Source organism: Blastochloris sulfoviridis, from assembly GCF_008630065.1.
Classification (GTDB): Bacteria; Pseudomonadota; Alphaproteobacteria; order Rhizobiales; family Xanthobacteraceae; genus Blastochloris; species Blastochloris sulfoviridis.
The window spans coordinates 1-56,687 of the sequence record NZ_VWPL01000008.1; the positions used below are offsets into that span (position 1 = coordinate 1).

Annotated in this window: 51 protein-coding genes; 28 read left to right on the forward strand and 23 right to left on the reverse strand. The window is 69.9% G+C overall.

Going from position 1 to position 56,687, the window contains the following annotated elements; genetic code table 11:
- Positions 1-409 precede the first annotated feature (409 nt).
- Complete coding sequence (locus tag F1193_RS06050) at positions 410-925, forward strand: GNAT family N-acetyltransferase (RefSeq protein ID WP_150096787.1); 516 nt, start codon at positions 410-412, stop codon at positions 923-925.
- A 92-nt stretch (positions 926-1,017) separates the two neighbouring features.
- On the opposite strand, the gene F1193_RS06055 is transcribed toward F1193_RS06050, so the two are convergent.
- The 5 genes from F1193_RS06055 to F1193_RS06075 all read right to left on the reverse strand — a co-directional run bounded on the left by F1193_RS06055 (position 1,018) and on the right by F1193_RS06075 (position 8,736).
- Entirely contained in the window at positions 1,018-1,587 is a 570-nt protein-coding gene (locus F1193_RS06055; protein ID WP_170263413.1) for a hypothetical protein, read from the reverse strand.
- Positions 1,588-1,642: 55 nt separating this feature from the next.
- Positions 1,643-3,715 (reverse strand): hypothetical protein, encoded by a 2,073-nt coding sequence (locus tag F1193_RS06060; RefSeq protein ID WP_150096789.1) that lies wholly within the window; start codon positions 3,713-3,715, stop codon positions 1,643-1,645.
- A gap of 232 nt (positions 3,716-3,947) precedes the next feature.
- Positions 3,948-6,797: a DUF4159 domain-containing protein gene (locus F1193_RS06065; protein WP_150096790.1), complete on the reverse strand. Its 2,850-nt coding sequence runs from the start codon at positions 6,795-6,797 to the stop codon at positions 3,948-3,950.
- Entirely contained in the window at positions 6,797-7,735 is a 939-nt protein-coding gene (locus tag F1193_RS06070; RefSeq protein ID WP_150096791.1) for a DUF58 domain-containing protein, read from the reverse strand. The genes F1193_RS06065 and F1193_RS06070 overlap by 1 nt, the downstream gene beginning before the upstream one ends.
- Entirely contained in the window at positions 7,732-8,736 is a 1,005-nt protein-coding gene (locus tag F1193_RS06075) for an AAA family ATPase (protein WP_150096792.1), read from the reverse strand. Before F1193_RS06075 ends, F1193_RS06070 begins: the two co-directional genes overlap by 4 nt.
- 166 nt (positions 8,737-8,902) lie before the next feature.
- Between F1193_RS06075 and F1193_RS06080 the strand changes: the two genes are divergently transcribed.
- From F1193_RS06080 to F1193_RS06095, 4 genes are all read left to right on the forward strand, one after another.
- The gene (locus F1193_RS06080; RefSeq protein ID WP_483995156.1) at positions 8,903-9,526 is read left to right on the forward strand and encodes a DUF1285 domain-containing protein; all 624 of its coding nucleotides are present in this window, start codon (positions 8,903-8,905) and stop codon (positions 9,524-9,526) included.
- Between the two features lie 136 nt (positions 9,527-9,662).
- Positions 9,663-10,319 (forward strand): CoA pyrophosphatase, encoded by a 657-nt coding sequence (locus F1193_RS06085; protein WP_246164166.1) that lies wholly within the window; start codon positions 9,663-9,665, stop codon positions 10,317-10,319.
- Positions 10,319-10,582, forward strand: a complete 264-nt coding sequence (locus F1193_RS06090) for a DUF6111 family protein (protein ID WP_150096794.1) — start codon at positions 10,319-10,321, stop codon at positions 10,580-10,582. The genes F1193_RS06085 and F1193_RS06090 overlap by 1 nt, the downstream gene beginning before the upstream one ends.
- Complete coding sequence (locus F1193_RS06095) at positions 10,579-11,838, forward strand: CCA tRNA nucleotidyltransferase (protein ID WP_150096795.1); 1,260 nt, start codon at positions 10,579-10,581, stop codon at positions 11,836-11,838. The genes F1193_RS06090 and F1193_RS06095 overlap by 4 nt, the downstream gene beginning before the upstream one ends.
- Before the next feature lie 249 nt (positions 11,839-12,087).
- On the opposite strand, the gene F1193_RS06100 is transcribed toward F1193_RS06095, so the two are convergent.
- The 3 genes from F1193_RS06100 to F1193_RS17425 form a co-directional block, all read right to left on the reverse strand.
- A complete protein-coding gene (locus tag F1193_RS06100) occupies positions 12,088-12,285 on the reverse strand; it encodes a YodC family protein (RefSeq protein ID WP_150096796.1) in 198 nt (65 codons plus the stop codon).
- Positions 12,286-12,711: 426 nt separating this feature from the next.
- The gene (gene hemF, locus F1193_RS06105) at positions 12,712-13,611 is read right to left on the reverse strand and encodes an oxygen-dependent coproporphyrinogen oxidase (protein ID WP_425457212.1); all 900 of its coding nucleotides are present in this window, start codon (positions 13,609-13,611) and stop codon (positions 12,712-12,714) included.
- 16 nt (positions 13,612-13,627) lie between these two features.
- A complete protein-coding gene (locus F1193_RS17425; protein WP_150096797.1) occupies positions 13,628-14,122 on the reverse strand; it encodes a tRNA (cytidine(34)-2'-O)-methyltransferase in 495 nt (164 codons plus the stop codon).
- Between the two features lie 285 nt (positions 14,123-14,407).
- Here F1193_RS17425 and petA point away from each other — a divergent pair, with 285 nt between their 5' ends.
- The 7 genes from petA (at position 14,408) to F1193_RS06145 (ending at position 22,367) form a co-directional block, all read left to right on the forward strand.
- Positions 14,408-14,950: a ubiquinol-cytochrome c reductase iron-sulfur subunit gene (petA, locus tag F1193_RS06115; RefSeq protein ID WP_150096798.1), complete on the forward strand. Its 543-nt coding sequence runs from the start codon at positions 14,408-14,410 to the stop codon at positions 14,948-14,950.
- Between the two features lie 32 nt (positions 14,951-14,982).
- Entirely contained in the window at positions 14,983-16,242 is a 1,260-nt protein-coding gene (locus tag F1193_RS06120; RefSeq protein WP_150096799.1) for a cytochrome b, read from the forward strand.
- 20 nt (positions 16,243-16,262) lie between these two features.
- Positions 16,263-17,123: a cytochrome c1 gene (locus F1193_RS06125; RefSeq protein WP_150096800.1), complete on the forward strand. Its 861-nt coding sequence runs from the start codon at positions 16,263-16,265 to the stop codon at positions 17,121-17,123.
- A 92-nt stretch (positions 17,124-17,215) separates the two neighbouring features.
- On the forward strand, positions 17,216-18,094 hold the full coding sequence (locus tag F1193_RS06130) for an S-methyl-5'-thioadenosine phosphorylase (RefSeq protein ID WP_150096801.1): 879 nt from the start codon (positions 17,216-17,218) through the stop codon (positions 18,092-18,094).
- Between the two features lie 64 nt (positions 18,095-18,158).
- The gene (locus F1193_RS06135; RefSeq protein ID WP_150096802.1) at positions 18,159-18,686 is read left to right on the forward strand and encodes an adenine phosphoribosyltransferase; all 528 of its coding nucleotides are present in this window, start codon (positions 18,159-18,161) and stop codon (positions 18,684-18,686) included.
- Between the two features lie 582 nt (positions 18,687-19,268).
- Complete coding sequence (locus F1193_RS06140; RefSeq protein WP_150096803.1) at positions 19,269-20,384, forward strand: glycosyltransferase family 4 protein; 1,116 nt, start codon at positions 19,269-19,271, stop codon at positions 20,382-20,384.
- A gap of 99 nt (positions 20,385-20,483) precedes the next feature.
- Positions 20,484-22,367, forward strand: a complete 1,884-nt coding sequence (locus F1193_RS06145) for an ABC-F family ATP-binding cassette domain-containing protein (RefSeq protein ID WP_150096804.1) — start codon at positions 20,484-20,486, stop codon at positions 22,365-22,367.
- A gap of 147 nt (positions 22,368-22,514) precedes the next feature.
- On the opposite strand, the gene F1193_RS06150 is transcribed toward F1193_RS06145, so the two are convergent.
- The 3 genes from F1193_RS06150 to F1193_RS06160 all read right to left on the reverse strand — a co-directional run bounded on the left by F1193_RS06150 (position 22,515) and on the right by F1193_RS06160 (position 25,519).
- Positions 22,515-22,889 carry a hypothetical protein gene (locus tag F1193_RS06150; protein ID WP_150096805.1) on the reverse strand — a complete coding sequence of 125 codons (375 nt, stop codon included), beginning with the start codon at positions 22,887-22,889 and terminating at the stop codon, positions 22,515-22,517.
- Between the two features lie 365 nt (positions 22,890-23,254).
- Positions 23,255-23,704 (reverse strand): DNA polymerase III subunit chi, encoded by a 450-nt coding sequence (locus tag F1193_RS06155; protein ID WP_150096806.1) that lies wholly within the window; start codon positions 23,702-23,704, stop codon positions 23,255-23,257.
- A gap of 294 nt (positions 23,705-23,998) precedes the next feature.
- Positions 23,999-25,519, reverse strand: a complete 1,521-nt coding sequence (locus F1193_RS06160; protein WP_150096807.1) for a leucyl aminopeptidase — start codon at positions 25,517-25,519, stop codon at positions 23,999-24,001.
- 154 nt (positions 25,520-25,673) lie between these two features.
- Here F1193_RS06160 and lptF point away from each other — a divergent pair, with 154 nt between their 5' ends.
- From lptF to F1193_RS06195, 7 genes are all read left to right on the forward strand, one after another.
- Positions 25,674-26,852, forward strand: coding sequence for an LPS export ABC transporter permease LptF (lptF, locus tag F1193_RS06165; protein WP_150096808.1), 1,179 nt, complete (start codon positions 25,674-25,676; stop codon positions 26,850-26,852).
- A 10-nt stretch (positions 26,853-26,862) separates the two neighbouring features.
- Positions 26,863-27,957 (forward strand): LPS export ABC transporter permease LptG, encoded by a 1,095-nt coding sequence (lptG, locus tag F1193_RS06170; RefSeq protein ID WP_150096809.1) that lies wholly within the window; start codon positions 26,863-26,865, stop codon positions 27,955-27,957.
- Positions 27,957-30,404, forward strand: a complete 2,448-nt coding sequence (locus tag F1193_RS06175; RefSeq protein ID WP_150096810.1) for an LPS-assembly protein LptD — start codon at positions 27,957-27,959, stop codon at positions 30,402-30,404. The genes lptG and F1193_RS06175 overlap by 1 nt, the downstream gene beginning before the upstream one ends.
- 53 nt (positions 30,405-30,457) lie before the next feature.
- A complete protein-coding gene (locus F1193_RS06180; RefSeq protein ID WP_170263416.1) occupies positions 30,458-31,369 on the forward strand; it encodes a SurA N-terminal domain-containing protein in 912 nt (303 codons plus the stop codon).
- Between the two features lie 6 nt (positions 31,370-31,375).
- The gene (locus tag F1193_RS06185; protein WP_150096812.1) at positions 31,376-32,503 is read left to right on the forward strand and encodes a 4-hydroxythreonine-4-phosphate dehydrogenase PdxA; all 1,128 of its coding nucleotides are present in this window, start codon (positions 31,376-31,378) and stop codon (positions 32,501-32,503) included.
- The gene (gene rsmA / locus F1193_RS06190; protein ID WP_150096813.1) at positions 32,500-33,354 is read left to right on the forward strand and encodes a 16S rRNA (adenine(1518)-N(6)/adenine(1519)-N(6))-dimethyltransferase RsmA; all 855 of its coding nucleotides are present in this window, start codon (positions 32,500-32,502) and stop codon (positions 33,352-33,354) included. Before F1193_RS06185 ends, rsmA begins: the two co-directional genes overlap by 4 nt.
- 298 nt (positions 33,355-33,652) lie before the next feature.
- On the forward strand, positions 33,653-34,069 hold the full coding sequence (locus F1193_RS06195) for a hypothetical protein (RefSeq protein ID WP_150096814.1): 417 nt from the start codon (positions 33,653-33,655) through the stop codon (positions 34,067-34,069).
- A gap of 277 nt (positions 34,070-34,346) precedes the next feature.
- On the opposite strand, the gene F1193_RS06200 is transcribed toward F1193_RS06195, so the two are convergent.
- Positions 34,347-35,564: an alanine racemase gene (locus F1193_RS06200; RefSeq protein WP_150096910.1), complete on the reverse strand. Its 1,218-nt coding sequence runs from the start codon at positions 35,562-35,564 to the stop codon at positions 34,347-34,349.
- A 260-nt stretch (positions 35,565-35,824) separates the two neighbouring features.
- Between F1193_RS06200 and F1193_RS06205 the strand changes: the two genes are divergently transcribed.
- The 3 genes from F1193_RS06205 (at position 35,825) to F1193_RS06215 (ending at position 38,109) form a co-directional block, all read left to right on the forward strand.
- Positions 35,825-36,334: a hypothetical protein gene (locus F1193_RS06205; protein ID WP_150096815.1), complete on the forward strand. Its 510-nt coding sequence runs from the start codon at positions 35,825-35,827 to the stop codon at positions 36,332-36,334.
- Complete coding sequence (locus F1193_RS06210; protein WP_150096816.1) at positions 36,331-36,987, forward strand: ribonuclease T2 family protein; 657 nt, start codon at positions 36,331-36,333, stop codon at positions 36,985-36,987. Before F1193_RS06205 ends, F1193_RS06210 begins: the two co-directional genes overlap by 4 nt.
- A gap of 195 nt (positions 36,988-37,182) precedes the next feature.
- Positions 37,183-38,109 (forward strand): 23S rRNA (adenine(2030)-N(6))-methyltransferase RlmJ, encoded by a 927-nt coding sequence (locus F1193_RS06215; RefSeq protein ID WP_150096817.1) that lies wholly within the window; start codon positions 37,183-37,185, stop codon positions 38,107-38,109.
- Between the two features lie 386 nt (positions 38,110-38,495).
- Here the strand turns inward: F1193_RS06215 and F1193_RS06220 are convergent, their stop codons facing one another.
- Positions 38,496-39,110 carry an outer membrane protein gene (locus F1193_RS06220; RefSeq protein WP_210247308.1) on the reverse strand — a complete coding sequence of 205 codons (615 nt, stop codon included), beginning with the start codon at positions 39,108-39,110 and terminating at the stop codon, positions 38,496-38,498.
- Positions 39,111-39,450: 340 nt separating this feature from the next.
- Between F1193_RS06220 and F1193_RS06225 the strand changes: the two genes are divergently transcribed.
- Positions 39,451-40,257, forward strand: coding sequence for a glycosyltransferase family 2 protein (locus F1193_RS06225; protein ID WP_150096912.1), 807 nt, complete (start codon positions 39,451-39,453; stop codon positions 40,255-40,257).
- Entirely contained in the window at positions 40,254-41,015 is a 762-nt protein-coding gene (locus F1193_RS06230; RefSeq protein ID WP_150096818.1) for an SDR family oxidoreductase, read from the forward strand. Before F1193_RS06225 ends, F1193_RS06230 begins: the two co-directional genes overlap by 4 nt.
- A 251-nt stretch (positions 41,016-41,266) precedes the next feature.
- Here F1193_RS06230 and F1193_RS06235 read toward each other — a convergent pair whose 3' ends face one another.
- Genes F1193_RS06235 through F1193_RS06245 form a run of 3 tightly spaced genes read right to left on the reverse strand, consistent with a single transcriptional unit; the run spans position 41,267 to position 43,947 of the window.
- The gene (locus F1193_RS06235) at positions 41,267-42,658 is read right to left on the reverse strand and encodes an ATP-binding protein (RefSeq protein WP_150096819.1); all 1,392 of its coding nucleotides are present in this window, start codon (positions 42,656-42,658) and stop codon (positions 41,267-41,269) included.
- A 10-nt stretch (positions 42,659-42,668) separates the two neighbouring features.
- Entirely contained in the window at positions 42,669-43,379 is a 711-nt protein-coding gene (locus tag F1193_RS06240) for a response regulator (RefSeq protein ID WP_150096820.1), read from the reverse strand.
- A gap of 22 nt (positions 43,380-43,401) precedes the next feature.
- Positions 43,402-43,947, reverse strand: coding sequence for a MarR family winged helix-turn-helix transcriptional regulator (locus F1193_RS06245; RefSeq protein ID WP_150096821.1), 546 nt, complete (start codon positions 43,945-43,947; stop codon positions 43,402-43,404).
- A gap of 199 nt (positions 43,948-44,146) precedes the next feature.
- Here F1193_RS06245 and F1193_RS06250 point away from each other — a divergent pair, with 199 nt between their 5' ends.
- Complete coding sequence (locus F1193_RS06250; RefSeq protein ID WP_150096822.1) at positions 44,147-45,034, forward strand: branched-chain amino acid aminotransferase; 888 nt, start codon at positions 44,147-44,149, stop codon at positions 45,032-45,034.
- Between the two features lie 286 nt (positions 45,035-45,320).
- Here the strand turns inward: F1193_RS06250 and F1193_RS06255 are convergent, their stop codons facing one another.
- On the reverse strand, positions 45,321-45,899 hold the full coding sequence (locus tag F1193_RS06255) for a hypothetical protein (protein WP_150096823.1): 579 nt from the start codon (positions 45,897-45,899) through the stop codon (positions 45,321-45,323).
- Positions 45,900-48,012: 2,113 nt separating this feature from the next.
- Here F1193_RS06255 and F1193_RS06260 point away from each other — a divergent pair.
- Together F1193_RS06260 and F1193_RS06265 are read left to right on the forward strand one after the other, a co-directional pair.
- Positions 48,013-48,378 (forward strand): DMT family protein, encoded by a 366-nt coding sequence (locus tag F1193_RS06260; protein ID WP_150096824.1) that lies wholly within the window; start codon positions 48,013-48,015, stop codon positions 48,376-48,378.
- A gap of 103 nt (positions 48,379-48,481) precedes the next feature.
- The gene (locus F1193_RS06265) at positions 48,482-49,027 is read left to right on the forward strand and encodes a hypothetical protein (RefSeq protein ID WP_150096825.1); all 546 of its coding nucleotides are present in this window, start codon (positions 48,482-48,484) and stop codon (positions 49,025-49,027) included.
- 64 nt (positions 49,028-49,091) lie between these two features.
- Here the strand turns inward: F1193_RS06265 and F1193_RS06270 are convergent, their stop codons facing one another.
- Positions 49,092-51,116, reverse strand: a complete 2,025-nt coding sequence (locus tag F1193_RS06270; RefSeq protein ID WP_150096826.1) for a putative bifunctional diguanylate cyclase/phosphodiesterase — start codon at positions 51,114-51,116, stop codon at positions 49,092-49,094.
- 267 nt (positions 51,117-51,383) lie between these two features.
- Between F1193_RS06270 and F1193_RS06275 the strand changes: the two genes are divergently transcribed.
- Entirely contained in the window at positions 51,384-52,730 is a 1,347-nt protein-coding gene (locus tag F1193_RS06275) for a globin-coupled sensor protein (RefSeq protein WP_150096827.1), read from the forward strand.
- A gap of 398 nt (positions 52,731-53,128) precedes the next feature.
- On the opposite strand, the gene F1193_RS06280 is transcribed toward F1193_RS06275, so the two are convergent.
- The 5 genes from F1193_RS06280 to F1193_RS06300 form a co-directional block, all read right to left on the reverse strand.
- Complete coding sequence (locus F1193_RS06280) at positions 53,129-53,605, reverse strand: MaoC family dehydratase (protein ID WP_150096828.1); 477 nt, start codon at positions 53,603-53,605, stop codon at positions 53,129-53,131.
- Positions 53,602-54,060 (reverse strand): MaoC family dehydratase, encoded by a 459-nt coding sequence (locus tag F1193_RS06285; RefSeq protein ID WP_150096829.1) that lies wholly within the window; start codon positions 54,058-54,060, stop codon positions 53,602-53,604. Before F1193_RS06285 ends, F1193_RS06280 begins: the two co-directional genes overlap by 4 nt.
- Positions 54,061-54,123: 63 nt before the next feature.
- The gene (gene ychF, locus F1193_RS06290; protein WP_150096830.1) at positions 54,124-55,221 is read right to left on the reverse strand and encodes a redox-regulated ATPase YchF; all 1,098 of its coding nucleotides are present in this window, start codon (positions 55,219-55,221) and stop codon (positions 54,124-54,126) included.
- 61 nt (positions 55,222-55,282) lie between these two features.
- Entirely contained in the window at positions 55,283-55,894 is a 612-nt protein-coding gene (pth, locus tag F1193_RS06295) for an aminoacyl-tRNA hydrolase (RefSeq protein WP_150096831.1), read from the reverse strand.
- A 17-nt stretch (positions 55,895-55,911) separates the two neighbouring features.
- Positions 55,912-56,607, reverse strand: coding sequence for a 50S ribosomal protein L25/general stress protein Ctc (locus F1193_RS06300; RefSeq protein WP_150096832.1), 696 nt, complete (start codon positions 56,605-56,607; stop codon positions 55,912-55,914).
- Positions 56,608-56,687: the final 80 nt, after the last annotated feature.

Sequence of the window (56,687 nt, forward strand, 5' to 3'; positions counted from 1 at the left end):
GCAAAGTCCGGTTCCGCTGGCTCCATCGCCCATCCTCCGCATCCGAATCGAAGGAACCGACAGATTCAGCACTTCAGGACCTTGTCACGCCTTTCTTCACCCGATCGCCCTGTATGCCGGCGCCCCCGGGCTTAAGCGCCCCCGCCGGCTGTGATAGGAGTTCCGGCTGATCGGCTCGGCTTCTTTCTTCCCTCTCCCCTTGTGGGAGAGGGTGCCGAGCGATCGAAGATCGCGAGGCGGGTGAGGGGTGAACCTTCCAGCATGCGCCGAGTGTACCCCTCACCCGGCTCGACCTCGCTCTGCTCGGTCTCGCCACCCTCTCCCGCAAGGGGAGAGGGAAAGTAAGAGGCTCGCCACCCGCCATGCGTCCGAGTCGAGCGCCCCCGCCCCCTGTGATATGCGGCATGCCATGACCCAGCTCTCCATCGCCATCCTGTCCGAATCGCCCGAGGACGCCCCGGCCGTCGAACGGCTGAACGACCACGCCTTCGGCCCCGGCCGCTATGTGCGCGCCGCCTTCCGTCTGCGCGAGGGCGTGCCCCACGTCGCCGCGGCGTCGTTCATCGCCCGCGTCGGCACGCTGCTGGTGGGCTCGGTGCGGCTGTCGCCGATCACCATCGGCGCGACGCCAGCGCTGGTGCTGGGGCCGCTCACCGTCGATCCCGACTTCCGCTCGCGCGGCATCGGCGGCGCGCTGGTGGCCCGCGCGCTCGACGCCTCGCGCACCCTCGGCCACCGGCTGGTGCTGCTGGTCGGCGACGAGCCCTATTATGCCAAGCTCGGCTTCAAGCGCGTGCCGCGCGGCCGGGTGATCATGCCCGGCCCGGTCGACAAGGACCGCATCCTGATCGCCGAGCTTGAGGACGGCGCCTTCGAGGGCGTGTCGGGCCCGGCGCGGCCGGCGTACGGGGCCGCGGCAGCGTAATTCGCGCCGTCCCGGACGGCGTGAAGCCGAACACGGTAGGATGGAATAGCAAAGCGTATTCCGCCATGCTCCCTGCCCGCTGATCGCCGAGCTCACGGAGGGTGCGTTCGAGGGGGTGTCCAGGGCGGCAAGGCGGCCGGTCGGGACATAGAACCGTAGGTCCCGGTCGCGGCGTCGATGGTCACAAAGGTCTCCGGCCGCGTCACGCACGCCTGGAAGTGCTGCCCGTGCGAGTTCAGGCCATGGTCAAAATGGATGAAGCGGGCATTCCCCGCTTCGTCCACGATCGAGACAAGCACTTCGTGTTCCTCGACCGGCGTGAGGCGGAGGCCGCCCGGCTCGGCCAGGCTCTGCCGGTCGGCGTCGCGGATCGAGGCGCCGCGCCGCTCCATCTCCTCGATCGGCCAAGTATAGCCACCGAACAGGCAGGCGGTCCGCCATGCGCCGCCGGTCGCCGGCGCGAGGTTGACGCTCGCGGCCCGTCCGTCGTCGAGCGCTCGCGCCGCCTGCGCGAAGCGCTCGGCAAACGCGCCGTAGTCGGGATCGGCGCGGTCGAAGGTCGGCCGAGACGTGTGGATCTCCCACACGACGGCCATGCCTGCTCCCAGTATCAGGAGGAAGGCGCCGAAGAAGATGTACAAAGCCATGCGCCGGATTTGCATGCCCAGCCTGTAGTCTCGAGCCGTGGCGCAATCGTGAACGGCCAGCGCGAGGTCATCACCGCCCCTCCCGCACCCACGCCGCGGTGAAGGCGGCGAGCAGCAGCAGCAGGCCGGCGAGGCCCGCCAGCACCGGGAACAGCGTGAGCCCCGTCACCGTATGGGCGTCGCGGGTTCTGAGGCCGATCCAGTCATTGCCGGCGAAGCGGTCCGTGCCGCGGATCGCCAGCACGCGCGGCAGCTCGACGCGATCCTTGGCGGCGATGCGGATCACCCCGCCGCCGGTGGCCTTGGCGATCGGCGCCAGCACCTCGGTGGTGCTGGTGACCTCGGACACCTCGCGCGGATTGATCGGCCCGACATTGACCAGCGCCGACAGCGTGCCGTCGTTCGCCCGCCACAGGCCAAGCTCGCGCGCCTCCACCTCGGCGCGCCAGATGCCGGGCTCGGCGCTCGCCAGCGTCACCGTGCGGGCCTGGCCGGACGGCGAGGTCAGCGTCACCGGCGGCACGGCGTCGGTCATGCTCTGGCGCTCGACCAGGAGGCCGCGGCCGCGCACCAGGAGGCGCAGCCGCTCCTCCTCCAGCTCGGGCTCCTTCATCAGCCAGTGCGACAGCCGGCGCAGCAGATCGAGGTGCGGCCCGCCGCCCTCATAGCCGCGCGCCCACAGCCAGATGTGGTCGGACAGGATCAGCGCCACCCGGCCCTCGCCCTCGCGCGCCAGCACCAGCACCGGCCGCTCCTCCGGCGCGCCGAGCAGGGTCGCCGACCCCGGCGTGGCGTGGGTGTCGACCACCCGGAAGAACCGGCTCCAGCGCGGCGGGTCGAACGACGCGCCGTCGAGCGAGCGCGTCACCGGGTGGCGGCGGCCGGCCTCGGTCAGGCGGGCGTGGAACGGCTTCTCGGTGACGTTGCCGGTGGGCTCGGCCGGCAGCACGCCCTCCAGCGGCGTGCGGAAGATCGAGTCGGAGCTGGCGTAGTCCGGTCCCGCCGCCACCAGCACCGCGCCGCCGCCCCGCACATAGCGGGCGATGTTTTCGAAATACAGCAGCGGCAGCACGCCCTGCTGGGTGTAGCGGTCGAAGATGATGAGATCGAAATCGCCGATCTTCTGCTGGAACAGCTCGCGGGTGGGAAAGGCGATCAGCGACAGCTCGTTGATCGGCGTGCCGTCCTGCTTCTCGGGCGGGCGCAGGATGGTGAAGTGGATGAGATCGACCGCGGCGTCGGACTTCAGCAGGTTGCGCCAGGTGCGCTCGCCGGCATGCGGCTCGCCGGAGACCAGCAGCACCCGCAGCTTTTCGCGCACGCCGTCGATGGCGATGGCGGCGCGGTTGTTGAGCGGCGTCAGTTCGCCCTCGATCGGCGTCGCCTCGATCTCGACGATGTTGGGCCCGGCATGGGTGATCTCGACCGGGATGCGCACCACCTCGCCGGTGGTCGCCACCAGCATGCCGATCAGGTCGCCGTCGCGGCGGATGGTGACGGTGGCCCGCCCGCCCGGCGGCGTGCCCTCGTCCTCGACGCGGAAGGCGACGGTCTGCGACTGGCCGACGATGCCGAAGCGCGGCGTCTGCACCAGGGCGATGCGGCGGTCGCGCTCGCCGGCCCGGCCGGTGACCAGCGCGTGCAGCGGCGCCTTGAAGCCCAGCGCCGAGGCCTGCGCCGGCACGTCGTGCACGCGGCCGTCGGTGATCAGGATGGCGCCGGCGATGCGCTCGGGCGGCACGTCGGCGAGCCCGCTTTCGAGCGCCTCGAACAGCCGCGTGCCGTCGCTCTCGCCGTCGCCCTCGCCGCCGTCGATCCAGCGCACCTCGGTGTTGGGCAGCCGCGCGAGGCGCTCGGCGAGCTCGGCGCGCGCGGCCTCGGTCTCGGCGCGGCGTTCGCCGAAATTCTGGCTCGGGCTTTTGTCGACCACCACCGCCACCACCGCCGGCAGCGGCTCGCGCTCCTCGTGGGTCAGCGCCGGATTGGCGAGCGCCAGCACCGCGAGGCCGAGCGCCAGCGCCCGGAACGCCGCGCCGCGCGTGCGGCTGACGACAAGCAGCAGCGCGACGATGCCGGCCGCCGCGATGGCGACATAGAGCCAGGGCAGCGGCACCAGCGGCGAGAAGGCGATGCCCAGATTCATTCAGCGCGCCTCATTGCGGTTTCCCGGCGATTGGCCGTCTTCCCTCTCCCCTTGCGGGAGAGGGTGCCCGAGCGAAGCGAGGGCGGATGAGGGGTGAATTCAAGGCGCAACCCCTCACCCGGCTCGGACTTCGCGTCGCTCAGTCCTCGCCACCCTCTCCCGCAAGGGGAGAGGGCAAGAGCGCGCGGCGCCCGGCCGGCGCGGCTTCCGAGCCGATCGCCGCGAAACATCGTCATTGCCCCAGCCGCTCCAGCAGCGCCGGGATGTGCACCTGATCGGCCTTGTAGCTGCCGGTCAGCACGTACATCACGATGTTGACGCCGACGCGGTAGGCGAACTCGCGCTGGCGCAGGTCGCCCGGCACCAGCGGCAGCATCGGCTCGCCGCTGCGCTCGATCGCCCAGGCACCGGCGAGATCGTTCGAGGTGATGAGGATCGGCGACACGCCGTCGCCCGAGCGCGCCGGCCGCGCATCCTCGTCGCCGCTCGCCGCCGGCAGCGCCTCCACCCACAGCTGGCCGGAGGCGTAGCGGCCGGGAAAGTCGCGCAGGATGTAGAACGACTTGGTCAGCACGTGATCGCGCGGCACCGGCTCCAGCGCCGGAATGTCGAGCGCCGACAGGATGGTGCGCAGCCCGGCCATGCCCGGCGTCGCCGCGCCGCGCTCCAGCGGCGCCGCCTCCAGCGCATCGCGGGTGTCGAACAGGATGGTGCCGCCATTCTTCATGAAGGCATCGATGCGCGCCAAAGTCTCCGGCGACGGCGTCTTCGCCCCCGGCGCCACCGGCCAGTAGAGCAGCGGAAAGAACGCCAATTCGTCGCGCGCCGGATCGACGCCGATCGGCTCGGCCGATTCCAGCGCCGTGCGCTGGGCGAGGAAGCGCGACAGCCCCTCCAGCCCGGCGCGCGAGATGCGGTCGACCTCGGCATCGCCGGTGACGACATAGGCGAGCCGCGTCTTGGCCGCGGCGTGCAGCGCGAACTCATCGACCGATGGCGGCGGCGGCGCGGCCTTCGCCCCTTGCGCCTTCACGTCGCCGGCACCGAGCGCGAGCGCCGCCGCGATCAGCACCGCGATGCCCGAGGCCCGCCGCGCCGCACCCAGCCGCGCCAGTCCGCCGGCCATCGCCAGCACGATCAGCGCATCGAGCAGGAACAGGCCGAAGGCCAGAGCCAGCACGTGCCGGCGCAGGTCGATCGGATCGCCGGCCCGATAGGCCTCGACCGTTGCATCGAGCGGCGCGAGATCGAGCGGCGCGAGGCGGTCCTGCGGCGCCAGCGTGTTGACCGCCACCAGCGCCTCGGCGACGCCGTAGAAGCCCGGCGGATTGTCCGGCGTGCCGCGGCCGCGGAAGCCGGCCGGCAAGGGCTTGGCCGCAGCGCCCGGCGGCTGGAAGGCGCCGAAGCCGTCGAGCAGGCGGGCCGGCGGCACGGTCCCGGCCGCCGTCGCGCCCGCGCCGGCCTCGCCGGTGGCGGCCGCCGTGCCCGCGCCCTTGGCTGGGCCGGCGCCGGAGCCGGCGAGCGCCACGATCCGCCGCAGCATCTCGACGAAGGTGCCCGACAGCGGCAGGTCCGACCATGAGGTGTCGGCCGCGACGTGGAACAGCACGACGACGCCCTTGCCGTGCCTGCTGCCGGTAACCAGCGGCGTGCCGTCGGTCAGCGCCGCCCAGGTGCGCTCGAACAGCAGGCCATCGGGCTCGGCCAGCACCTGCCGGGTGATGGTGACGTCGGTGGGCACCGGAAGGCCGGCGAACGGCCCCTCCGCGGCAAAGCCGCCGATCTTCTGCGGCTGCTCCCAGGAGAGCTTGCCGCCCAGCACCCGCCCGCCGGGCCGCAGCCGCACCGGCAGCAGCTCGTCGGCGCCGGCCGCGAGCCGCGGGCCGGCGAAGCGCACCAGGATGCCGCCGGTCTCGACCCAGCGGAGCAGCGCATCGCGCGCATCGCCGGAGAGCGTGCCGACGTCGGCCAGCACGATCAGCGGCAGGCCCATGTCGACGAAGCGGTCCACCGCCTCGCTCGGCGAGGTGCGCTCGGCGAGCCGCACGTCGGCGAACGGCTCGATGGCGCGGCCGAGATAGAAGCCGCCGGCCAAGAGCGGCTGGGCGGTGTCGGCGGTCGAGCCGGTGACGATGCCGACCGTGCGCCGCCGCCAGCGCTCGTCGAGAAGCTGCACTGCGCCGGAGGAGCGCTCGCCCGCGATCTCCAGCCGGGCGATGTCGTTTCGGATCTCGATCGGCAGGTCGAAGGTCGCGGCGGTCTCCAGCGCCCCGCCCGGAAACACGAACACCGCCTGGCCGAGCGGCAGGCCCTTGAGATCCACGGCCCGCACGATGCCCGACGTCTCGCCCGCCGCATTGGCGCGCAGCACGGTGACGCTGAGGCCGGCGCCGGAATTGGCGGCAGCCGCCAGCGCCCGGGCCGGCGGCAGCCCGCCGGCCAGCACGGTGACCGGCCGGCCCTCGGCGATGCGGCCGAGCGCGGTGACGAACGCCGCGCCGTCGCCCGTGTCGGCGGCATCCGACAGCCACACCAGCCCGGCCTCGCCGGCGGTGCCGAGCAGCTTCTCAAGCCCCGGCAGGACGGCGCGGCGGTCGGGCGTAAAGGGCTGCGGCCTGACGGCGCGCAGGCGCACCCGCGCCTCGCTCGGCGTGCGGATGGAGGCCTCGCGCAGCGGCTCGGCGGTGGGCACCACGGCGATGCCGCGCCCGCCCGCCTCGGCCTCGGCGATGGCGGCCTCGGCCGCGGCCATCCGCCGCTCCCAGCTTGCGGCCGCGGTCCAGCCATTGTCGATCAGCAGCACCAGCGGCCCGGCCGCCTGCCGGGTTGCCGGCGGCGGGTTCCACACCGGGCCGGCGGCGGCGAGGATCACCAGCGCGGCGAGCAGCAGGCGCAGCAGCAAGAGCCACCAGGGCGAGCGCGCCGGGGTCTCCTCCTTCGGCTCGACGTCGAGCAGCAGGCGGGCCGGCGGAAAGGCGACGCGGCGCGGCCGCGGCGGCACGAAGCGCAGCAGCCACCACAACAGCGGCAGCGCGGCGAGCGCAAGAAGCAGGGCAGGCGAGGCGAAGGCGAGCGGCAGCATCAGGCGGGCTCCGCCGTCTCAAGCGTCGCGACGCGGCGGCCAGCCACCGGGCGGCCCTCGCCCATGCGGGCGTGCAGCGCCAGCAGCAGCTCGCTCGCCGGCCGGTCGGTGCGGTGGACGGCGAAGGTCCAGCCGTGCGCCAGCGCCGTGGCCTTCAGCCCCTCGCGGTGGGCGGCGAGGCGGATTTGATAGTCGCCCCGCCAGCTCTCGGCGCGTCCGGCAGTGATCGTCAGGCCCGCCTCCTCCTCGTGGAACTCGACGCGGCCGGCATAGGGGAAGGTCTCCTCGGCCGGATCGACGATCTGCACCAGATGGCCATGCAGGCCCTGGGCGGCAAGGCGGTCGACGGCGGCGGCGATGGTGTCGCGCGGCTCCCACAGGTCGGACAGGATCACGGCCTCGGACAGCCGCTGCGCGGCAAACGGCGGCGGCAGGCTCTCGGCGCCGTCGCCGGCATGCAGCAGGGCGCCGGCCATGCGCTCGATGACGTTGCGGCTGGCGGTGGGGCGCATCACGCCGGGCATGCCGACCCGCTCGCCGCCGCGCACCAGGAGGTCGGCCAGCGCGAACGCCACCACCAGCGCCCGCTCGCCCTTGGTCTGGGCCACCCCCTTGGAGGCGAAGGCCATCGAGCGCGAGCGGTCGGGCCAGATCCACACGGTGTGGGCGGCCTCCCATTCCTGCTCGCGCACATAGAGATGGTCGTCGCGGGCCGAGCGCCGCCAGTCGATCCGCATCGCCGGCTCGCCATCGGCGAAGCGGCGGTACTGCCAGAAATTCTCGCCCGAGCCGGCCCGGCGGCGGCCGTGCAGGCCGTGCACCACGGTCTGGGCGATGCGGCGGGCCTCCAGCACGAGGCGCGGCAGGCTCGCAGCCAGCCCCACCGCCTCCTGGACGGCCGGGCGCAGCGCGGCCTCAAGGCGTGTCGCGCCGGTCATCCGATCCTTGCTTTCAGCTTGGCGATGACCCCGGCCAGCGTCTCGCCCTCGGCGCGGGCCTGGAAGGTCAGCGCCATGCGGTGCTTGAGGATCGGCTCAGCCAGCGCCAGCACGTCGTCGACCGAGGGCGCGAAGCGGCCGTCGAGCAGCGCCCGGGCGCGCACCGCCAGCATCAAGGCCTGCGAGGCGCGCGGCCCCGGCCCCCAGGCGATGGCGGAGGCGAGCGGCGAGCCGCCCTCGACGCCCGGCCGGGCCGAGCGCACGAGGTCGAGCACCGCGTTCACCACCGACTCGCCGGCCGGCAGGCGGCGGACGAGGCGCTGCGCCGCCATCAGGTCCTCGGCGGTCATCGCCGCGTGCGCCCGCGTCTCCTCGGCGCCGGTGGTCTCGAACAGGATGCGCCGCTCCGCCTCGCGGTCGGGATAGTCGACGTCGATCTGCATCAGGAAGCGGTCGAGCTGGGCCTCGGGCAGCGGGTAGGTGCCCTCCTGCTCCAGCGGGTTCTGGGTGGCCAGCACGTGGAAGGGCTTGGGCAAATCGTGGCGCTGGCCGGCGATGGTGACGTGATACTCCTGCATCGCCTGCAGCAGCGCCGACTGGGTGCGCGGGCTGGCGCGGTTGATCTCGTCGGCCATCAGCAACTGGGCGAACACCGGCCCCGAAATGAAGCGGAACGACCGCTTGCCGGTGGCGCTCTCCTCCAGCACCTCCGAGCCCAGAATGTCGGAGGGCATCAAATCGGGGGTGAACTGGACGCGCCGGGCGTCGAGCCCGAGCACGAGGCCCAGCGTGTCGACCAGCTTGGTCTTGGCGAGGCCCGGCACGCCGACCAGCAGCGCGTGGCCGCCCGACAGGATGGTGATCAGCGCCTGCTCGACCACCGTCTCCTGGCCGAAGATCACCTGGCCGATGGCGGCGCGGGCGGAGCGTACATGGTTGGCCGTGCTTTCGGCGGCACGCACCACCAGGGCATCCAGGCTTTCGGTCGTGTCGGCCGGCATCGGCATCATCTCCGCTTGTCGCAACCTGGGCGAAACGCGCCCCGCCTTCGGTCCGTCGGGTTCGAGACTACGTTATCCGTGAATGCGGTCGAAGCTGACATGCGGGGATCACGTTGTCGCGAGAAAGGTGAAGCAGGTACAGGCGAAGCAGGTACATAGGTTGACCATGACACGGATGATGGAACCAGGGAAACCGCCGCCGCCCCCCTCGGACGCCCCCGCCCCCGGCGGGCTGGAGGCGCTGATGCGTTCGGCCGGCGCCGCCAGGGGCCTGCCGCCGCTCGAGGCGTGGTCGCCGCCCGACTGCGGCGACATCGACATGCGCATCGGCCGCGACGGCACTTGGTACTACCAGGGCTCGCCGATCGGCCGGCCGGCGCTGGTGAAGCTGTTCGCCGCCATCCTCAAGCGCGAGGGCGAGCGCTATGTTCTGGTGACGCCCGCCGAGAAATGCGGGATCGCGGTCGAGGACTCTCCCTTCCTGGCGGTCGAGATGGCGGTGGACGACGCCAACGGCCCGCGCACTTTGGTGTTCCGCACCAATGTCGACGACGTGGTGCGCTGCGGGCCGGACCATCCCCTGCGCTTCGAGACCGGGGCGGGCGGCGGGCTGAAGCCCTATCTTCACGTGCGCCGCGGCCTGTGGGCGCGCCTGACCCGGCCGCTGTTCTACGACCTCGTGGCCCTGGGCGAGGAGCAGCCGGTCGAAGGCCAGGCGATGTTCGGCATCGCCTCGGGCGGCGGCTTCTTCGCCATGGCACGGGCCTCCGAGATCGCCGAGCCAACGTGATAGGGTCTCGCGCCGATCGGCCGGAGAACCCCATGCCGACCGCCGAAAAATCCTCTCCAGATCAGGGATTCTTCGGCGAGATCGTTTCCGGAATCCCGAAGGGATCATCCGGAAACCGTATGATCGCGGAGTTGATGTGAGCGATATTTACCTGAGAGAAGCCGACCTGCTGACCGATTTCCTGAGGCGGGTCGAGACCCGCCTTCATCCGCTGCCGGCGGGCGCCGGCCATGCCGGGCCGGCGGCGATCCGCGGCGACCACGACCTCGACCCGTCGATGGCCATGCCCCCCGGCAGCCCGCCGCCACGCCCGGCCGCCGTGCTGGTGCCGGTGATCGCCCGCCCCGAGCCGACCGTGCTGCTCACCCAGCGCTCCTTGGCGCTGCCCGAACACCCCGGCCAGATCGCCTTCCCCGGCGGCAAGATCGACCCGACCGACGAAACCGCGATCGCCACCGCGCTGCGCGAGGCCGAAGAGGAGATCGGGCTCGACCCCGCCCGCGTCGCCCCCCTGGGGCTGCTCGACACCTATCTGTCGCGCACCGGCTTTCGCATCCTGCCGGTGGTGGCGGTGGTGCGGCCGCCCTTCGAGCTCATGATCAACCCGCGCGAGGTGGACGAGGCGTTCGAGGTGCCGCTCGCCTTCCTGATGGAGCCGGCCCACCACCTGCAGCATTCGCGCCTGTGGAAAGGCCGGGAGCGTACCTACTACGCCATGCCGTTCGGCGACCGCTATATCTGGGGCGTCACCGCCGGAATTCTCCGAAACCTCTGGGAACGGGTCTACCGCTGATGCTCCGAACCTTTCTCATCCAGGCCGGCCTGTTCCTCGCCCCGTTCGCGGCGTACGCGATCTATCTCGCCATTCGCCGCCGGCCGCTGCGCTCCGCCGAGAGTTGGACCGTGCCGGTGCTGGTGTGGTGCGGCGGGCTGGCGGTGATCCTGACCGTGACCGGCCTGTTGCTGCTCACCCAGTTCGAGCGGGCGCCCGCCGGCTCGACCTACATTCCGCCCCACCTGGAAGACGGCCGGGTGGTGCCGGGCCGGTTCAAATGACCCCCTCCTCCGCCCTCGTGCCCTCGCTGGCCGGCGCCGCCTGGCTGTTCGACGGGCCGGCGGCGCGGGTGCTGGCAATGCTCGACCGCGACGGCGAGGAGGCGCGGGTGGTGGGCGGCGCGGTGCGCAACGCCCTGATGGGCCAGCCGCCCGGCGACATCGACATCGCCACCACCGCGACGCCGGACGAGGTGACGCGGCGCGCCCACGCCGCCGGGCTGAAGCCGGTGCCGACCGGCCTCGACCACGGCACGGTGACGGTGGTGGCCGATGGCGTCGGCATCGAGGTGACGACTCTGCGCCAGGATGTCGAGACCGACGGACGGCGCGCCATGGTCGCCTTCGGCCGCGACTGGGAGGCCGACGCCCGCCGGCGCGACTTCACCATCAACGCCTTCTCGGCCGACCGTACCGGCCACGTCTATGACCCGATCGGCGGCTTCGACGATCTGGCGCGGCGCCGGGTGCGGTTCATCGGCGATCCGGTCACCCGCATCCGCGAGGACTATCTGCGCATCCTGCGCTTCTTCCGCTTCCACGCCGGCTATGGAGTCGGCGCGCCGGACGCCGCGGGCCTCACCGCCTGCCTCGCCGAGCGGGCGGGGCTTGCCAAGCTGTCGCGCGAGCGCATCCGGCTGGAACTGTTGAAGCTGTTCAAGGCCGCGGGCGCCGGCGCCACGCTAGAAGTGATGGCCGACACCGGGCTGATCCACGCCGTGCTCGGCGGCATCGCCGACGCAGCAGCCTTTTCCCGCCTCGCCGCCATCGAGTCGGCGCGCGGCCTCGCGCCCGATCCGGTGCGGCGGCTGGCGGTGCTGGCGGTGCGCATCGAGGAGGACGCGGCGCGTCTGCACGACCGGCTGCGCCTCGCCAATGACGAGACGAGGCGGCTGACGCGGATTGCCGCGCACTGGCGCCATGCCGCGGCCATGACCGTGGTCGAGGCCCGCACGCTTCTCTACCGGCTGGGCGCGCCGGACTATCGCGACGTCGTGCTCGCCGCCCTCGCGCTGTCGGGCGAGGCCGCCGCCGCGCCCGGCTGGGCGGACCGGCTCGACCTGCCGCAGCGCTGGACGCCGCCGCCCTGCCCGATCAAGGCCGCCGACCTGATGGCCCGCGGCCTGAAGCCCGGCCCGGCGCTGGGGCGGGCGCTGGCGCAGGCCGAGGCGGCCTGGATCGCCGCGGGCTTTCCGCTGGCGCCGGACGCGATCGGCCGCATCGTCGGCGCGGCGGCGGGGCTGGGTTCCCCGGAGTGACGGGGCGGCGGAGCGGCTCGATCCTTCCTTCCCTCTCCCCTTGCGGGAGAGGGTGGCGAGACCGAGCGTCAGCGAGGTTGAGCCGGGTGAGGGGTACATACGGCATTTGCTGGAAGATTCACCCCTCACCCGCCTCGCGATCTGACGATCGCTCTGCACCCTCTCCCACAAGGGGAGAGGGAAGAAGAGGTCAGGTTGCTCACCCGAAAGCCGTATGAAACAACCGGGGCGCTCAGCTCTGCGGCGCGTTCAGTCTTCCTCTTCTACTTCCTCGGCGTCCTCGATCTCGACGTGGACGAGCAGCGCCGGCGAAAAATCATAGGTGCGGAACTCGCCGATCTCATCCGCGAAATACACGCACTGGATGGCGTTCTTCTCCACGCCACTGACGGTCAGCAGCGGGCCACCCGATTTGAGCTGGGCGATATCACCGATTTCGAACTTCATGACGATCTCTCCTGGTAGTCTAGAGCATCTGCCGGCCACAATGAACGGGCAGATACTCTAAGCTCTTGCTTTTTTTACATTCTCTTTCGCAAGACCGGTAAAAGCTCTTGCGGAGAATGCTCGATCCGAACAGTCTCTTCCGGCAGTCAACGGCGCCGCCACCTTGTCACCTCTCGATGGCCGGTTCGCGACCATCGGCTCGCGCAGACCGGCTCGCGAGGATCGTCTCCGACCTGCCGCGAACGGGCCTGCCGCGAACGGGCCTGCCGCGAATGGGCCTGCCGGCGGCGAATCGCCGTCGACAGCCTTCGGCCCTGATGCTGTTCGCCATCGCGCCGGCAGGCAAGGGTCAACCTTGAGCTTGCCGCCCTTGAGCGTGGCGTCCCCGTGCGCGCAGCCCTTGGCCGGCCCGGCCGCCTCGCGGGCTCACGGCCACGCCACCATCGGCGGCATCGACGACAGGATGGCGTCGACATTGCCGCCGGTCTTGAGCCCGAACAGCGTGCCGCGGTCGTAGAGCAGGTTGAACTCGACATAGCGGCCGCGCCGCTGAAGCTGTTCGGTCCGCTCGGCCGCGCTCCAGCGCGTCGCCCAGTTGGTGCGCACGATCGGCGGATAGGCGGCGAGAAACGCCTCGCCGACCCGGCGCACGAAGGCGAAATCGGCGTCCCAGCCGCCGCTGTCGAGCCAGTCGAAGAAGATGCCGCCGACGCCGCGCGGCTCGTTGCGGTGCTTGAGGAAGAAATAGTCGTCGCACCACATCTTGAACTTGTCGTAGTTTGCCACCCCCGCGTGGATGTCGCACGCCTGCCGCATGGCGGCGTGGAAGGCGCGGGTGTCGGGATCGTCCTGGCTGCGCCGGCGGGCCAGCATCGGCGTCAGATCCGAGCCGCCGCCGAACCACGCCTTCGAGGTGACAACGAAACGCGTGTTCATGTGCGCGGTCGGCACATGCGGATTCAGGGGATGGGCGATCAGCGACAGGCCCGAGGCCCAGAAGCGCGGATCGGCCTCCGCCCCGGGGATCTCGGAGCGGAACTCCGGCGCGAATTCGCCGAACACCGTCGAGACATGGACGCCGACCTTCTCGAACACGCGCCCGCGCAGCATCGACATCGCGCCGCCGCCGCCCGGCGCGCCCGAATGGTCGGTGCGCGCCCACGGCGTGCGCTCGAACCGGCCCGGCCGCGCGCCCTCGGGCGCGAACGGCCCCGGCGCCTCCTGTTCGAGGTCTTCGATCGCGAGGCAGATGCGCTCGCGCAATTCCTCGAACCACGCCTTGGCGCGGTCCTTTCGCGTCTCCAGTTCCGCGGCATCCACAGCCATCCGGGCCTCCTGGTTCTCAGCCATGCTCAAGCGTCGGCGGCCCGCCGTCAACGGCCGGCGGAAAGCCGCCGGTCTGGCGCAGCGCCAGGGCGAGCGCCATCGCCGCCGCCACCGCCACATTGAGCGAGCGCACGCCGCCCACCATCGGGATGATCAGCCGCGCATCGGCGGCGGCGTGCACGTGATCGGGCACGCCGGCGGACTCGCGCCCGAACAGCAGCACGTCCCCCGCCGCGAATGTGAAGTCGACGAACGAACGATCTGCCGTCGTGGTAAACAGCACAAGGCGATGACCCGCCGACCGGCGCCAGCTCTCGAATGCCGAAAACGAGGCGTGGCGGGCGATCGCGGCGAGATCGAGATAGTCCATGCCGGCGCGCAGGAAGGCGCGGTCGCCGGTGGGGAAGCCGGCCGGCTCGATGATGGCGAGCGGCACGCCGAGGCAGGCGCAAAGGCGCGCCAGCGTGCCGGCGTTCTGCGGAATGTCGGGCTGAAACAGGGCAATGTGCAAGAATTTTGAGCGCTGTTGGCGTTGTCCGGATGCGGATGGACCGCCGCGGAGGTAAGTGTCAAACAATGTTGACGATGGTCCGACCACGCCCTCTAGACAAGGCCGGCAGGCGATGCCATGAGAAATTTGCCGGAGCGGGCCATGTCGGACTTTGACGTCCGGCAGGGCTGAACGTGCTTTCGGCAACAGAGCTCGTGGGGGCGCGAGTCTCGGAGTGAGCGGATCGCGCAACGCGTCCGCGGAGCGATCAGACCGACCAGCTCGGACAGACCGAAAGGACATACCGTGGCCAGTTCCGATACGGCCGAATCCACTCGCCGGGATTTCCTCTACGTCGCGACCGCCGCCATGGGGGCGGTCGGCGTAGCGGCAGTGGCTTGGCCCTTCATTCACCAGATGAATCCGGACGCTGCGACGATCGCGGCCGGGGCGCCGATCGACCTTGATCTTTCGCCGGTGGCGGAAGGCCAGATCATTCGCGTGTTCTGGCGCGGCAAGCCGATCTTCGTGCGGCACCGCACGCCCAAGGAGATCGCGGACGAGCAGAACACCGACCTCGCCTCGCTGATCGATCCGGCGCCCGACAGCGCCCGCGTCAAGCCCGGCAAGGAGCAGTGGCTGGTGGTCTATGCCAGCTGCACCCATCTCGGCTGCATTCCGCTCGGCCACCAGGGCGATTGGGGCGGCTGGTTCTGCCCGTGTCACGGCTCGGCCTACGACACGGCCGGACGCGTCCGCCGGGGACCGGCGCCGCTGAACCTGCCGCTGCCGCCGTATGAATTCGTCGAGAACACCAAGATCCGCATCGGCGCGGGTGCCAGCGCCTGAGACAAGCGCGAGACGAGGTGAGAGTCCAAGCCATGAGCGGACATTCGAGTTATCAGCCCCGCACGGGGATCGAGCGCTGGCTCGATACGCGCCTGCCGATCGTACGCATGATTTACGATCAGTTCGTCGCGTTCCCGGTGCCGAAGAACATCAACTACGCCTACGCCTTCGGCGCCATTCTCGCGGTCTTCCTGATCGTGCAGATCGTGAGCGGCGTTGTGCTGGCGATGCACTACATTCCGCATGAGACGATGGCGTTCGCGTCGATCGAGCACATCATGCGCGACGTCAACTACGGTTGGCTGATCCGCTACATCCACATGAACGGCGCGTCGTTCTTCTTCTTCGCCGTCTATGTGCACACCTTCCGCGGCATGTATTACGGCTCCTACAAGGAGCCGCGCGAGATCCTGTGGATCCTCGGCGTCATCATCCTGATCCTGATGATGGCCACCGCCTTCATGGGCTACGTGCTGCCGTGGGGCCAGATGAGCTTCTGGGGCGCCACCGTCATCACCAACCTGTTCTCGGCCATTCCCTTTATCGGCGATCCGATCGTCACGTGGCTGTGGGGCGGCTACGCGGTCGGCAACCCGACGCTGACCCGCTTCTATTCGCTGCACTACCTCCTGCCGTTCGTCATCGTCGGCGTGGTCATCCTCCACGTCTGGGCGCTGCACGTCACCGGCCAGACCAATCCGGACAATGTCGATCCCAAGACGCCGGATGACACCGTCCACTTCACGCCGTTTGCGCTGACCAAGGACGCCTTCGCGATCGGCCTGTGCTTCATCGCCTTCGCGTGGTTCGTGTTCTACGTGCCGAACTATCTCGGCCACGCCGACAACTACGTCCCGGCCAATCCGGGCGTGACGCCGGCGCACATCGTGCCGGAATGGTACCTGCTGCCGTTCTACGCCATCCTGCGCGCCGTGCCCGACAAGCTCGGCGGCGTGATCGCGATGTTCGGCGCGCTGATCGTGCTGATCTTCCTGCCGTGGCTCGACGGCTCGAAGGTCAAGTCGGCGGCCTACCGTCCGTGGTACCGGGTGTTCTTCTGGATCTTCGTGGCGGACTGCATCTTCCTCGGCTGGCTCGGCGCCATGCCGGCCGAAGGCATCTATCCCACGCTCTCCCAGGTCGGCACGGCCTGGTACTTCGCCCACTTCTTCATCATCATTCCGGCGCTCGGCTATTTCGAAAAGCCGAAGCCCCTGCCGGAGTCGATCAGCGAAGCGGTGAGGCTCCGCCACGAGCGGCCGAGCCTCTACGCCCGACTGATGAACCGTTGAGCGGGGCGGGAGATCTCGACATGACCATCAAGTTCCGCTTCGCCGCCCCGCTGGCCCTGGCGCTCGGCCTGGCCGTCTCCTCCCTGGCGGTCTCGACCCCGCCCGCCAAGGCGTCGGGAGGCGACACGCCGCACCTGCAGGAGTGGTCGTTCGCCGGCTTCCTCGGCCAATACGACAAGGACCAGCTCCGGCGCGGCTTCAAGGTGTTCCAGACCGTCTGCGTCTCCTGCCACACCCTCGACAAGGTGGCCTTCCGCAACCTCGCCGAGCCGGGCGGGCCGGAACTGCCGCTGGACGAGGTGCAGCAGATCGCCGCGGGCTGGCCGATCCAGGTCAAGGACATCAACGACAAGGGCGACCCGATCGAGCGTGCCCCGCGCCTCGCCGACCGTTTCCCCTCGCAGTACCCCAACGAAGAAGCGGCCCGCGTCATGCACAATGGTGCGTTGCCGCCGGACCAGTCGGTGATCGCCAAGGCCCGCACCTTCCAGCGCGGCTTCCCGTGGTGGGTCACCGACATCTTCACCCAGTACAACGAGAACGGCGTCGACTATATCGTCGCCCTGCTCAACGGCTACGAGGACGCGCCGGAAGGCTTCAAGGTGCCGGACGGCTCGTTCTACAATAAGTACTTCCCCGGCCACATCATCGGCATGGCGCCGCCGCTCGCCGACGGCCTCATCACCTATGGCGACGGCACGCCGGAAACCCAGTTCCAGTATTCCAAGGACGTCGCGGCGTTCCTGATGTGGGCGGCCGAGCCGACGCTCGACGTGCGCAAGCGCATCGGCTGGTACGTGCTGGGCTTCCTGGTGATCTTCGCCGGCCTGCTCTATGCCACCAAATGGACGGTGTGGCGGCAGGTGAAGGGCCACGCCTGATGCGCGGCCCTTCGGCGCCGCGTTCGTGATCGAACCGAGACGAAGGGGCCCGGCGACGGGCCCCTTTTTCATGTTGTTGCGGAGTAGTTCTCATGACCAAAGCCGTGCTGGGGATCATCGGCGGTTCGGGCATCTACGACCTGCCTGGGCTTGAAGGCGTCGCGGAGATCGACGTCCACAGCCCGTGGGGCACGCCGTCCTCAAGGCTCAAGCGCGGGCGCATCGGCACGACCGAGATCGTGTTCCTGTCGCGCCACGACGTCGGCCACCGCCTGTCGCCGACCGACATCGACTACCGGGCCAATATCGACTGCCTGAAGCGCGCCGGCGTCACCGACCTCGTGTCGCTGTCGGCCTGCGGCTCCTTCAAGGAGGAACTGGCGCCGGGCACCTTCGTGCTGGTCGACCAGTTCGTCGACCGCACCACGCGCCGCGCCTCCTCCTTCTTCGGCCGCGGCTGCGTCGCCCACGTCTCGATGGCCCACCCGGTGGCGCCGAGGCTGGTGGACCGCGTCGCCGCCGCCGCCGCGGCCGAAGGCATCAAAGCGGTGAAGGGCGGCACCTATGTGTGCATGGAGGGGCCGCAATTCTCGACGCTGGCCGAAAGCCTCAGTTACAAGGCCGCCGGCTACGACGTGATCGGCATGACCAACATGCCCGAGGCCAAGCTCGCCCGCGAGGCCGAGATTTCCTACGCCAGCGTGTGCATGGTCACCGACTACGACTGCTGGCACCCCGACCATGACGCCGTCACCGTCACCGACATCATCCGCGTGCTGACCGAGAACGCCGAGAAGGCGAAGCGGCTGGCCGGGCGGCTGGCGCGCGACTTCCCGGCCGAGCACGAGCGCTGCCCGATCGGCTCCGACCGGGCGCTCGACCATGCCATCATCACCGCGCCCGACGCCCGCGATCCGCTGCTGCTCGGCAAGCTCGACGCGGTGGCCGGGCGCGTGCTGACGGCGGCGTGAGCCGGAAACGCATGTCGGGGGCGCGCCGCGCACGCCGGCGCCGACAAGACGAGGGGGAACCAGCATGAATCTCAAGGATGCGATCCGCACGATTCCCGATTATCCCAAGCCGGGCATCCTGTTTCGCGACATCACCACGCTGCTCGGCAGCGCCAAGGCGTTCCGCCGGGCGATCGACGAGCTGGTGCAGCCCTGGGCCGGCGACAAGATCGACAAGGTGGCGGGCATCGAGGCGCGCGGCTTCATCGTCGGCGGCGCGGTCGCCCACCAGCTTTCGGCCGGCTTCGTGCCGATCCGCAAGAAGGGCAAGCTGCCGCACCAGACCGTGCGCATGGCCTACGCCCTCGAATACGGCACCGACGAGATGGAGATGCACGTCGATGCGGTGATCGCCGGCGAGCGGCTGATCCTGGTCGACGACCTGATCGCCACCGGCGGCACGGCGATCGGCGCTGTCAACCTGTTGCGCAACATGGGCGCCAATGTCGTGGCGGCGTGCTTCATCGTCGACCTGCCCGACCTCGGCGGCCGCCAGAAGCTCGAGGCGCTCGACGTGCCGGTGCGCACGCTCACGGCCTTCGAGGGGCATTGACCGCGCGTCATCCCGGGCAAGCGGAAGCCTGTCGTCCCGGGCAAGGGCCGCAGGCCCGCGACCCGGGACCGCGCGCCGGAAAGGCACCCTCTCCGGAAAACGATCCCGGCTCTCGCTGCGCTCGGCCGGGATGACAAAGCCCCCGCTGTCGTCCCGGGCAAGGGCCGCAGGCCCGCGACCCGAGACCGTGTTCCGGAAGGGGTGCCTTTTTCGGATGACGATCCCGGCTCTCGCTGCGCTCGGCCGGGATGACAAAGCCCCCGCTGTCGTCCCGGGCAAGCGGCGCAGCCGCGCGAGCCCGGGACCGTGTTCCGGAAGTTGTCCCTCCTCCGGAAAACGATCCCGGCTCTCGGCTCACGCTCGGCCGGGATGACAAAGCCCAAGCGACAACGCGCCCCCGCCCGCGCGCCGGCGGTTCAAATTGCCGCAGCGACAGGCGGCGCGGCGCCGGGAACCCGCCCTTCCACGACACGTTGACCGACCAGATGACCCAGGCAGAGCCTGTGTTGCCCCCTGGTCGGCGCACCCGTGCGCAGGCCGCCAACTCGATGTCGCCATCGAGCTGACCAACACGAGGTGCCCATGCGAATTGCCCAGATCGCGCCTTTGATGGAAAGCGTTCCGCCGCGTCTCTATGGCGGCACCGAGCGCGTCGTCCACGACCTCACCGAAGCCCTCGTCGACCTCGGCCACGAGGTGACGCTGTTCGCCAGCGGCGACTCGATCACCCGCGCCGAGCTGGTGGCGTGCACGCGCGAGGGCTTGCGGCATGCCGCCAGGGTCAAGGATCCGCTGCCGCACTACATGCTGATGCTCGACCGCGTGCGCACCCGCGCGTCCGCCTTCGACATCCTGCATTTCCATACCGACGTGCTGCACTTCCCGCTGTTCAACGACCAGCCGCACCGCACGGTGACGACGCTGCACGGCCGCCAGGATCTGCCGGACCTCGCCGCGCTCTATCGCGGCTTCCCCGGCATGCCGCTGGTCGCCGTCTCCGAGCACCAGCGCGCGCCGATCCCGGACGCCAACGTCGTCGCCACCGTCCATCACGGCCTGCCGAAGGATCTGTTCGCGCCGACCTACGAGCCGCGCGGCGGCTATCTCGCCTTCGTCGGCCGCATGTCGCCGGAGAAGGGGCCGCTCGCCGCCATCCAGCTCGCGCGCGAGCTGGGCCTGCCGCTGCGCATGGCCGCCAGGATCGACAAGTCCGACGAGAGCTACTTCCGCGAGGTGGTGCGGCCCGAGATCACCTATGACGGCGGCATCGAGTTCGTCGGCGAGATCAGCGACCGCGACAAGGCCCGCTTCATCGGCGAGGCGCAGGCGCTGCTGTTCCCGGTCGACCGCTCCGAGCCGTTCGGCCTGGTGATGATCGAGGCCATGGCCTGCGCCACGCCGCTCCTGGCCTTCCACGTCGGCTCGGTGCCGGAGGTGATCGAGGACGGCATCACCGGCCGCCTGGTGGACGCGTTCGAGGAGGCGCTGCTGGCGCTGCCCGAGGTGATCGCGCTCGACCGCCGGCGCATCCGCGCCCGCTTCGAGGCCCGCTTCACCGCCGAGCGCATGGCCAGCGACTATCTCGAAATCTACCGCGCCCTCGGCCGCGCGGCGCGCCTGCCCGCCCCTGCCCACCTCGAAGCCTTGTGGCCGCCGCCCGCAGTGCCGGTGCGGCCGGGCGAGGTCCACGCGCGCTGACCTACCCTTTCTCCGCGGAGCCTCCCTCGGGCTCTGCGGAGAAGAGGCCATCGCGCCATCATCCTTGCTTTCTCCGCCCGCTTGGGCGAGGTGAGCGTCATGCTCACCATCGACTCCATCACCCTGCGCGTCGCGGGCCGGGTGCTCCTGGAAAACGCCTCGGCCCAGATCCCGACCGGCGGCCATGTCGGGCTGGTCGGCCGCAACGGCGCCGGCAAGACCACGCTGTTCCGCGCCATCTGCGGCGAGCACCCCACCGATTCGGGGCGCATCGCCCTGCCGCCGCGTGCCCGCATCGGCCGGGTGGCGCAGGAGGCGCCCTCTGGCCCCGAGGCGCTGATCGACGTGGTGCTGGCGGCTGATGTCGAGCGCGCCGCGCTGATCACCGAGAGCGCCACCGCCACCGACCCCCACCGCATCGCCGAGATCGAGACCAGGCTCGCCGACATCGGCGCCCATTCGGCGCCGGCCCGCGCCGCGCGCATCCTCGCCGGCCTGGGGTTCGACGAGGCGGCGCAGCAGCGCCCCTGCTCGGACTTCTCCGGCGGCTGGCGCATGCGCGTGGCCCTCGCCGCCGTGCTGTTCGCCGAGCCCGACCTGCTGCTGCTCGACGAGCCGACCAACTATCTCGACCTCGAAGGCACGCTGTGGCTGCAGGACTATCTCGCCCGCTATCCCCACACCGTCGTCATCATCAGCCATGACCGCGACCTGCTCGATCAGGCGGTCGACTGGACGCTGCATTTGGGCGAAGGGCGCCTGACGCTGTGGCGCGGCGGCTATTCGGCGTTCGAACGCCAGCGCGCCGAGAAGCAGATGCAGGATGCCAAGCTGAGAAAGCGCCAGGAGGACCAGAGGAAACACCTGCAGGCCTTCGTCGACCGCTTCCGCTACAAGGCGACCAAGGCGCGGCAGGCCCAGTCGCGCGTGAAGATGCTGGAAAAGCTGGTGCCGCTGGCGGCGATGGTGGACGAGCAATCGCTGCCGATCACCATCCCGGCGCCGGCGCGGCTGCCCTCCCCGCCGATCTTCGCGCTCGATGCGGTCTCGGTCGGCTACGCGCCTGAGAAGCCGGTGCTGCGCAGCCTCGACCTGCGCATCGACACCGACGACCGCATCGCGCTGCTCGGCTCCAACGGCAACGGCAAGTCGACGCTGGCCAAGCTGCTCACCGGCCGTCTCGCGCCGCTGTCGGGCCGCATGACGGTCGCCGACAAGCTGGAGATCGCCTACTTCGCCCAGCACCAGCTCGACGAGCTGCGGCCCAAAGAGAGCCCCTACCAGCACGTGCGCACCCTGATGCCGGCAGCGGCCGAATCCGACGTGCGCGCCCGCACCGCCCAGATCGGCTTCTCCGGGGAGCGCGCCGACACGCCGGTCGAGAAGCTGTCGGGCGGCGAGAAGGCGCGGCTCCTGCTCGGGCTCGCCACCTTCCGCAAGCCGCATCTGCTGGTGCTCGACGAGCCGACCAACCACCTCGACGTCGATGCCCGCGACGCGCTGGCCAACGCCATCAACGACTTTCCCGGCGCGGTGATCCTGATTTCGCACGACCGCCATTTGATCGCCGCCACCGTCGACCGGCTGTGGCTGGTCGCCGACGGCACGGTGACCAATTTCGACGGCGACCTCGACGACTATCGCAGGCTGGTGCTGTCGCGCGCCGCGGGCGACGCCGCGCCGAAGCAGGCCGCCGACAAGGGCCCGTCGCGGGCGGAGGAGCGGCGTTCGGCGGCCGAGCGCCGCTCGGCGGCGGCCCCCATCAAGAAGCGGGTGACGGCGGCCGAGAAGGAGATCGCCGCGCGCGAGACCGAGATCGCCGAGATCGACGCGACGCTCGCCAATGGCGACATCTACGCCCGCGATCCGGCCAAGGCGGCGAAGCTGTCGAAGCGCCGGGCGGATGCCGCAACCGCCCTCGCCGCCGCCGAGGAGGCGTGGCTGGAGGCCACCGCGGAGTACGAGGCGGCGACCGCCGGGTGACGCGCGCAGCGCGGCCGGGGGATATCGCCGCAGCGCGGCCGGGGGGGGATATCGCCGTAGGGTGGAATAGCGAAGCGTATTCCACCGTTCATCGCGGTCGTCTTCGGCGCAATACGCTGCGCTATTGCGCCCTACGACTCCGCCCGCTCAATGCCGCGGCGCCGGCTTGCCCTTCTTCTTCTCGGGCTCGGGGGCGCCTTCCACCGATTTCAGGCGGCCGGCCTCGAAGCGGTAGATGCCCGGCCGGGCGCCGGCGGTCGAGACCATCGTCACCACCCGCACGCCCTGGGCGTCGCCGATCTCGACCCGGTCGAACGGCCCGGCGAGCCGCACCACCTCGCACTCGGTGAGGCCGAAATCGAGCTTGCCTGGCGCACTGCCCTCGGCCGCCGCGTCGCCGCACGCTCCCTCGGCGCTGACCAGCTCGCTGGGCGGCACCGGCCCGCTGCCGCCAGCAGCCCCCGCGCCGCGCGCCGTCACGGTGCCCTCCCCGGCGCAGCCGGCGAGCAGCACGGCCGCCAAAACACCCAACCCAGCAACAGAAACCGACCCGAAACGAACCGTCATTGCCGTCCGACCCGTATTGAGAATTGCCGCCCAGTCGGGCGGCCGGCAGATTTGCGCCAATCGGCGCCGCGCTGCAACCTCGGACGGTTTCCGGGAGATCATCCCGGCTCTTTCCTTCCCTCTCCCCTTGCGGGAGAGGGTGGCGAGACCGAGCAAGGCGAGGTCGAGCCGGGTGAGGGGTTCATCCGGACGCGTTCTGGAAATTTCACCCCTCACCCGCCTCGCGATCTTCGATCGCTCGGCACCCTCTCCCACAAGGGGAGAGGGTAAGGGCGGCTCACGACCTGCGGCCGTTCTGAACTGATCATCCGCAAGACGTATCAGCCCTTCCGCTCCCAGCGGCCGGCTTCGTCCTGGCGCCAGTAGGTCACCTCGTGGCCGGCGGCCTTCAGCGCCGTCCAGCGCCCGCGGGCGCTCGCGACCGCATCCTCGTCGTGGCCGTCGAACAGGAACACCGCCCGCTGATAGGCCGAGGGGTCGTCGAGATCGGCGCCATCGACCAGGAAGCGCACGCTCGCGCCGTTGGGGTTGGTGGCCGCCGTGGTGAGCACGATCGGCTGGTCGGCGGCGTCGCGCTCGCCGGCCGGGCCGTGCGGCAGGAAGCTCTCGTCGTCATAGGTCCACAGATGGGCGTCGAGCGCCGCCACCCGCTCGTCCGAGGCCGCCTGCACCACCACTCGCCAGCCGCGCTCCAGGCACTTGGCGAGCAGCGGCGGCAGCACCTGCTCCAGGGTGCGCCGCTGCAGATGGTAGAACAGAACCTCGGTCATGGTACGGTTTCCGGTTGACCGGCTCGAAACAGCCGCCGGCCAGGAGCCGCGCGTCTTCCCTCTCCCCTTGTGGGAGAGGGTGGCGAGGACGGAGCAACGCGACGTCCGAGCCGGGTGAGGGGTTTCTTCGGCCCGCTCGATCTCACCCCTCACCCGCCCTCACTTCGTTCGGGCACCCTCTCCCGCAAGGGGAGAGGGAAGAACCGGCGCCTCTCCCGCAAGAGCCTGCGCCCGGACGCGCGCAAGCGCGGTCCGGGTGGGAGAGGGAAGAAGGAACGCAGCCCCCGCCGACGATCACTTCTCCTCGTAGACGTCGGCGATCAGCCGGTCGAGCAGGCGCACGCCCCAGCCCGGGCCCCAGCTCTTGTTGATGTCGCTGGCCGGCGCGCCCATGCCGGTGCCGGCGATGTCGAGATGCGCCCACGGCGTGCCGTCGACGAAGCGCTGCAGGAACTGCGCGGCGGTGATCGAGCCGGCATTGCGGCCGCCGGTGTTCTTCATGTCGGCGAACTTGGAGTCGATCAGCTTGTCGTAGTCGCTGCCGAGCGGCATGCGCCACAGCCGCTCGCCGGTGGCGAGGCCGGCGGCGAGGAGCCTGTCGGCCAGCGTGTCGTCATTGGCGAACAGGCCGGCGTGTTCGTGGCCCAGCGCCACCAGGATGGCGCCGGTCAGCGTGGCGAGGTCGATGATCGCGGCCGGCTTGAAGCGGTCCTTGACGTACCACAGCGCGTCGGCCAGCACGAGCCGGCCCTCGGCGTCGGTATTGATGATCTCGATGGTCTGGCCCGACATCGACTTGACGATGTCGCCGGGCCGCTGCGCCTCGGCGTCGGGCATGTTCTCGACGAGGCCGATCACGCCCACCGCGTCGACCTTGGCCTTGCGCGCGGCCAGCGCGTGCATCAGGCCGACGACGCAGGCGGCGCCCGCCATGTCGCCCTTCATCTCCTCCATGCTCGCCGCCGGCTTGATCGAGATGCCGCCGGAATCGAACGTCACGCCCTTGCCGACGAAGGCGACCGGCTTGCTTTCGTTTTGCTTGCCCTCGCCCTGCGTGCCCTTCCAGCGCATCACCACCAGGCGCGCCTCGTGCTGCGAACCCTGGGCGACGCCGAGCAGCGCGTTCATGCCGAGCTTCCTCATCGCCTTGGGGTCGAGCACCTCGACCTCGACGCCGAGCTTGGTGAGCGCCTCGGCGCGGTGGGCGAACTCCGGCGGATGCAGCACGTTCGGCGGCTCGTTGACGAGGTCGCGGGCGAGGATGACGCCGTTGGCCACCGGCTCCCTGGCCCGCCACGCCTTCTTGGCGGCGCCATCATCGGCGCAGGCCAGCGTGACGCGGGCGCGGCTCGGCCCCTCCTCCTCGTCCTCGTCCTTCTTCTTGGTCTTGTAGCGGTCGAAGGCGTAGGCGCGCAGCGTCAGGCCGAGGGCGAACTCGGCGATGTCGGCCGGCGTGAACTCGCCGCCCGGCCGCTCCAGCACCACCGTCACCTCCTTGGCGGCGGCCGGCAGCCTGGCCATCACCTTGCCGCCGAGCTTGAGCAGGTCGGCCGGCTTCAGCTCCGCCGCACCCAGCCCCACCACGATCAGCCGCTCGGCGGCGAGGCCCGCCGGGGCCAGCACGTCGAGGGTCGCGGCGAGCTTGCCCTTGAACCGGGCGGCGGCGGCGGCCCGCGCGATCAGTCCGGCCGCCGGCTCCAGCACGGCGCGGGCCGCGGGCCCCGCCTCCAGACGGTCGTCGACGAACACGACGAGAATGCCGTCCTCGACGGCGGCCGGCGGCTTGGCGAACGTGATCTTGGGCATGTGCGACATGGAACGCTCCAGCGGGGAATCCCAAAGCAATACGGCGCGGTGTGCCGAAATGGCAACAGGTGCGGAAAAGCAGCATGGCGGGCGGAACCGCCGCCCCGTTCGCGCCTCAAACGCGCTCTAATCGGCGCGCAATCGGGACCGAAAGGCGACTGCGTTGAGGCTGGGACTGCACCGCATCGAACTCTACGTGCTGCGGATGACCAGTTCGGCGTTCGTGATGGTTCTCCTCACGCTCACCGGCGTCATCTGGGTCACCCAGGCGTTGCGCGAGTTCGATCTGCTGACCTCCAAGGGGCAGACGGTGATCGTGTTCTTCGTCGTCACCGGCCTGTCGCTGCCGCTGCTGTTCCTGGTCATCGCGCCGATCGCGCTGTTTCTGGCGGTCATCTTCATCTACAACCGGCTGGGCTCGGACTCCGAGCTGATCGTGATGAGCTCGGCCGGCATGTCGCCGACGCATGTGGTGCGGCCGATCGTCCTGCTCGCCTGCGCGGTGGCCGTGGTGGTGGGGGCGATGAGCATCCACATCGCCCCGGCGTCGATGCGCCTGCTGCGCCATGAGATCACCAAGATCCGCGCCGACGTGGTGGCCAATATCGTCCAGCCGGGCCGCTTCACCTCGGTGGAAAAAAACCTGACGTTCCACATCCGCGCCCGCCAGCCGAACGGCGAGCTGCGGGGCCTTCTGGTCACCGACCGGCGCGATCCGAACCAGGAGATGATCTATCTGGCCGAACGCGGCCAGATCATCGATTCCGACAACGGCATGTTCCTGGTCCTGAAGGATGGCAGCCTGCAGCGCCGCACCAAGAGGGACCAGGATACCTCGATCGTGTTCTTCGAGCGCTACGCCTTCGACCTGTCCCAGTTCTCCGGCGAACCGGCGGCAATTCATTATAAACCACGTGAGCGCACACTCTCGGACCTCATGTCCCCCGACCCGGCCGATCCGTATTTCCAGATGCAGCCGGGGCGCTTCCGGGCCGAGATTCACGAGCGGCTGACGGCCCCGCTCTATCCGTTGGCGTTTGTGATGTGTGCGTTCGCGTTTCTCGGACAGGCCCGCTCGACCCGCGAGGGGCGCAGTGCTGCGGCGGTGGCCGCGGTCGCCGCCACCGGCGTGCTGCGGCTGCTGGGCTTTGCCGCCACCGGCCTGACGGTGCGCTCGGCGACCTTCGTGCCGCTGATGTACCTGCTGCCGCTGGCCGCCATCGCGCTGGGCTATCTTGCCGGGTCCGGGCGTCTCGAACTCGCCGGCACGGCCTCCCTCGACAAGATCGGCAGCGCCGTGTCCGGCCACCTCGGGCGGCTCGTCCGCCCCTTGAGAGCCTGAGGGGGTGCGCGTGATCGGCCGCACCCTGGGCACCTATTTCGCGCGGCGCTTCATGGAAGCGCTGATCCTGGTGTTCCTGGGATCGGCGCTGCTGATCGCGGTGGTCGATTTCGTCGAGATGCTGCGGCGCACCGGCGACACGCCCAAGGCCACCGTGCTGCTGCTGGCCCAGCTCACCCTGTCGCGCGTGCCCTCGCTGGTCGAGCAGATGCTGCCCTTCGCCATCCTGTTCGCGGCGATGGGCAGCTATCTCAACCTGTCGCGCCGGCTGGAGCTGGTGGTCACCCGCGCCGCCGGCGTGTCGGTGTGGCAGTTCATGTTTCCCGCCGTGGCCTGCAGCCTGGCGGTGGGGGTGTTCTCGACCATCCTCTACAATCCGGTGGCGGCGGCCCTGAAGGAGCACGCCAACACCCTGGAGGCCGACATTTTCGGCAGCCGCTCGCTGTTCTTCCAGGGCGGCGGCGAGGGCGACATCTGGCTGCGCCAGTCGAGCGAATCGGGCCCGGCGATCCTCAATGCCAAGGCGGCCACCGAGAACGGGCGCCGCCTCGCCAGCGTCGTCGTGCTGACGCTGGATGCCAACGGCCAGCTCCTGGAGCGCATCGAGGCCGCCTCCGCCCGCCTCGAAGACCGGGCCTGGATTCTCGAAACCGTGCGAATCTTCTCCGCCACGACCCAGCCGCGCAGCTTCGACACCTACCGCCTCGCCACCACCTTGACCGCCGACCAGGTGCGCGATTCCCTCTCCAAGGCCGATTCGGTGTCGTTCTGGGATCTGCCGGACGCCATCGTCGCAGCCCGCGAGGCCGGTCTGTCGCCGGCACGCTTTCAGCTTCAATATCAGAGCCTTATAGCGCGGCCTCTGCTGTTCCTGGCGATGGTGATGATCGCCGCCGCGGTGAGCCTGCGGTTCTTCCGGATCGGCGGAATTGCGCCGATGATTCTGAGTGGCGTGGTCGCCGGCTTTCTGCTTTATGTCGGCTCCGAACTCGCTGAAGATCTCGCTTCGGCGGGAATGATTGGTGTTGTGCCTGCGGCCTGGGGTCCGGCTGCAGCGACAGTGTTGCTGGGCTTCATGGTGCTGCTTCAGCAGGAGGACGGGTGATGACGGATCGGGCTCGACCGCCGCATCGCCCTCAAGGAACCGGCACCGAAGCCGGTCTGGCGCTGGTGCGCACGCTCCTGCTCGGCACGGCGGCGGGTGCGCTTGCGCTCGCCGCAAGCGGCGCGCTCGCGCCGGTGCACGCCCAGTCGCGAGGGCCTGCGATCGGCACCGGGCTGGAGGCGCCGCGCCTGCAGGCCGGCAAGGAGATGCTGGTCACCGCCGACGAGCTGCAATACGACTACCAGAACGACCGCGTCTCGGCCGTCGGCCACGTCCAGATCTACAATGACGGCTCGGTGCTCGAGGCCGACCGCGTCACCTATGACCGCCGCGCCAACAAGATGTATGGCGAGGGCAACGTCCGCCTGAAGAGCAAGTCCGGCGACGTCGTCTATGCCGAGCGGCTGGAACTGACCCAGGACTTCAAGGAGGGCTTCGTCCAGTCGCTGCGGCTGGAAGGCGCCGACCGCACCCATTTCGCCGCCGCCAGCGCCGACCGCCGCGACGGCGACGTGACGGTGTTGCGCTCGGGCGTCTACACCGCCTGCGAGCCCTGCAAGGAAGACCCCAAGAAGCCCGTCGCCTGGCAGGTCAAGGCCGCCCGCATCATCCACAAGGAGGGTGAGCGGATGGTCTATTACGAGAACGCCACCATCGAGATGTTCGGCCTGCCGATCGCGTGGTTCCCGTACTTCTCGCATCCCGACCCGACGGTGAAGCGCAAGTCCGGCTTCCTCATCCCGGAGTTCGCCCAAAGCACGAAGTTCGGCTTCTCCGCCGGCATCCCCTACTATTGGGCGCTGGCCCCGGACTACGACGTCACCCTGACGCCGACCATCACGACCAAGCAGGGCGTGCTGATGCAGGGCGAGTGGCGCCAGCGCCTGATCAATGGCGCCTACACCATCCGCGCCGCCGGCATCCACCAGGAGGATCTCAGCGTCTTCGTCCGCACCGACGGCTCCACCACACCCGGCTACCGCGAAGACCGCGGCATGATCGAGTCCCACGGCGAATTCTGGCTCAACGAGCGCTGGCGCTGGGGCTGGGACGCCGCCATGCTGTCGGACAAGACGTTCCTGCAGGACTACGACCTCAACAAGCACACGGTGTTCGCCTTCGGCCAGAAGGAAATCCGCTCGCAGGTCTTCATCACCGGCATCGGCGACCGCAGCTTCTTCGACGCCCGCTCGGTCTACTACATGGGCCTGTCGGAGTACGACTCGCAGAAGCAGCTGCCGATCACCCACCCGATCATCGACTACAACTACGTCTTCCTGCCGCCGGTGTGGGGCGGCGAGGCCGGGTTCAACGTCAACGTCGCCAGCATGTCGCGCACCCAGGCCGACCTCGACGGCATCAACGGCTATGACTGCTCGGCGCTGTCGACCGACGTCAGCCGCAACAACTGCGTGATGCGCGGCGCGCCCGGCACCTATTCGCGCCTGTCGGCGGACATGTACTGGAAGAAGCGGCTGATCGAGCCGACCACCGGGCAGGTGGTGACGCCGTTCCTCACGATCCGCGGCGACACCGCCTGGCGCGATGCGCCCACCTACGACTACTCCAGCGAGTTCGTCAGCAGCGACAACCAGATGCTCTCGCGCGGCATGGCCGCGGCCGGCCTCGAATACCGCTGGCCGTTCATCGCCGTGCAGTCCTGGGGCACGCACACGCTGGAGCCGATCGCCCAGCTCGTCGTCCGCCCGAACGAGAACCAGATCGGCAAGCTGCCCAACGAGGACGCCCAGAGCTTGGTGTTCGACGACACCAATCTGTTCGAGATCAACAAGTATTCCGGCTATGACCGGGTCGAGGGCGGCGGCCGCGTCAATGCCGGCCTCCAGTACACCGCCCAGCTCAACGGCGCCGGCACCGTCAACGCCCTGTTCGGCCAGTCCTATCACATCTTCGGCCTGAACTCGTTCGCCCAGGCCGACATGGCCAATACCGGCCTCGACTCCGGCCTCGACACCACGCGCTCGGACTATGTGGCGCGCCTCGCCTACCAGCCGGACGGCGTCTACACCCTGTCGTCGCACTACCGCTTCGCCGAATCGGATTTCGAGGTGCGCCGGTTCGAGATGCAAGGCGGCGCCAAGTACGAGCGGATCAATCTGGCGGCGCTCTACGGGCGCTACGCCCCCCAGCCGCTGCTCGGCTACACCGATTGGCGCGAGGCGGTGGTCGGTTCGACCGGGCTGAAGATCAGCAGCAACTGGTCGGTCAGCGCCGCGGTGCGCTACGATCTGATCAACGAGAAGATCGACACCACCAATTTCGGCATCAAATACCTGGATGATTGCTTCGGCCTCAGCGTCAACTACGTGACCGACTATACCGAGAGCGGCAACGCCGAGAACGTGCACAAGGTTCTGTTCAAGATCGACCTGCGCACGCTCGGCGAAGGCGGCTTCTCGACCAATGTGGGGTCGCTGACCCCGTAACTGCCGCAATCTGGTGGAACAGAGGGGCGATGGTGTCCTTGATTCGCATTCGCATGCGGACCGTCCTGGCCGGCCTTGCGCTCGTGGCGGCGGCGGTCCTCCTTCCGGTGGCGCCGGCAAAGGCGCAAGTGGTGGCCCTGGTCAATGGCGAGCCGATCACCGCGCTCGATGTCGCCCACCGCACCCGCCTGCTGACCCTGACGAGCCAGGGCCGCAGCCCGGACCGCAAGACGGTGCTCGAGGAACTCATCGACGAACGGCTGAAGCTGCGCGAGGCCAAGAAGTTCGGCGCCGTGCCCTCCGACAGCGAGGTCGACACCGCCTTCGGCAACATCGCCAGCCGGGCGCGGATGTCGACGGCCCAGTTCGCCCAGATGCTGAGCGCTCAGGGCTCGAACGAGCGCAGCTTCAAGGACCGCCTGCGCGCCGAGATCGCCTGGGGCGGGCTGGTGCGCGCCCGCTACAAGGTGGTGGCGCAGGTCGGCGACAATGACGTCGCCGCAGCCCTCAGCGCCCGCAAGCAGGAGGCGCCCCAGCGCATCACCGAGTACACGCTGCGCACGGTGGTGTTCGTGGTGCCGCGCGGCGCCAGCGACGCCACCTATGAGGCGCGCCGCCGCGACGCCGAGGCGTTGCGCGCCCGCTTCCAGGGCTGCGACGAGGGGCTGGCCATCGCCCGCAGCGCCAAGGAGGTGGTGGTGCGCAACGCGGTCCGCAAAGCCTCGGCCGACCTGACGCCGGCCTTGCGGGAACTGCTCAACGCCACCCCCGACGGCAAGCTCACCCCGCCCGAACGCACCGAGGCGGGCGTCGAGGTGGTCGCCGTGTGCAGCCGCCGCGAGGTCGCCGGCCAGACCGCGGTGATGAAAGAGGTGCGCCAGGAACTGGTCAGCGAGCGCCTGCAGACCCAATCCAAGCGCTATATGGCGGAGCTGCGCCGCGCCGCGCTGATCGAATACCGCTGACGTTTCATGGCCGCGCCGCTCGCGCTCACGCTCGGCGAGCCGGCCGGCATCGGCCCCGACATCGCGCTGGCCGCCTGGGCGGCCCGGCAGGCGCTTGATCTTCCCCCCTTTCTGCTGATCGGCGACCCCGACCTGCTCGCCGCCCGCGCCCGCACGCTCGGCCTCGACGTGCCGGTCGAGCCGGCAACGCCCGAGACCGCCGCCGCAACCTGTCCGCGCGCGCTGCCGGTGCTGGCCACCGGCCACCCCGCCACCGCCCAGCCCGGCCGCCCCGATGCGTCCAGCGCCCCGGCGGCGATCGCCGCCATCGAGACCGCGGTGGCGCTGGTCCGGGCCGGCCGCGCCGCCGCGGTGGTGACCAACCCGATCGCCAAAGCGGTGATGTATCAGGCCGGCTTCGCCTTCCCCGGCCACACCGAGTTCCTGGCCGAGCTGGCGGCAGGCGATGGAAGTTCCAGCACCGGCGGCGGCGACAGCCGGCCGCCGGTTCCGATCGCGGATTTTCGGGAAATCTCTGATTTCGAAAACGAAAATCCGCGAGTATCGCCGGCCCGATGCGCCAGCATCCCGGGCCGGCGGAAACGGCTTCGCCCGGTGATGATGATCTGGTCCGAGCTGGTCGCGGTGGTGCCGGTGACCATCCACATCCCGCTCGCCGAGGTGCCGCGCCGCCTCAGCCGCGAGCTGATCGTCGAGACCGCGACGATCACCGCCCGCGACCTCGCCGCCCGCTTCGGCATCGCCCGGCCGCGCCTCGCGGTGTGCGGCCTCAACCCGCACGCCGGCGAAGGCGGCACACTCGGACGCGAGGACGAGGACATCGTCCGACCGGCGGTCGCGGCGCTGCGCGGCCTTGGCCTCGACGTGCGCGGGCCGCTGCCGGCCGACACGCTGTTCCATGCCGCGGCGCGCGCCACCTATGATGCCGCGCTGGGCATGTATCACGATCAGGTGCTGGCGCCGGCCAAGGCCCTGGCGTTCGACACCGCCGTCAATGTCACGCTGGGGCTGCCGTTCGTGCGCACCTCGCCCGACCACGGCACCGCCTTCGAGCTGGCCGGCACCGGGCGCGCCAGCCCGTCGAGCCTCATCGCCGCGCTCAGGCTGGCGCACCGGCTGTCGTCGCCCACATGAGCCAGATCGACGACTTGCCGCCATTACGCGAGGTGGTGCGCACCCATGGTCTCAGCGCCACCAAGGCGCTGGGCCAGAACTTCCTGTTCGACCTCAACCTCACCGCCCGGATCGCCCGCGCCGCCGGCCCGCTTGAGGACGCGACGGTGGTCGAGGTCGGCCCCGGCCCCGGCGGACTGACCCGGGCGCTGCTCGCCTGTGGCGCCAGGCGCGTGGTGGCGGTCGAGCGCGACGCGCGCTGCCTGCCGGCGCTGGCCGAGATCGCAGCCCACTATCCCGGCCGGCTGGAGGTGATCCACGGCGACGCGCTCGCCACCGACCTCGCCGCCGCCGCCGGCCCGGGCGAGGCGAAGATCGTCGCCAACCTGCCCTACAACGTCGCCAGCGCGCTGCTGGTCGGCTGGCTCACCGGCGAGCGCTGGCCGCCCTGGTGGACCTCGCTCACGCTGATGTTCCAGAAGGAGGTCGCCCAGCGCATCGTCGCCGCGCCCGGCGACGATGCCTATGGCCGGCTCGCCGTGCTGGCCGGCTGGCGCACCGAGGCGAGGATCCTGTTCGACGTGCCGGCCCAGGCCTTCGTGCCGCCGCCCAAGGTCACCTCCTCGGTGGTGCACCTCGTCCCGCGCGCGGCCCCCCTGCCCTGCGCCTGCGCGGCGCTGGAGCGAGTGACGGCGGCGGCCTTCGGCCAGCGCCGCAAGATGCTGCGCCAGTCGTTGAAGTCGCTCGGAGGCGATGCCGCCGCGCTGATCGCGGCGGCCGGCCTCGACCCCACCCAGCGCGCCGAGACCGTGCCGGTTCCGGGCTTCGTCGCCTTGGCCCGGGCGCTGACGCCCAGGGGTGGTGTCGGTTAGAGCATTCTCCGCAAAAGTGGGAACCGGTTTTGCGAAAGAGAATGCGACAATTCAAAAACCTGGAGCATCCGCCTGGTTCGATCGGCGGATGCTCCAGGATGCGGCATCAGTTAAGGTAACGCCTTCTGCGGCCGCCGTGGCTTCCCAGGCCGGTCCTGGAACGGTAGTTTTGCCTGCGCCGCAGCAGGCCCGAGGCGCGATCCCGGTTGGATCGCCCTGAGGGGACCGAGGCGCGGCGACGGCGCCCGCCGGTGCGCCGATTCGCGTTGCACCTGAAAGAGTTGCCTGGATAACCCGCATGTCCCGCCGCATCCGCCTCTATCTCGTCGCGCTGGCCGTCTGGCTCGGCATGTTCGCCCTCGCCTTTGCCAATGGGGCGCTGCGGGTGCTGGTGCTGGAGCCGTGGCTCGGCGACGTGGCCCTGCCGATGTCGGGCATTCTGGGCATCATCCTCATCGGCACGGTAGCGGCGCTGTTCGCCCTGCGCGCCCGGCCGAACCTTGGCGATGCGTTCGTCATCGGCACCGGCTGGTTCGTACTGACGCTGGGCATCGAGATGGTGCTGATGCTGTTCGCCGGCCGGTCGACGAGCGAGGTGGCCGACGCCTTCACCTTCGCCGCCATCGCCAAGGGCGACCTGTTCGCGCCGATGCTGGTGTGGATGGCGGCGGTGCCGGCGGCCATGGTGCTCACCCGGACCAAATCGGACGGCTGAGCGAAGCGTGTCGGGCGCAATCGCCAAGCGTATTGCGCCTTGCCCACTCCATGAGAGGTCGTCATTCCGGACGGCGCGAAGCGCCGAGCCGGGTTCGTCGTCTTCCGTGCCGCGTCATCCCGGGCGAGCGAAGCGAGACCCGGGATCGTCCGCAGAAAAAGACACCCCTTCCTGAAAACGGCCCCGGCTCCTCGCTGCGCTCGGTCCGGGACGACGGGGTGGCGGCAAACGGTCCCGGCTCGCGCGCCTTCGGCGCTTGGCCGGGACGACGACCCTCTCACCCCGCCGAAACCGCCGGCTCCGCCAGGCCGTCGGCGGTCTCCAGGTCGAATGCCTCGTCCACCTCGACGAAGGTATCCGGATAGAAGCCGTTGAAATGGGTGCGCAGGCCCAGCGAATAGGCGCCGATGTGGCCGATCTCGATCCAGTCGCCGGTATCGACGCTCTCGGGCAAATAGAACGGCCGCGACAGGATATCGACCGAGTCGCAGGTGGCGCCGCACACCCGGAACGGCTCGATCTTGGCCGGGTTGCCGGTGCGCCGCCGGCGGGCGGGGTCGGGCATCAGCCGGACGGGCAGCGGGATCTTGCCGGTCCATGAATCGGACAGCGAGCCCCACACCCCGTCATTGATGTAGACGCGCTGGCCCTTCTTCAGCAGCACCCGCACGATCACCGAGAACGCGCGGGCGACGATCACCCGGCCCGGCTCGGCGATCAGCGGCACGTCGCCGAAGCCGAATTCCACCACCTCGCGCTGGATCTCGTCGAGCAGCGCCTCGGTCGGCGGCGGCAGCGGCGCCTTGCGGCCGGGCTCGCGGCCGTAGCGGGCGGGAAAGCCGCCGCCGATGTCGAGCCCGGCGATCGGCACGCCGGCCCGCCGGCGTACGGCGGCGGCGATCGCCAGCGCCTGATCATAGGCGTCCGGATCCTCGACCTGGCTGCCGACATGGAAGGCGAGCCCGACCCGGAAGCCGATGCCGTCGATGCGCTGGGCGAGCTCGGCGGCGTGACCGGGGGCGGCGCCGAACTTCTTCGACAGCTCGTAGGCCGCCTCGCTCTTGGTGGCGAGCCGCACATAGAGCGTGATCTCACCGGGGTCGATGTCCATGGCCCGCACCACGCGCAGGATCTTGGCCACCTCGTCCTCATGGTCGAGCGCCAGCGTGCGGATGCCGTAGCTTTCCAGCGCCAGCCTGATGTCGGACTGCGCCTTCACCGGGTGCATGTAGAGCAGCTCCGCCCCCGGCGCCGCCGCCCGCACCGCGTCGAACTCGGCGGGGCTCGCCACGTCGAAGCTGTCCACCCCCTCGGCGGCCAGCACCGCGAGCACCATCGGCTCGCCATTGGTCTTCACCGCATAGGCGGTCTTGCCGCGGAAGGCCGCGCGGAAGGCGCGGATGTCGGCGGCGAGCACCCCGGGCCGGAAGCAATAGACCGGCTGGTCGGGCCGCAGCCGCATCGCCGCGTCAAGGGCGGTGGGGAAGCGTGGCATCGCCGGCTGGGCGGTGATTCGCGAAGGCGCGGGCATCGGCACTCTCCGGCGCAAACAGAACGCCTCCCCGCCCCCCGGTTCGGCCACGGCGGCGGGGCGGGACTGTTGCGTCCATACCGCGTTTCCAAGAAAAACGCATGGCGGACCCCGCCAGGAGCGCTGGGCGCCCCGGATGGCGCCTTGCGGGGCCTTGCGGCCCCTTGACCGTTGACGGAGGGACTTGCATCGTCATTTCAGGCAGAGCGAGCGGGAATGCACCCATGCACAACGTATGGCGGATGAAGGTTGTGGCGCTGGCCGCGGCGATGGCGTGCTGGGGCCAGGTGTCGGGGGCGGCCGCGCAGGACCGCGTCAATCCCGCGCCGTATTCGCTCGACCGGTCGGTGATCATGGAGAGCACGCCGGTCGACCCCACGCCGATCGAGCGGCACTATTACGGCTGGGTTCCCCCGTGCGAGGATTCGTGGGCCCTCACGCGCATCAACGCCTTCTTCGCGGAGACGGAGCGCTCGTTCTGGGCCTCGCCGCTGCGCATCCAGGGCTATGAGAAGATCCGCGAGGTCGCCTACCGGCCGTGGGGCTACGGCAAGATTCCCCGCCGCTATTGCGAGGCCATGGCCCTGATGTCCGACGGCAAGCCGCGCCCGATCTACTATTCGCTGATCGAGGACGGCGGGTTCGCCGGCATCGGCTCCGGCGTCGAGTGGTGCGTGCAGGGCCTCGACCGGAGCTGGGCCTACGCCCCGGACTGCCAGATGGCGCGACCGTGAGGTTGAAGGCGACCGCGGCCGCCCTGTCGCTTGCCGCCTGCCTCGTCACCGCCCCCGCCCCGGCCCGCGCCGATACGCCCGGCACGTTCGACTTCTACGTGCTGGCGCTGTCCTGGTCGCCGACTTGGTGCCGCCAGGAGGGGGCGCGGCGCGAGGCCGAGCAGTGCCGGTCGAACCGCCCCTACAGCTTCATCGTCCACGGCCTGTGGCCGCAGTTTGAGCGCGGCTATCCCGCCAACTGCGTCGCCCGCCCGCCCCGGCTCGACGACCGGCTGGTGCGCTCGATGCTGGACCTGACCCCGAGCTTCGGGCTGATCCTGCACCAATGGCGCAAGCACGGCACCTGCGCCGGCCTGGAGCCGGCCGCCTTCTTCGACACCGTCCGCCGCGCCCATGAGCGCGTCAAGATCCCGTCCGAGTTCCGCGATCCCGACCGGCCGCGCCAGATGGCCCCGGTCGAGGTCGAGAACGCCTTCGTCCGCGACAATGCCGGCCTTGCGCGCGACATGATCGCCGTCGATTGCCGCGAGGGGCTGCTGCGCGAGGTGCGCATCTGCTTCTCGCGCGACCTCGCCTTCCGCCCCTGCCCGGAGGTCGACCGCCGCGCCTGCCGCACCGGCCGCATCGAGGTGCCGCCCCCGCGCGGGGGGTGATATGGTTTCCGGCCCGGGATCGTCCTGTTTCGAGCCTCGTCATCCCGGCCGAGCGCCAGCGAGAGCCGGGATCGTCATCAAGAAAAGGCCCCCTTTCTGACAACGGTCCCGGGTCGCGCGCGCCACGCGCGCTTGCCCGGGACGACGATCTCTCCCCGCGTCGTCCCGGCCGAGCGCCAGCAACTCACAGACCGCATGAACTACCGCCACGCCTTCCACGCCGGCAATTTCGCCGACATCCTCAAGCACGCGGTGCTGGCGCGGGTGCTCGCCCATCTCGGCCGCAAGCCCGCGCCGTTCTGCGCCATCGACACCCACGCCGGGCGCGGCCTCTACGACCTCGACGCCAGCGAAGCCACCCGCACCGGCGAGTGGCGGGGCGGCATCGGCCGGCTGCGCGACGCGCCGCTCGATGCCGCGGCCGAAGAGGTGCTGGCGCCGCTGCGCGCCGCGCTGGCTGCGGTCGAGGCCACGCACTATCCCGGCTCGCCATCCATCATCGCCGCGCTGGCCCGGCCGGGCGACCGGCTGCATTTCGTCGAGCGTCACCCGGACGATGCCGCGGCCCTCGCGGCGCTGTTCCGGCGCGACCGGCGGGTGAAGGTGACCGAGCTCGACGGCTGGCTGGCGCTGCCGGCCTTCGTGCCGCCGCCGGAGCGGCGCGGCCTGGTGCTGGTCGATCCGCCCTTCGAGGAACAAGGCGAGTTCGAGCGGCTGCGCCACGGCCTCGCCAAAGCGCATGCCCGCTGGCCGACCGGCACCTATCTGCTGTGGTATCCGCTGAAGGACGTCGCCGCGGCGGAGGCGTTCGGCGGCCAGCTCGCCCGTGCCGGCATCCCCGACATCCTCCGCGCCGAACTGCGTGTCGGGCCGATCCGCGCCGACGGGCCGCTGAACGGCTGCGGCATGGTGGTGGTCAACCCGCCCTGGACGCTGGAACGCGACCTCCAGGTGCTGCTTCCGGCGCTGGCCGAACGCCTGGGGCAGGATGAACTGGGCCGCAGCACGCCGGGGCACGGCGGCGGCCGCTTCCGGCTCGACCGGCTGGCGGCGGAGGCCGCGGGGTCCGTTGGGCCGGGGACAGCGCCGGCCCGCGGCCGGGATCAGAAGGGTGCCGGGTGACGGCAAGCACCGCCGCGTCTCGCCCGCCACGGGGGCACGCCCTCGCCGCCGTCATCGCCGGGCTTGTCCCGGCGATCTCGATCGCACCATCGCAACGGTAACGGAAACGAGGGCGGCAGGCGGGTGCCCGGAACCATCGGGATCGCCGGGACAAGCCCGGCGATGACGGGGATTGTCGCGACCAAGGCCTCTTGGCCCGAGGCCGCCGATCCGCGCCGGCTTGAGCCCGGCCTTCTCGGCCACCACCCGCCGCCGGTCTTGCGGCAGGAGCTGCGCCGGGCCGAAAAAATTCGGGCGCCCGGCCGGATCGGCGGACGCCCGCGAAGTCGTCTGGAGCAATCGGTTTCTTTCTATGATTGTCCCAGTAAACGTGGCGTAAATATGGATCAGAAATGGTAGTTCACGCCGGCGCGCAGCAGGCTGGCGTCGAACTCGTTCTTCCACGGCAGCTCGCCATAGTGCTTGTCGCCGAGGTCGACATAGAGATATTCGATCTTGGCCGAGACGCTCTGGGTGATCGCGCCCTCGACACCGGCGCCCAGCGTCCAGCCGATGTGGCTGGCGTCGTCCTTGCCGCCCCAATATTTGTAGGTGCCGCTGCCATAGGCGAAGCCGCCGGTCAGGTAGGGCAGGAAGCGGTCCCAGGCGTAGCCGACGCGCATGCGCGTCGTGCCGAGCCAGTCGAGCTCCCATTTGTCGCCATAGAGGCCGTCGTCGACGCCCGAATAATTGATGTCGGTCTCCACGCCGAACACCACATTGCCCCACTGCCAATTGGCGCCGCCGGTGAGGCCGCCGATGAAGCCCGAGGGCTCCAGGCCGCCGGAATTCGACAGGTCGCCCGAGGCGAAACCGGCATTGAGGCCGAGATAGAAACCGTTCCAGCTATAGGCCGCCGGCGCCGAATAATAGGGCGAGGGCTGACGCTGGATCATGTCCGCCGCCATCGCCGGCATGGCCGTGAGCATCACAGCCGCAAACGCTCCTGCGATTTTGGTCATCGGTCTTACTCCTTGTCTCGTCGCGGTCACGAACACCGCCGCTCCTGTCGTGAATTATAGAGTGAACGATTCACCCTGTGCCGCGGGCGCCGGAATGCGCCCAGCGAAACCGGGCAGCGTGATAAATGAAACGTAAATATTCACGAGAATGCCTTTTATTCGGCAGCGAACATGGCAGAATGTGGCCAGGATCGCAGCGGTAACGTGACGACACCTTGGATGCCCGACCTGATCGACATGATTAATTCTTCGTTACTGCCGATTCTGCGCAACGCCCCCGAGCCGCTTGCCGGCCGGCGGGCGCCATGGCATCGAGACGAGACGTTTCGTGAGTGAGGCGATGCCGGCAGCGATCCCCGTCTCGATCTTCCTGATCGCGTGCAATGAGGCCGACCGGCTCGGGCGCACGCTCCAGGCCGTCCAGGGCCTCACCGACGATATCGTGCTGGTCGATTCCGGCTCGACCGACGACACGATCGAGATCGCCGCGAGCTTCGGCGCCCGGGTGGTGCACAATCCCTGGCCCGGCTACGGCCCGCAGAAGCGCTTCGCCGAGAGCCTGTGCCGGCACCGCTGGGTGCTGAACATCGACGCCGACGAGGTGATGCCGCCCGACCTCGTCGCCGAGCTGCGGGCGCTGTTCGCCGACGGCGAGCCGCCGTGCGACGCCTTTGAGATCGCCATCGCCGAGGTGTTCCCGGTCGAGACCGCGCCGCACCCCTGGGCCTATTCGCTGGCGCCGGTGCGGCTCTACCGCACCGACCGCGGGCGCTATTCCGACAGCCCGGTTCACGACCGCGTGGTGCTGGCCGAGGGCGCCCGCGTCGGCCGGCTCAAGGGCCGCATCCACCATTTCTCGGTGCGCTCGCTCGGCGAGCAGATCGCCAAGCTCAACGCCTATACCGACCAGCAGGCCGACGATCTCGACCGGCGCGGCGTCAAGCTCCCGGTCTGGCGGCTGTTCACCGAGTTTCCCGCCGCCTTCCTCAAGGCCTATGTCGGGCGCCGCCACTTCGTGCGCGGCCTCTATGGCGTGATGACCGCCGCCAACTACGCCTTCTTCCGCTATCTGCGGCTCGCCAAGCACCTCGAACGCCGGATGATTCTGGAACGCCGGACGGTCCGGCAGGCGCGGGACGGGCAATGAGCGCCCCCGGCGCGGCGCTGATCACCGGCGGCGCCAAGCGCATCGGCCGCGCCATCGCCGAGGCCCTGGGCGAGCGGGGCTATGCGCTCGCCATCCATTACGGCCGCTCGACGGCGGAAGCGCAGGCGCTGGTCGAGGCGCTCAGCCGGCGCGGCCTGCGGGCTGCGGCCGTGTGCGCCGATCTCGCCGACCCCGACGCGGTGGCCGCCCTGGTGCCGGCGGCGGCGGCCAGCGTCGGGCCGCTGACGCTCCTGGTCAATTCGGCCTCCGAGTTCGAGCCCGACGAGATGGGCACGCTTGAGCGCGCCCGCTTCGAGCGCCAGCTTGCGGTCAATCTCACCGCGCCGGTGTTCCTCACCGAAGCCTTCGCCCGCCAGCTTCCCGAAGGCCGCGACGGCTGCGTGATCAATGTCCTCGACCAGCGGGTGTGGCGGCCGACGCCGCGCTTCGTCTCCTACACGCTGGCCAAGTCGGCGCTGTGGATGGCGACCCGCACCATGGCCCAGGCCCTGGCGCCGCGCATCCGCGTCAATGCCGTGGGGCCGGGGCCAACGCTCGCCAATCCCCGCCAGAGCGAGGACGATTTCGCCCGCCAGGCCGCCGCCGTGCCGCTCGGCCGCGCCGCCACGCCGGCCGAGATCGCCAATGCCGTGCTCTATCTCACCGCGGCGCAAAGCGTCACCGGCCAGATGATCGCCGTCGATGGCGGCCAGCACCTCGCCTGGCGCACGCCCGACGTCGAGGGCATCGCGGAGTGACGAAGGTCATCCCGGACGAAGCGAAGCGAAGACCCGGGATCGTGTGCGATTATCCTGTCGTCCCGGACAAGGGCCGAAGGCCCGCGATCCGGGACCGTTGTCCGGAAAGGGTCTCTTCCTGCGGACGATCCCGGGTCTCGGCCGGATGCTCCGCATCCCGCCTCGCCCGGGATGACGTGGTGCGGAGAACGGTCCCGGCTCGGTGCTGCGCCGTCCGGGACGACAGCCCGGGCCGCGTCATTTGCCCCCCCTCACACCGGCACGCGCACGGTGGCGCGCAGGCCGCCGAGCGGCGACTCCGACAGCGTGATGTCGCCGCCATGGCTGCGCGCCACGTCGCGGGCGATGGCGAGCCCGAGCCCCGAGCCGCCCTGGTCCTGGTTGCGGGCATCGTCGAGCCTGAGGAACGGCCGGAACACCTCGTCGCGCATGTCGGGCGGAATGCCCGGCCCGTCGTCGTCGACCGTGACGGTGAACCAGCGATTGTCGCGGGTGGCGGTGATCTCCACCGTGTCGGCGAAGCGCGAGGCGTTGGCGACGAGATTGTGCAGCAGGCGCTTGAAGGCATCCGGCCGCACCGTCACCATCGGCTGGCCGATATAGGTGACGTTCGCCTTGTCGCCGGTGCGCTCGACCTCGTCGCAGAGTTCGGCCAGCAGCAGCTCCATGTCGGTGGGCGCCGCCTGCTCGCCGGAATCGCCGCGCGCGAAGGCCAGATAGTCCTCCAGCATGCGGGTCATCTCGTCGACGTCCTTCTTCATGGCGTCGGCCTCGGTGGTGTCGTCGAGCAGCGCCAGCTCCAGCTTGAAGCGGGTGAGGATGGTGCGCAGGTCGTGCGACACGCCGGCCAGCATGGTGGTGCGCTGCTCGATCTGGCGCTCGATGCGCCGCTTCATCTCCAAAAAGGCGTGCGAGGCGCGCCGCACCTCGCGCGCGCCGCGCGGCCGGAAGCCCTCGACGTCGCGCCCCTTGCCGAAGCTCTCGGCGGCGTCCGCCAGGGTCTGGATCGGCCGGATCTGGTTGCGCAGGAAGGCCACCGCCACCCCCACCAGCACCAGCGAGGTGCCGACCATCCACACCAGGAAGATGTGCGAGTTGGAAGCGTAGGCTTGGCTGCGCCGGGCGAACACCTGCACGATCACGCCGGGCTCGAGCTGGATGCGGATCTCGACCAGCGAGGAATTGCCCACCGTGTCGATCCAGAACGGCTTGCCGATCTGGCGCCTGATCTCGCGCGACAGCGCCGAATCGAGCAGCGAGAAGAAGGGCTTGGGGCCGGCGGGCGGCAGCGTCTCGCCGGTGCGGAAATTGAGCGTGAGGCCCTGGCGCTCCATGGCGATGCGGCGCAGCGTCGTCGCATCCTTGTCCTGCGGATAGAGCCGATAGACGTCGATCAGCGCCGCGATGTCCTGGGTGACGGAGGCCGACAGCCGGTAGGTCACCGTCTGCCAGTGGCGCTCCATGAACACGAACGCCACCACCGCCTGCAGCAGCACCATCGGCGTGACGATGATCAAGAGCGAGCGGGCATAGAGGCCCTGCGGCATCCGCCCCTTCAGCCCGACGGTGACGCGGTTCCAGGCGCGCTTGGCCAGCATCGCCGCCACCCGCCCGATTTCCGCCCCGGCTTCCGAAACGCTCATCGCCGCCCGCTCACGGCGACACGACGAGGCGATAGCCGACGCCGCGCACCGTCTGGATGAACAGCGGGTTGGCCGGATCGTCCTCGATCTTGCGGCGCAGCCGGTTGACCTGCACGTCGACCGCGCGCTCGCTGGCTTCGGCGCCCGGCGCGGCGAGGTCGATGCGCGGCACCGTCTCGCCGGGGATGCGCGCCAGCGCCCGCAGCATGTCGCGCTCGCGGTCGGTGATGCGCACCAGCTCGGCGCCGCGCCGGAGCTCGCCGCGCTCGAGCTGGAACACGAACTCGCCGAAGCACACCACGTCGGGCGACTTGGAGGGCTGGGGCGCGGTGCTGCGCTTGAGGATGGCGCCGATGCGCAGCAGCAGCTCGCGCGGCTCGAACGGCTTGCCGAGATAGTCGTCGGCGCCCGATTCCAGGCCGGCGATGCGCTCGGACGCCTCGGTGCGCGCCGTCAGCATCAGGATCGGCACGTCGGAGCGGCCGCGCAAGGACCGGGCGAGGTCGAGGCCCGATTCGCCGGGCATCATCACGTCGAGCACCAGCAGGTCGAACGACAGGCTCTCCAGCCGGGCGCGCGCGTCGGCGGCCGAGGCCACCGTGGTGACGCGGTAGCCGTTCTCGGTGAGGTAACGCGACAGCAGCGCCAGGATGCGGGCGTCGTCGTCGACCACCAGCAGATGGGGCGCGTCGTCGGGAGGAACCACGATCGGGCGGGGCACCGCAGCCTCCTTCTGCCTGTTGCTATTTGTGGCGGTCGCGCCGGTTGCCGTCGCCGCGCGCGATCAGCGTCTCCACCTCGCGGCGCTGGTCGGGGTCGAGAATGCCGTTGAACAGCCGGCAGGCGCTCTCGCGGGTTTCGCCGGAATCGGCGAGCGCGCGCATCAGCCGCCCGGTCTGCACCTGCGCCACCTCGGCGGCGAGCTTGGCGCCCTTGTCGGTGAGGTAGAGCAGGCGCTGGCGACGGTCGGCGTGGCCCTCGCGCTGGACGACGTAGCCGGTCTCGACCAGCTCGCGCAGCACCCGCCCCAGGCTCTGCTTGGTGATCTTCAGGATGTCGAGCAGCTCGGCCACGGTGATGCCGGGATGGCGGGCGACGAAATGCAGCGCCCGGTGATGGGCGCGGCCGAAACCGTAACGTGCGAGCATGCCGTCGGCATCGCCGGTGAACGCCCGGTAGGCGAAGAACATGAGCTCGATCAGGTCGTAGGCCGGCTCGGCCGGATCCGCGGGCGCGGCTGCGGCTCCGACAGGGCTGGTCTGCTCGGCTGCGAAATTTATGTCAGCCATATTGACTTATTCCGGTCCGATTGTTACCCAAACCGCCGTGTTGGCGAAACGATCGTGCCAACCCCGCCGGGTCGGGTCAGCGATGCTTACCAAATATGCGCCGCGAAGGCGAGCCGAACCCGGCATCTGCCAGACGATCGAAGGTTTATCGCAAAGGTTTATCGGCGGCCGCGCCGCCGACCCATTGGAGGATGTAACCATGGCCCTGATGCCGTACGACGACCGTGACGGATTCATCTGGTTCGACGGCAAGCTGGTGCCGTGGCGCGACGCCAAGATTCACGTCTTGACCCACGCCCTGCATTACGGATCCGGCGTGTTCGAGGGCGAGCGCGCCTATGGCGGCGTGGTGTTCCGCTCGCGCGAACATTCGCAGCGGCTGAAGGACTCCGCCAAGATCCTCGACTTCGAGGTGCCCTGGACGGTCGAGGACATCGACGCGGCCAAGCTCGCGGTGATGGCGGCGAACGGCCACACCAACTGCTATGTGCGGCCGGTGGCGTGGCGCGGCTCGGAGGAGATGGGGGTCGGCGCCCATGCCAACACCATCCACCTGGCGATCGCCACCTGGGAGTGGCCGAGCTATTTCGACCCCGAGATGCGCAAGAAGGGCATCCGGCTCGACATCGCCGACTATCGCCGCCCCGATCCGGCGACCGCGCCGTCCACCGCCAAGGCGGCCGGCCTCTACATGATCTGCACCATCTCCAAGCATCGCGCCATGGCCAAGGGCTACACCGACGCCATGATGCTGGACTGGCAGGGCCGCGTCGCCGAATGCACCGGCGCCAACATCTTCTTCGTCAAGGACGGGGTGATCCACACGCCGACCGCCGACTGCTTCCTCAACGGCCTGACCCGCCAGACCGTGATCGACCTGGCCAAGCGCCGCGGCATCGAGGTGGCCGAGCGCCGCATCCTGCCGGAGGAACTGGCGGGCTTCAGCGAGTGCTTCGTCACCGGCACCGCCGCCGAGGTGACGCCGGTGGGCGAGATCGGCCCCTACCGCTTCACGCCGGCCAAGCTCACCGAGACGCTGATCGAGGACTACACCGCCGAGGTGCAGCCGAAACAGCAGGCGGCGTAACGGACGGCGTAACGGATATTATCGCCTCGTCGTCCCGGGCAAGCGGCGTCAGCCGCGCGACCCGGGACCGTTCTCCGGAAGGGGGTGTGCTTTTTCGGATGACGATCCCGGCTCTCGCTCACGCTCGGCCGGGATGACGAGGCCCGAACCGTCGTCCCGGGCGGCGCCAAGCGCCGGGCCGGGACCGCGGGCAGCGATCCCGTAGGGCGCAATAGCGAAAGCGTATTGCGCCGGCACGAGCCGACGCGGGCGGCGCAAGTGGCGGAATACGCTGCGCTATTCCGCCCTACGCTTCGCTCGGCCGGGACGAGGACCACCCCGTCACGCCGGCGCGCTTCCAGCCGGCCCGCGCCCAAGCGGCCGCGTCATGAGCCAGAAACGCCGCGTAACGGCCGAGCATGGCGCAGGTCAGCACGATGGTGGCGATCCAGTAGGCGGGCATGGCGTAGATGCCGGCCCGCGGCGCCACCCCTTGCGTCTCGAGGTCGCGCGCCAGCGCCACCAGCGGATCGGCCGTCAGCACCACCAGCAGCAGCACGCACAGGAACAGCAGGGTCTCGCGCACCGGCAGCAGCCGCCGGCCGGCGTCCGCGGTCAGCCCCAGACCGGCGCCAAGACTGGCCAGCGCGCCGAGCAGGACGAGCGAGGCGCCCAGCACCGCCGTATAGAGCAGGCCCTCCGCGCTGCGGCCCGCCGCGGCGAGGGCGCTGAGGCGGTCGGCCGAAGTCTCCGGGATCACCCAGAAGTCCGCAGCCCGGTACCACGGGACCGGCTCGAACAGCTGCACCGGATCGGCCAGCACGCCGGCCAGCGTCGCCACCACCGCCACATAGATCGCCACAGCCAGCACGATCAGCCGCGTCATCGCCTGCCTCGCCGTTCACTCGGGGCAGAACGAGGTTAAGGCGGCCCCCAGCCGCGCGCGACAACATCGTTAAGAAAGGGTTAACGGCGCGCGCCGGAATGACGCGGGGGGAGAGGCCGTCGTCCCGGACGGCGCGGAATGCGCAGCATCCGGCGCCGAGCCGGGACCGTTCGCAGGAAGAAGTGCCATGTTCGGATGACGATCCCGGGTCTTCGCTTTGCGAAGCCCGGGATGACGAGGCCCAGGCTGTCGTCCCGGGCAAGCGGCGTCAGCCGCGCGACCCGGGACCGTTTTCCGGAACGGGGCCCATTTTCGGATGACGATCCCGGCTCTCGCTCACGCTCGGCCGGGATGACGCCGGGGGGGAGAGGCCGTCGTCCCGGACGGCGCGGGATGCGCAGCATCCGGCGCCGAGCCGGGACCGTTCGCAGGAAGAAGTGCCATGTTCGGATGACGATCCCGGGTCTTCGCTTTGCGAAGCCCGGGATGACGAGGCCCAGGCTGTCGTCCCGGGCAAGCGGCGTCAGCCGCGCGACCCGGGACCGTTTTCCGGAACGGGGCCCATTTTCGGATGACGATCCCGGCTCTCGCTCACGCTCGGCCGGGATGACGCCGGGGGGGAGAGGCCGTCGTCCCGGACGGCGCGGGATGCGCAGCATCCGGCGCCGAGCCGGGACCGTTCGCAGGAAGAGGTGCCATGTTCGGATGACGATCCCGGGTCTTCGCTTTGCGAAGCCCGGGATGACGAGGCCCAGGCTGTCGTCGCAGGCGAGCGCGAGCCGCGAGCTGGGACCGTCCGCCGGAAAAGGCGTCCTCGCCCCGGCGTTCCGCTCCTCCCCATCCTCACCGTTCTGTGATCGGCCGCCGGTGATCGGGTTTCAGAGAAGGAGCGTATTAACCAGCAGAAGCGAGCAAGAAATGCTGCTTCTCAAATCGTTCTGCAGATTGAACTGCAGATTATGCAGCACTTCACCATAGATGAGCTCGGTCAGAGACTCGTCACCACCTCGTAACAGGAGATGTCCGATGTCCAATATTTCCGATCTCACCCTCGTGGAAAAGGTCACCGTCGCTGCCGCCGGCGCCATCTGCATCGTGCCGCTGTTCCTTTCGTAACAATTTCGCCGGCAGGCCGACCACGCCGCCGCGGGGATGGTGCCAACGCGCCATCCACCGCGGCGGCGGTCGTTTGTGCCGTCTCGTCATCCCGGCCGAGCGTCAGCGAGAGCCGGGATCGTCATCCGAACATGGCACCCCTTCCTGAGCACGGTCCCGGCTCGGCGCCGGATGCTGCGCATCCCGCGCCGTCCGGGACGACGCGGCCCGAAGAAAGCGATCCCCGGATGACGCGGCTCGAAGAAAGCGATCCCCGGATGACGCGCCCGCAGAAAGCGATCGCGGTCTGCGCGGCCCGAAACGATCGACGGCCCGAGGCTCCGATCATCACCGGGGCTTCGGGCCGTCGATTCGGGCAGGCAGGGTGTCAGGAAACTCCGGCCGGGCGGCCGGAGTTTGCCAAGTGTCGGTCAGACCCAGAAGAACGGGACGATATTGATGGCGAAGGCGCTGGCGACCAGGAGCTTTTCCTTGGTGGAGATGGTGGGGAACAACATTGTGCGTCTCCTTGGCTGATGGTGCGTGCGGGCTCGTCATCGGAGCCCAAGATGGGGGAACATCAGACCGCAGCGGGGGCTGCGGCGGGGGTGGAGGCAACCGGGGCTGCGGCGGTTTCGACGCCGGCCTGGTTGCCTCGGTGTTCGTTACGTCCAGAAGAACGGCACGAACAGGACGGCGAATCCGAGGCCAACGGCGGCCTTTTCCTTGAGGCTGGTCTGGGGCAGTTTCAACATCGTACATCTCCCGTTTGATGTTTTGGCGAAATCGTCGAACGATTTCACGCGAGAACAAGAGCTGAACTTCCTGCGGCCGGGGCCGCAGCTTGAGAAGCCGCCCTTCGATGCGCGCTTCTGCTGGTTAATACGGTGTGATGCCGGAGGCCGATCACCCTGGCCGATCACAGAGTGGTGAGCGCCGCCGCCAGCCGCCGCGCGGCGTTTGCGGGCCGGCGCCGGCCGTGCTGCAAGCAGGCGGGCCGCCGCCCCCGAGATTCGCCATGACCAGCCTCGCCGCCGCCGTCACCTCCCCCTATGTCGCGCCGATCCTGCTCCTGATCGGCTCCAACGTGTTCATGACCATCGCCTGGTACGGCCATCTGCAGTTCAAGTCGTATTCGCTGCTGACGGTGATCGTGACGAGCTGGCTGATCGCCTTCGTCGAATACTGCATGGCGGTACCGGCCAACCGGCTGGGGCACGCCGTCTATTCGGCGGCCGAGCTGAAGACGATCCAGGAGGTGATCACGCTGTCGATCTTCGGCGTGTTCTCGGTGGTGGTGCTGAAGGAGTCGATCGGCTGGAACCACCTCGTCGGCTACGGCCTGATCGCCGCCGGCGCCGGCATCCTCTTCAGGGGCAGTTGATCGGGCCGCGGATTCCGGGCAGGACGTCTCCGGAAGACGGCGTCTCCGGAAGACGGCGTCATCGGAGACGACGACCCTCGGGGGAGCCTTCGGGCATCGCAGCATGACGCAAACCGCCGGCTTCGTCTTCGTCGCCGTCATCATCGGCGTGTTCGTGGCGATCGGCCTCTACCGCGGCCACCGGGTGGGCTCGTTCCGGCGGGCGGTGCGGGCGCTGGGCGGTGCGCCGACCCGTCCCGGGCCGCTGCCGGAGGCGGTCGACTGGGCCGGCACCGAGATCATGGCCGCGCGTGCCTTCGAGATCGTTCCGGGCGTGCCGGCGACCTTCATCGCGCTGATGCGCGCCGCCGCCCCCGCGGCCTCCGACGATTTCGGCACCGCCCCGGCCGATCCGTTCCTGCTGCTGCGGCTGCCGGCCGAGGCGATCGCCGACGAGGCGGCGTTCCGCGACGCGCTGTCGCGGGCGGTGTCGCTCGATGCGGTGATCCGCGACGACACCGGCCATGTGGTGGTGATGGCGCGGGCGCTGCACAGCGGCGCGGCGGTGACGGCGCTGGTGACGGCGGCCCGGACGGGGCTCAAACGGTTTCCGGTTGATCCCTTGGGGACACCGGAAACGATCTCGCCGAAAAATCCTCGATCCGAATAGGATTTTTCGGCGATCGGCATACGGGTTCCGGCCTGATCGGCCGGAACCCGTATGCCGATCCGCGTCAGCCGTTGACGAGCTGCAGGGGCGGCGGCGCCCGGCGCGGCTCGGCAAGCGACAGGCGGGGGCGCAGCAGATAGGGCGCGACCTCGACCTCCGGCAGCGGCCGGCTGAAATGGAAGCCCTGCAGGAAATCGCAGCCGAGGTCGCGCAGCAGCGCGGCTTGGCCGGCGTTCTCGATGCCCTCGGCGGTGACCAGCATGTTCAACGTGCGGCCGAGCGAGACGATGGTGCGCAGGATGTGGGCGACGTGGCGGTCGTTGGCTTCCCAGCCGACGATGAACGAGCGGTCGATCTTGATCTTGTCGAACGGGAAGCGCCACAGATAGCCGAGGCTGGAATAGCCGGTGCCGAAATCGTCCATGGCGATCGACACGCCGATCTCCCGCAGCCCCTGGAGCTGATGCAGCACGCTCTCGGTGTGCTTCAAGAGCAGGCCCTCGGTGATTTCGAGTTCGAGCCGGCGCGGCGCGAGGCCCGAGGCGGCCAGCGCCGACGCCACCGCCTGGTTGAGGTCGGTGCCGCCGAACTGCACGGGCGACAGATTGACGGCGACGCCAAGCGCCTCGGGCCAGCCGGCCGCAGCCTGGCAGGCGCGGTTCAGCGCCCAGGCGCCGATCTTGGTGATGAGGCCGAGATCCTCGGCGATCGGCACGAAGATCGCCGGCGGCACGTAGCCGCCGCCCGGCCGGCGCAGCCGCAGCAGCGCCTCGAAATAGACCGGGGCGCCGTCGCGCGCCGACACCACCGGCTGGTAGTGCAACTCGAAGGCATCGTTGGCGGCGGCATCGCGCACCAGGGCCTCCAGCTCGCGGCGGTGGCGGATCTCGTCCTCCATGCCGAGCTCGAACCGGCAGACATGGTTGCGCACGCCCGGCGACTGGGCGGCGTCGAGCGCGAGCTCCGAGCTGTGCAGCAGGCCTTCGGCGGTGGTGCCGTGGCCGGGGGCGATGGCCACGCCGATGGCGGCGCCGCTGGCGAGGTCGAGGCCCTTGACGACGAAGGGACGGTCCAGCGAGTCCTTCAGGCGAGCGGCGAAGCGGACGGCGTCCGCCGGGCTTTCGACCTCGTCCTGGACGATGAGAAAGCCGTTGCCGCTGATGCGGCCGATCAGGTCGACCTCGCCGATGGCCTCGCTCAGCGTCTCGGCCACGGCGCGGATCAGGCCGTCGCCGATGTCGTAGCCATGGGTGTCGTTGACGATCTTGAGCGCGCCGAGGTCGATATTGTGGACCGCGAGGCCGAGGCCGGTCTCGGGCAGCCGGCCGAGCCGCTTGGAAAGCCGCTCCAGCAAGGTGGCCCGGTTCAGAAGGCCGGTCAGCTCGTCGCGCTGGGCCAGGAACTCGGCGCGCACCTGCGCCACCTTGCGCTCGATCGCCAGGAATTCCGCCGTCTCGTCGGCGGCCTGCTTCTGCTTGGAGCGCAGCCTGAGCGCGATCGCCGAGCCGCCGACGGCGAGGAAGATCAGCCCGGTGAACACGATTCCGATGGTGGACAGCAAATGGTCGAAGCGGGCGCGCTTCTGCGTCTGGTCGATGAATGCCTTGACCACCGCGGCGACGTGCGCGCCGACCACCACCGGGTGATAGGATTCGGCATAGACCGCCGGCAGCAGCGCATGGTCGCTGTGGCGCAGCGTGGTGATCGGGCGGCCGCTGGCCACCACCTCGATGACCCGGCCGTCGATCGAATCCGCAGCCGGACGCCAGCGGGTCTCGATCTGGTCGGACACCAGCGCCAGATGGCCGTTTCGTCCGTAGACCTCGAAGCGGAACACCCGCGTGCCGCTGCGCTGCTTGGCCAGGAAGGTGGCGCTCGAAGGCGAGGGCGACGCGCCGGCGGCGATCTGGCCGAGGTCGTCGATCTGGACGGCGAAATGATTCACCCAGCCCGCCGCGGCGATCTCGGCATCGTCGCGGATCAGCCGTTCGAGGGTGACGTCGACCAGCGTCAGCGTGGCGCCGGCAAGCAGCAGCAGCACGGTGAACAGGCCGAGGATGAAATGCACGCCGAACTGTTTGAAGGTCATGACCGCGTTGTTCCTGCAGAAGCGGTAAGATGCGGCCGGATGACAAACATCCGGTTACAGAAAAGGTATCTAGATATGGGCGGAGGTGTGAACGTGCCGGCGCGGTAAACAAATGCTCAGCGCGCGTTCAGCGACGATACCGCGAGAACCCTTGCGTCAAAAACCGGAAATTGCATTCGTGCGAGCCGCTATTATTCGAACAGCTTCACTTTTCAGTAAATCCGCACGTCTATTGATACTGCTAAATCCTGTTGTGGAGGTTTGCGCATGGCTGTCGACGAGTCGCTCAAGAGCCGCGTTCAGTTCATGCGCATCGATGCCGAGACGCGGCGTCACCTGACGGAGATGAAGCCGCTGCTGCAAGCGGCGATGCCGCGGGCGCTCGACGGCTTCTACGGCCACGTCTCGGCGACGCCGGACATGGCGCGCATGTTCCGCAATCCCGAGCACATGCGCCACGCCCGCACCAAGCAGCTCCAGCACTGGGCGCTGATCTGCGAGGCGACGTTCGACGACGCCTATGTCGACTCCGTCACCCGCGTCGGGCGCGCCCACAACCGGCTGGGACTGGAGCCCGGCTGGTACATCGGCGGCTACGCCTTCCTGATCAATGAGGTGATCGCGGCGCTGCTCGAGGGCGGCTCGGGCTTCTTCCGCCGCGGCGTGTCGGAGGACGTGCGCGCCAAGATCGCCGCCTTCACGCGGGCGGCGATGCTCGACATGGATTTCGCCATCAGCGTCTACCTGGACGAAAGCCGGCGCGAGAAGCGCGAGGCGCTGACGAAGCTCGCCGACGTCTTCCAGTCGTCGGTCGGCACCATCACCGAGGCGGTCGAGACCGCGACGCAGGACATGCACCACAGCGCCGACGAGATGGCGGCCACCGCGCAGCGCACCAAGCAGCGCGCCACCAGCGTGGCGGCGGTGGCCGAGGAATCGACCGCCAATGTCGGCTCGGTGGCGGCGGCGGTGGAGGAATTGTCGTCGTCGATCCACGAGATCTCGGCGCGGGTGCAGTCGGCGGCGGCCACCGCCGGCGGCGCCGCCGAGCGGGCGCGCGAGACCAGCCTGGTGGTGGCCAACCTGGTGAAGGTGGCCGACGAGATCGGCGGCATCATCACCTTGATCAAGACCATCGCGGCGCAGACCAACCTGTTGGCGCTCAACGCCACCATCGAGGCGGCGCGCGCCGGCGAGGCCGGGCGCGGCTTCGCGGTGGTCGCCTCCGAGGTGAAGACGCTGGCCAGCCAGACCACCAAGGCGACCGAGGACATCGAGCGGCAGATCGGCACCATCCAGGCGGTGACGACCCAGACCGCCTCGGCCATCGAGGAGATCAACCACGCCAATGTGCAGGTGAACGAGGCGTTCACCTCGATCGCCGCGGCGGTGGAGGAGCAGTCGGCGGCCACCCAGGAGATCGCCCGCTCGACCGGCGACGCCGAGGCCGGCTCGCGCAATGTCACGCAGGAGATGAGCGGCGTGCGTGCCGACGCCGAGGTGTCGGGCGATGTCGCCGCCCACCTGCTGGCGGCCAGCGCCACGCTCAGCGAGCAGATCGCGCGGCTGCGGATGGAGGCCGGAGGCTTCCTCGACCGCATCCGCGCGGCGTGAGGCCGGGCTGCGTCAGGCCGGGGCGAGCGAAGCGAGAGCCGGGATCGTCATCCTGGGCCTCGTCATCCCGGCCGAGCGGAGCGAGAGCCGGGGCCGCGTTCTTCGGGCGGTGTCATCCCGGGCTTCGCAACGCGAAGACCCGGGATCGTCCTCCTGGGCCTCGTCATCCCGGCCGAGCGGAGCGAGAGCCGGGATCGTCCTCCGGAAAAGGCCCCCCGTCCTGCAAACGGTCCCGGCTCGGCGCGATGCGCCGTCCGGGACGACGATCTCTCCCCCGCGTCATCCCGGGCGTAGCGAAGCGAAGACCCGGGATCGTCCTCCGGGAAAGGCACCTCTTCCTGCAAACGGTCCCGGCTTGCGCGCTGCGCGCCGTCCGGGACGACGATCTCTCCCCCGCGTCAGGCCGGGCGGCGCTCCAGGAACACCGTGCCGTCGAAGGCGAACACCAGTTCGCCCGCTTGGTTGGTGGCGCTGACGGCGATCGACAGCAATCCCCAGCCCGGCCGCGAGGCGGACGGCCGCTTGGCGGTGACCTCGGTGCGGTAGGACAGCACATCGCCGGCGCGCACCGGCTTCAGCCAGCGCATGTTGCGGAAACCGGGCGAGGGGCCGAACCGCGCCACCGGTTCGCCGCGGGCCGCCATCTCTTCGTCGCGGCGGCGGCAAGAGGCGATCCAGAGCTGCATGAAGACCGCGCCGGTATGCCAGCCCGACGCGACGAGCCCGCCGAAATGGCTTTCCTCCGCCGCCGCCTCGTCGAGGTGGAACGGCTGGGGGTCGAAGGCCTGCGCGAAGCGCTTGATGTCCTCGACGGTGAAGACGTGGCTGCCGAGCTCGTCGATCTCGCCTGTCGCGATGTCCTCCAGAAACTTCATGCCGCCTCCGCGCCGCGCCGGCCGATCATCTTGGTGTGGATCTGGCGCATCAGGGTCACGCCGTCGGCGTCCACCAGCTCGAAGCGGAAGCGCACCAGCCCGACGCCGGGCCGGCTGTTCGAGGGGCGGGCCTCGATCACCGCGCCGCGCATGGTGATGCGCGCGCCGGGCCGCAGCGGCTTCAGCCACGCCACCTCCTCGATGCCGGGGGCGCCGTGGCTCGCGGCCTCGTTGAGGAAGGCGTCGCACATCATCCGCATCAGGATGGCGCACATGTGCCAGCCCGAGGCGGCGAGCCCGCCTAGCAGCGACGCCTTGCCCGCCTCCTCGTCGAGGTGGAAGGGCTGGGGGTCGAACTCGGCGGCGAACGCCACGATCTCCTCGCGGGTGACGAGGCGCGGGCCGAAGCTGATCGTCCAGTCCGGCGTGAAGTCTTCAAAGAACAAACGCGGCATCGGGGTTCCGAGCGGGACCGGGCGGCTCGCCCGTGAAATTGCCTATATCACGGGAAGCTGCGATCAATTCGCAAAGCGGAAGTGCATCACGTCGCCGTCGGCGACGACATAGTCCTTGCCTTCCAGCCTGAGCTTGCCGGCCTCGCGCGCGCCGGCCTCGCCGCCATGGGCGACGAAATCGGCATAGGCGATGGTCTCGGCGCGGATGAAGCCCTTCTCGAAGTCGGTGTGGATGACGCCGGCCGCCGCGGGCGCCTTGGTGCCGGCGGTGATGGTCCAGGCGCGCGTCTCCTTCGGCCCGACGGTGAAATAGGTGATGAGGCCCAAGAGCGCGTAGCCCTCGCGGATCAGCCGGTCGAGGCCGGGCTCGGTCAGGCCCACCGCGTCGAGATAGTCCTTCCGCTCGTCCAGCGGCAGCACGGCGATCTCGCTCTCGATCTTGGCCGAGATCACCACCGAGCGCTCGCCTTCCTCCTTCGCCCGCTGGGCGACCTTGGCGGAGGCGGAATTGCCGGTGGCGGCCGAGCCCTCCTCGACATTGCAGACGTAGAGCACGGGCTTCGACGACAGCAGGCCGAGGCCGGCGAACGCCTTCTCCTCCTCGGGCCGGCGTTCGACGAGGCGGGCGGGCTTGCCCTCGCGCAGCAGCACCAGCGCGCGCATCATCAGGTCGAGCAGCTCTTTCGAGTCCTTGTCGCCGCCCTTGGCCTTCTTCTCCAGCGCGACGACGCGCTTCTCCAGGCTGTCGAGGTCGGCCAGCATCAGCTCGGTCTCGATGGTCTCGATGTCGGCGACGGGGTCGATCTTGCCCTCGACGTGGGTGACGTCGTCGTCCTCGAAGCAGCGCACGACGTGGGCGATGGCGTCGACCTCGCGGATGTTGGCGAGGAACTGGTTGCCGAGCCCCTCGCCCTTGGAGGCGCCGCGCACCAGGCCGGCGATGTCGACGAAGGTCAGCCGGGTGGGGATGATCTGCGCCGACTTGCCGTGCCGCGCCAGCTCGTCGAGCCTGGGGTCGGGCACCGCCACCTCGCCGACATTCGGCTCGATGGTGCAGAACGGATAGTTCGCCGCCTGCGCCGCCGCGGTCTGGGTCAGCGCGTTGAAGAGCGTCGACTTGCCGACGTTCGGCAGGCCGACGATACCGCATTTGAAGCCCATGAGGCCGCTCCGTTGATCAGGTTGGGGCAGATCAGCTTTTTGGGCGGATCAGCGTTCGGGGTCAGGTTTCCGGCCGACCCGGCCGCTTGGGGTTGGCGAAGCCCTTCGAATCGAGCGCGAGGTGCACCCGGTTCTGGAAGGTGGCGTCGTCGCCGGCTGCGATCAGCTCGGCGAAGTCGGCCACCGCGTCGGCCACCGCCTCCACCCAGGGGCGCTCGGACTTGGCGAAGTCGCCCAGCACGTAGTCGTGCACCAGCGCCTTGTCGCCGGGGTGGCCGATGCCGAGCCGCACCCGCCAATACTCGTTGCCGCAATGGGCGGTGATCGAGCGCAGGCCGTTGTGGCCGGCGATGCCGCCGCCCAGCTTCACCCGCACCTTGGCCGGCGGCAGGTCGAGCTCGTCGTGGAGCACCACGAGATCGGCGAGCGGAAGCTTGTAGAAGCGCTGCGCCTCGGCCACCGCGCGGCCGGATTCGTTCATGTAGGTTGTGGGCTTGAGCAGGATGACGCGCTCGCGGCCGATCGCGCCCTCGCTCGCCTCGCCCTGGAAGCGGCGCCGCCACGGGGCGAGCCCGTGGCGGCGATGGATGGCGTCAAGCGCCATCGCGCCGATATTGTGCCGGTTCCCCGCATAGCGGGCCCCGGGATTGCCGAGGCCGACAAGAAGCTTCATCGCGGGGGACCGTCAGATCACTTCTTCTTGTCGCCGCCGGCCGGGGCCTTGGCGGCCGCCGCGGGCGCCTTGGCGGCCGCCGCAGGCGCCTTGGCCGCAGCCGCGGGTGCGGCCGCCGCGGCCGGGGCCGCCGTCTCGTCCTTGAAGCCGGACGGCGCGACGATGGTCACCAGCGTCGGGTTCTCGTCCTTGGCCGCGGCCAGCACGCCCTCAGGCAGGGTGATGTCGCCGAGATGGACCGACTGGTTGATCTCGAGGCCGGTCAGGTCGATCTCGATGGCGGTCGGGATGGCGTCGGGCGGGCACAGCAGCGCGAGCTTGTGCTCGACGATGTTGACGGCGGCGCCGCGCTTCACGCCCGGGGAGGCTTCGGCCTTGGTGACGTGGATCGGCACCTCGACGCGGATCTTGTGGCCGGCGACCAGGCGCTGGAAATCGACATGGATCGGCAGGTCGCTCACCGGATGGAGCTGGTAGTCGCGCGGGATGACGCGGTGCTTCTCGCCGTCGAGCTCGATGTCGAACACGGTGGTGAGGAACCGGCCGGCATAGATGCGGGTGCGGATCTCGTCGCTTTCGAGCGAAATGGTGATGGGGGGCTGCTTGGCGCCGTAGATCACGGCCGGGGTACGGTCGGCGCGGCGTTCGGCACGCGCGGCCCCCTTGCCGCTGCGCGGACGCGCCGTCGCCTTGAGTTCGCGAATGGTGGTCATGGGTGTCCTCAAGATGGAAAACGCCGCCCGGTGGGCGGCCTTTGGCCCGCGCGTCGCCTCCAGGGGTGCGAAGGCGCGCA

Coding starts and splice junctions, on each gene's coding strand:
- F1193_RS06145 (WP_150096804.1), top strand. CDS start 20,484: ATGCTCACCATCGACTCCATCACCCTGCGCGTCGCGGGCCGGGTGCTC.
- F1193_RS06065 (WP_150096790.1), bottom strand. CDS start 6,797: ATGCTGCCGCTCGCCTTCGCCTCGCCTGCCCTGCTTCTTGCGCTCGCC.
- F1193_RS06080 (WP_483995156.1), top strand. CDS start 8,903: ATGACACGGATGATGGAACCAGGGAAACCGCCGCCGCCCCCCTCGGAC.
- pth (WP_150096831.1), bottom strand. CDS start 55,894: ATGAAGCTTCTTGTCGGCCTCGGCAATCCCGGGGCCCGCTATGCGGGG.
- F1193_RS06130 (WP_150096801.1), top strand. CDS start 17,216: ATGACCAAAGCCGTGCTGGGGATCATCGGCGGTTCGGGCATCTACGAC.
- F1193_RS06225 (WP_150096912.1), top strand. CDS start 39,451: ATGCCGGCAGCGATCCCCGTCTCGATCTTCCTGATCGCGTGCAATGAG.
- F1193_RS06220 (WP_210247308.1), bottom strand. CDS start 39,110: ATGACCAAAATCGCAGGAGCGTTTGCGGCTGTGATGCTCACGGCCATG.
- F1193_RS06260 (WP_150096824.1), top strand. CDS start 48,013: ATGACCAGCCTCGCCGCCGCCGTCACCTCCCCCTATGTCGCGCCGATC.
- F1193_RS06120 (WP_150096799.1), top strand. CDS start 14,983: ATGAGCGGACATTCGAGTTATCAGCCCCGCACGGGGATCGAGCGCTGG.
- F1193_RS06245 (WP_150096821.1), bottom strand. CDS start 43,947: ATGGCTGACATAAATTTCGCAGCCGAGCAGACCAGCCCTGTCGGAGCC.
- hemF (WP_425457212.1), bottom strand. CDS start 13,611: ATGGCTGTGGATGCCGCGGAACTGGAGACGCGAAAGGACCGCGCCAAG.
- F1193_RS06205 (WP_150096815.1), top strand. CDS start 35,825: ATGCACAACGTATGGCGGATGAAGGTTGTGGCGCTGGCCGCGGCGATG.
- F1193_RS06185 (WP_150096812.1), top strand. CDS start 31,376: ATGGCCGCGCCGCTCGCGCTCACGCTCGGCGAGCCGGCCGGCATCGGC.
- F1193_RS06090 (WP_150096794.1), top strand. CDS start 10,319: ATGCTCCGAACCTTTCTCATCCAGGCCGGCCTGTTCCTCGCCCCGTTC.
- F1193_RS06100 (WP_150096796.1), bottom strand. CDS start 12,285: ATGAAGTTCGAAATCGGTGATATCGCCCAGCTCAAATCGGGTGGCCCG.
- F1193_RS06095 (WP_150096795.1), top strand. CDS start 10,579: ATGACCCCCTCCTCCGCCCTCGTGCCCTCGCTGGCCGGCGCCGCCTGG.
- F1193_RS06180 (WP_170263416.1), top strand. CDS start 30,458: ATGCGGACCGTCCTGGCCGGCCTTGCGCTCGTGGCGGCGGCGGTCCTC.
- F1193_RS06140 (WP_150096803.1), top strand. CDS start 19,269: ATGCGAATTGCCCAGATCGCGCCTTTGATGGAAAGCGTTCCGCCGCGT.
- F1193_RS06060 (WP_150096789.1), bottom strand. CDS start 3,715: ATGAATCTGGGCATCGCCTTCTCGCCGCTGGTGCCGCTGCCCTGGCTC.
- F1193_RS06175 (WP_150096810.1), top strand. CDS start 27,957: ATGACGGATCGGGCTCGACCGCCGCATCGCCCTCAAGGAACCGGCACC.
- F1193_RS06270 (WP_150096826.1), bottom strand. CDS start 51,116: ATGACCTTCAAACAGTTCGGCGTGCATTTCATCCTCGGCCTGTTCACC.
- F1193_RS06235 (WP_150096819.1), bottom strand. CDS start 42,658: ATGAGCGTTTCGGAAGCCGGGGCGGAAATCGGGCGGGTGGCGGCGATG.
- F1193_RS06125 (WP_150096800.1), top strand. CDS start 16,263: ATGACCATCAAGTTCCGCTTCGCCGCCCCGCTGGCCCTGGCGCTCGGC.
- F1193_RS06200 (WP_150096910.1), bottom strand. CDS start 35,564: ATGCCACGCTTCCCCACCGCCCTTGACGCGGCGATGCGGCTGCGGCCC.
- ychF (WP_150096830.1), bottom strand. CDS start 55,221: ATGGGCTTCAAATGCGGTATCGTCGGCCTGCCGAACGTCGGCAAGTCG.
- F1193_RS06155 (WP_150096806.1), bottom strand. CDS start 23,704: ATGACCGAGGTTCTGTTCTACCATCTGCAGCGGCGCACCCTGGAGCAG.
- F1193_RS06255 (WP_150096823.1), bottom strand. CDS start 45,899: ATGACGCGGCTGATCGTGCTGGCTGTGGCGATCTATGTGGCGGTGGTG.
- F1193_RS06075 (WP_150096792.1), bottom strand. CDS start 8,736: ATGCCGGCCGACACGACCGAAAGCCTGGATGCCCTGGTGGTGCGTGCC.
- rsmA (WP_150096813.1), top strand. CDS start 32,500: ATGAGCCAGATCGACGACTTGCCGCCATTACGCGAGGTGGTGCGCACC.
- F1193_RS06195 (WP_150096814.1), top strand. CDS start 33,653: ATGTCCCGCCGCATCCGCCTCTATCTCGTCGCGCTGGCCGTCTGGCTC.
- F1193_RS06285 (WP_150096829.1), bottom strand. CDS start 54,060: ATGCCGCGTTTGTTCTTTGAAGACTTCACGCCGGACTGGACGATCAGC.
- F1193_RS06300 (WP_150096832.1), bottom strand. CDS start 56,607: ATGACCACCATTCGCGAACTCAAGGCGACGGCGCGTCCGCGCAGCGGC.
- F1193_RS06160 (WP_150096807.1), bottom strand. CDS start 25,519: ATGTCGCACATGCCCAAGATCACGTTCGCCAAGCCGCCGGCCGCCGTC.
- F1193_RS06070 (WP_150096791.1), bottom strand. CDS start 7,735: ATGACCGGCGCGACACGCCTTGAGGCCGCGCTGCGCCCGGCCGTCCAG.
- F1193_RS06265 (WP_150096825.1), top strand. CDS start 48,482: ATGACGCAAACCGCCGGCTTCGTCTTCGTCGCCGTCATCATCGGCGTG.
- F1193_RS06250 (WP_150096822.1), top strand. CDS start 44,147: ATGGCCCTGATGCCGTACGACGACCGTGACGGATTCATCTGGTTCGAC.
- F1193_RS06230 (WP_150096818.1), top strand. CDS start 40,254: ATGAGCGCCCCCGGCGCGGCGCTGATCACCGGCGGCGCCAAGCGCATC.
- F1193_RS06135 (WP_150096802.1), top strand. CDS start 18,159: ATGAATCTCAAGGATGCGATCCGCACGATTCCCGATTATCCCAAGCCG.
- F1193_RS06275 (WP_150096827.1), top strand. CDS start 51,384: ATGGCTGTCGACGAGTCGCTCAAGAGCCGCGTTCAGTTCATGCGCATC.
- F1193_RS06280 (WP_150096828.1), bottom strand. CDS start 53,605: ATGAAGTTTCTGGAGGACATCGCGACAGGCGAGATCGACGAGCTCGGC.
- F1193_RS06055 (WP_170263413.1), bottom strand. CDS start 1,587: ATGCAAATCCGGCGCATGGCTTTGTACATCTTCTTCGGCGCCTTCCTC.
- F1193_RS06050 (WP_150096787.1), top strand. CDS start 410: ATGACCCAGCTCTCCATCGCCATCCTGTCCGAATCGCCCGAGGACGCC.
- F1193_RS06215 (WP_150096817.1), top strand. CDS start 37,183: ATGAACTACCGCCACGCCTTCCACGCCGGCAATTTCGCCGACATCCTC.